We start from the raw sequence: 43,115 nt of genomic DNA, 5'->3' as shown, positions 1-43,115 counted from the left end.
GATTTGCGATTGACGTGACTGAGGCATGACAGACCATCCATGGTTGTTTGATTTCCTTAAAGTTTAGTTCACGGATGCATTTTTGCACTTTTTAAAAATGGGTGTCTTCTTAATGTTTCTCGGATGCATTTTTGCACTTTTTAAAAATGGGTGTCTTCTTAATGTTTCTTAATGTTTAATGTTTCATTGACGCTTTTGTTAGGTGTTTATTCTGCCTACCTAGCATAGATTTCGACGTTTTAGTTCATCAATGCATTTAACAACCAGCTTATTAGAAATCTCTAAATCTTTCGCAATTGATTTATGAATATGTTTTGGCCATTCTTGTCTAGGCACACTTGGAAGCTTTGAATGAACCGAAAGAAGCAGTGATTCCGTAATCGTGGTTTTCTTCCAATGTGTGAATTCGTCGTGCTTCATCCTTAGATTTCTGCTATTAAAAGCTTCTGAGTTACTTTTCTTATTTACACTATTAGCTTCAAGCATATCCTCTATGAAGCTCATTTTTCTAGAAACACTATATGTAGCAGACTCAATCTTTTTGTTCTTTTGGGAGATATCCTTTAATCCAAATATAACATCGTGGCACTCTGAAAATTTATTCATTAGTTTCTTTATGGATGTATTGGTGCCAATTTCGATAAAAAGAGACTGATTAATATGAAAAACCATATACTTGTTGATACTCTCAATAAGTGCTCGAAGCCCTTTAATATTCTTATGCAAGCTATCTAATTCAACATTTGAAGAAAGGCTTCTTATTTCATCCATATACTCGTTTACTTCTTCTGTAAACGAAGACATCCTTCTCTCTACATCACTAGTATGCAGCAGTAAAAGTAGACTAGATTGTCTTTCTGATGAGACCTTGCCAATCAATATAGCAACAATAGTCAATCCAGTGATTGCTAAAAATACAGCCACTATTCGCCCTGCACCTAAAGGAGATATATCACCATACCCAAGCGTCGTTAAAGTTACTGCTGAAAAATACATTGCAGATAGGGTCGAATCTATTGGATCAAGGCACTTGATATCTATATTCATTCCGTGACCGTGATAAGTCATTACAGAAAAGTAAACAGTTGCAAGCCCCCATATCAATACAGTGACTAAACCCAATCGAAAGTAAGAAATCGTATCTAGAAACCTTCCAAATCGAGTAGTTAGAAAGTCTTTACTGTGCGGTTTATTGACCTTAAATTTTGTTTTATCAGTACTCATTCAAATCCTAGTAATGAGGTATTTATTTTCTTGGGTAACTCGGACACCTAACGCCTTTTATAAATGGCGCGCGTTTTTTGCGCGTCCAGTGAAGACCGCTTTTTGGCCGTAACGATATTTAATAAATTTGTTATACGTTTAACCACAGGCTTCGAAAGAACTCCATGACTCGACTATTTCTCCTGGGTTTTCAATTTTATAGCAAGCATAAAGTTCAGATGGTGATTCAATACCTAATACAATACCTTTATCCTCAATAAGACCAAAGGTTTCCTTATATGAAGCAAGGATAGGTATTACAAATGCGTCCCTATAACCAGAAACCAACTCACTTTCATTTGTATAATTTACATCATTAATATTTTCAGGATTGCACCATACCTGATAGAAAGTTCTACCTGCATTTGTCGAGACAGTTGAACCTTTGACACAACTCATAGAATTGCTTTCTTGAATTTTTGCAAACAATGGGGATAACTCTTTATCTCCAATACTTAGCTCATATTGAATATAAGAAAAAGGAAATATGCATGTTATTACGAGGAGCCAACTAATTCTTTTTTTGTTACCGCTGTAGTTTTTAAATGCATGATAAAAAGTAAATGGAAATAAAAACAACCCAAGAAAACCTAACCATGTTTTTTTCTTAAACATATCGATCACAACTGTCATGTATAAGAAAAAAGAAATCAACATTAGTAAAACAGAAATTAGTAGCATGCAATATTTCTCAGAATTCGATTAAACGTATAACGCTTACAATAACGGGAAAAGCAGAGCGACAGCGTGGCTTTTTCCCAATGAGTGAAACGAATGTTGTTGATTGTTTTGTTAGCCGTCATTTTCAATGTGAGTTATTACTCTTTGAATATCAGCTTCAGCAAACAACTTGCTACTCATAATCAAATTGTTCTCTAAATTATCTTCTATTAGTAATCCGATTGAAGTCAAATTGCATTTATCTGGATTTAAGTCGTCTAAATCAATCACAACCTCACCTCCAACAGAAGTAAGATAGGATATTTTTGATTCTTCAACTGAAATTTCAGAAAAAAGGGATCAAATAAACACATTACTGCTACAGTGGTTGAAGCAATTACTAGATAAAAAAAAGTTGCGTAAAAAAAGGATTCACTGACTCCAAAGTAACTAAATATCCCAAGCGCTAATGCGGTTGCAATAATCGGTAGTAATCTGTAATAAGTTACCAAATGCAACTTTGGTCTAATCTTAAAGTTCATAGTTTTGACGGCTAACAATATTAATCTCTTACAAAATCCGGTGTTTAAACACGGCAAAATGTCGCATATCAACATTCATGATTTTTAACATGTTTCCTATGTCTTTGTATAGGTAAGTTTTCTTTTCGATTTCTATTAACACTTTTGTTGATATGCGACATTTTGCCAAGAACTTGCTGTTATGGGAGATAACAACTATAACTGTATAAATATACATGTAAAATAGAGTAAAATTTATGCCTAATTCACCCTCACCTTTTTTAACTATGTTCGCCGAAGAAATGTATAAAAAGCGTTATGCCAAACGCACAATAGAAACTTATATAAAGTGGGTCCGTAGTTTTATTCTTTTTCATAATAAACAACACCCATCCTATTTACATGACGACGAAGTAGAAGCATTTTTATCCCATTTAGTGCTCAATCAAGATTGCGCCGCTAATACTCAATCTTCAGCATTAAACGCATTGGTATTTTTGTACCGAGATATTATAAAGCAGCCACTGACCTTAAAATTGAACTTTGTTAAAAGTAATAGGCAACAGAAACTTCCTGTAGTTTTAACAATTGATGAAACTCGTCGTTTTTTTGCAGTGATTAATGCGCGTCAAAAGCTTGCAGCTTCGATTTTATATGGCAGTGGTTTACGTTTGATGGAATGTGTTAGGTTAAGAGTACAAGACATCGATTTTGATTTTAAATCAATCAAAGTCTGGTTTGGTAAAGGCGGTAAACACAGAGTTGTCACTTTAGCTGATAATCTAATTCCTACTCTTAGGCAACAAATATAACTGGTAAGACATTACCTAGAAGCTGACATACTTAACCCAGAGTTTGCAGGAGTCTGGTTACCTCATTGTTACAGAATAAAAAACCAATCGGCGAACAAAAATATCGGTTGGCAGTATCTTTTCCCATCCGCTCGATTATCTAAAGATCCTGAAACTAAATTAATGCGTCGTCATCACATTGACGAATCAAGTGTGCAAAGAGCTGTGCGAGACGCGGCGCGTAAAGCGCAAATTGACAAAATAGTCACCCCCCACACCCTACGTCACTCCTTCGCAATCAGGAGCAGACATTCGCACAGTGCAAGACCAATTAGGCCACGCCGACTTACGCACTACACAAATTTATACCCATATTTTGCAACGCGGCGGAAATTCAGTAATAAGTCCGTTATCTAGGTTATAACCCCATTTTTCCTGAAACCGTTACTCTAACAGCCTTTGGGCCAATCCGCTGCCCCGCAGACACTGCTGACCCAAACTCAAACTGAGTGCTCTACTCTCACCGTAAAGCGAGAACTGTTTTTTAGCGCGCGTCAATCCAGTATAAATCAACTCTCGATTCAGCCCGCGGCCTTGATTGTTAGGAGTGATAGGTGGCAAACATAAATATACCGCTTCAAATTCAGACCCTTGGCTTTTATGTATAGTCATGGCGTATAGGGTTTCCAAACTAGGTAAGCGGCTAGGCAATAAGCCACGCACGTCACCTTCGGGAGTCACAAACCACACTTTGGTTAAAGCGGAATTATCAGGGTCTGGCATCACTATGCCTATGTCACCATTAAATAACTTAAGTTGATGATCATTTTTTGACAACATTACAGGACGTCCGACGTAGAAATCTCTGCTGCTATCAATCAGTCCTTGTTTATGGAGTTCGTTCTCAATCAACCCATTTAATTGATTTACGCCCCAAAAACCACTCTTTTGTGCGCATAACACTTGTTGCTCATTTAAATAATTAAATGCCTGTTTAATTTCACCTTGTTGTACAGCTTGAATGTATTGTTGATAAATAGGTAATAAGTTAACAATCAACTCTTTGAGTACTTCATTAGCAACTGTTTGCTGCGTAGTTTGGGTGGGTTGATACCAGTGGATATCAGTAAACGAACTGCTATTAAGTAACGTAAAACACTGCGCAACCTGCCCTGATTTGATGGTTTTGGCTAATTGACCGATACCACTGCTGTCTTTAAATCTGTGGCTTTTTACTAGCTTCACAACATTATCGCGAATAACACTTTGCTGCTTAGCATCAACAATGGCGGTTTCTTTAGTTAACATTGGCGCAACTGAGATTAATTTTGATAGTTGCTGCTGCATCATTTCACTGTATTTGCACAATGTAGCCTCTTGATTATCGACATGAAAACTAGCGGCGCAAATGTCAGATAACACACTCCCGGTTTCGACCGATGCCAGTTGATCTTGATCGCCTAACAATATGACTTGGGCATGGCTTGGTAATGCCTCGAATAATTTAGCCATAAGGGGTAAGTCGACCATGGACGCTTCGTCTAACACTAAAACATCTAAATGTAAGGGATGATTCGCATCGGCTTTAAAATAGGGACTTTGGGGCCTAGCGCCTAATAATCTGTGAATAGTTTGGCATTGTTCTGGTAGGTTTATTTGCAATGCGGGTGGTAATTTGAGTTTTGCAGCGCTAATCGATTCGGTCAATCTAGCTGCCGCCTTCCCCGTCGGGGCCACTAGTTGAATGTTAAGACTCTTTCTATTCACAGCGCTGTCCTGCGGCGCTGTTAAACCTTGTAACAAGGCTAATAGTTTGGTCACAGTGGTCGTTTTACCGGTACCCGGTCCGCCTGTAATAAAACTGAGAGATTGGCTGGCAGCGATACACACTGCTATTTTCTGCCAATCAAGGGTGGCCGTTTGGTTTGCAATATCTGCGTGATTGTCAGGGGTATCGAACAAACTTGCTAACAATTGTTGCGCTTTAGGTAGTTCTAAATCGATTCTTTTAGCCGACTTTTCACGAATAATAACTGCCAATTGCGACTCATACTGCCAATATCGCTGCAAATACAACTGACCGTTTTGTACTATCAGCGGTTTGACTTGTTGCTTATTTAATTTCACTAAATTTGTCGACACGTTTACGTAAGATTGCGACTTTTCAATGTTACTTTCTATTATTTTTAACTCTGGAAAAACATAGATACCTAAAAACGGCTGGCCTATAGTTTTTAGGTCAATACAAGTATGTTGCGCTCCTGATTGCGCACTAACGTACGCTGCCAAAAGAGTTAAACAGTCTCTAGCTGGGGCTTCTAACGCTGACTCTTCACTGTAGATGAAATCTGCAAAAGCGAGATCAATAGCACGAATTTTTGCCATTTTTAGCAATTGCGTTAGGGCGCTGTTTAATTCTGGGTTACTTAGGGTCTGCATTAACATTGCTTATTTACCATAAATCCATTTGTTGCTGAGTCTGAGGTGCTTTATTAGAATGACGCGCCTCACTAGACTGAAAATCTTTGGTTTCATCCTTTATCAGTGGCTTGCCTGCAAACAAGTCATCTAATTCTTCGATCATTGTTCGCTCAGGTAAAACAAAATACACACCATTACCTGGTATCGATTGGCTCATGCCGCGAATAAACAAATAATAAGCGCCTCCAATGTGAGTCGAATAGTCGTAATCACTTAACTTATATTTCAACCACCGATGTAACGCCAAAGTATATAAAATGGCTTGTAAGTGATAATCGTGATCTGTCATAGCCAGTTCCATAGCCGACAGGTGATAATCATCATAACTATCACCTAAATGATTAGACTTGTAATCTGCCACATAAAACTTGCCGTCAAATTCAAACATTAGGTCGATAAAACCCTTTATCATGCCGTTAAGTTGTTCGAATTGGTAATCCCGAGAATGTTGTTTAAAATACCGATTTATGATGTGATTAAAGTCGCTAACCTTCACTTGATGTAACGGCATGTGAAATTCCATTTCCACTTTTACTTGCTGAGGCGATAACTGGTTCAGAGCCAAAGGCGCTGTTGTAGATCTTGTGTAGGTTGAATTCACAGCCCCGAGGGTATTGTTCTGTGACATTGCTGAGTCGCTAAACGGCGAAGCTAATACATCGGTTAACCAAGTTTCGAGACAACCGTGCCACTGTTCGTCAATTCCAAACCAAGTCGATTGTTGCGTGATAATTTCGCTTAACTGCTGTGGCTTTTGTAAATCAATGTTTTCTAACACACCATGTAAAAACGAACCCGCATTTGCGCCGCGTTCAAAATTAAATGGACTGTGTAGCGCGGCTATCTCTTGCCCCACCTCCTGCCCCATCTCTTGCACCGCTTCTTGTATTGACTCTTCAGCTTGAACCGTTATCAATTGGTTTCTGTCTTGACCTTCATCTTGTCCTGGTGCAGGCATATCTAGATGTACTTGTTGGCTACTAATAGCTGAATAACTGGTTAATCGCCAAGCTCTATCAACAGGTTTAGCAAGGGTTAAGGTCTTAAGCTCTAGGGGCTGGGTACTCGTAGTTGACATATTTTCTTCACTTTGAAAAAGTTCAACTTGATTAAAAGCCCGATAGGACATGTCGCAGTGTTCCGCTAAGGCTTGAATACGCTGGGCTATGTGTTGATCGGTGATTGATTGTTGAGGATCAATCTGTTCACTTTGACCTGCTTCAGGTTTTGCAGAAAGCAACAAACAACCTAACGCTGATAACCCAAATCCCGAAACCTTTTTGCTTTTACCTAATTGCACATTCCACACACCAACCGAGCAATAATACACTGCCCGCGTTACTGCTACGTAAAACAAACGAATGTCTTCAGCTAGACGTTCAAAATCGGCTTTAGCTAAGTTGTGTTCTGAGTGTAAAAAATCGACTTCGAGTAGCTGTTGATCGTTGTGATACAAAGCTTGTTGCGCAGTTTTGTAGCTACTAGCAAATGGAATAAACACTAAGTTGAACTCTAATCCTTTAGATGAGTGCAGAGTAATAATTTGCACTAGATTAGCGTCACTTTCTAAACGCATTTGTTGGCTGTCACTGTTATGGTCTGGCTCTAACAAACAACTTTCAAACCAATGAATAAGTTGAGCTTCACCTACTAACTGCAAACTCTGTTGTTGCAGTAACTCGGTCAAATGGCGTAAATCTGTGACGCGCCTTAAACCATCGGCTTGATGTTTAATCAACCCTTGCTCAACATCAAAATACTGCAACACTTGGTTAATCGCTTTTATCACGCCTTGCTTTTGCCAAGTTTGATGCCAGTAATAACGTTGCTCTAACACATCTTGCCAGCTGGATTCGTTGTTGAATAAATCGTCTAACTGCTGGGCAGTAAAAGTAAACAACTCACTCATCAGCGCCGCTTTTAATAAACGTTCATCTGTAGGTTGGCTTAGTGCTTTAAGTAATCGAAATACATCTATGGCTATTTGAGTAGCAAACACACTCTTTCGGGCCAAAAACACACTTGACACATTTACCCCAGCCAAGGCATTTTTGATCACTTGCGCTTCATTTCGATTACGCACTAACACACAACAGTCTCCGGCGGTAATTGCGCGGCCTTTTATCTGCGCTTGATTACTCTTGGCCAGGTGTAACCACTGAGCTATTTGATTGGCGGTGGCAATTGCGAGTTGGCTGGATGCCTCATTAGCCGATATAGGTAGGTTTTGCTCACTGCATAAATGTTGAAAGTCCAAGCTTTCAACAACTTTCCCTTGCACAGTTAAACCAACCAAATCACGACCGGCCGCAACGGGGTAAAAAGGAATACTGCTTTCAAACAAAAAACCTTTACTGCTACTTTGAAACAATTGGTTAATGGCATTAACTAGTTTAGGAGCCGAGCGGTAATTGGTGGCTAACGTAAAATGCCTGTCACTTGCTACCCACTCTTTGGCTTTGATATAGGTAAAAATATCGGCACCACGAAACGCATAAATAGCCTGCTTGGGATCACCAATCATGATCCAACAAGGGGACTGATGCTCTGCGGATTTGATAGAGTTCGACTCTGAATCCGAGCCCTCCACAGCCGCGCCATAGATACCTTGAAACACTTCAAATTGTAGTGGATCAGTATCTTGAAATTCGTCAATTAAGGCCGCGGGAAAGTTGTGTCTAATAGTCGCTGCTAGCGAGCCAGATTGTTTGCTGTCTTGTTGTATTTTCTGGTTACCGTCTTGGAGACTTAACGCACGTTGCAACCCAGCTAATAAATCGTCTGGCGACAACAAGTGTAGCCTTTGTTTATGTGACTCAAGATTCGCTGACACCACCGACATAGCATGCTGGCTGAAGGCTAAAACTAAGCTTTCTTGGCACTGAACGAGTTGGCTTTGTAGCTCCTCAAACTGACTAAAATCTAAGTGAGATAAATCTTCACTGCCCTTCTTTGCGGCTTTTTGTATTTGTTCAGGGCCGTAAAGTAGCCAACCGGTTTTATCGAAATCAATTTGTAATTCATCGCTTTGACAAAACGCCTGCATCGCTTGCAAAGTAGGGAGTTTTGCTAATTTGGCTCGACCATTCAAATTGGCCTTGCTAAGTTGCTGAGCAACGTCATTCGACAACCACCAGTTTTTAGTTTTCGCTACTTGTTTAGCATATCGCTCAATGCGAGCAACGGCAGAATCAATATCTTGGGTTTCAAAAGGTTTTGCGTGCTGGCTAAGCAAAGATGCAATGTCTTTAAGCAGGGCACTGGGCGTTGGCCAACGTTTTAACAACAACTCCAAGGTTTGCGGTGGCAAGGTCACCACATGCTTGCGCCAGTAATCTTCACTGGCCATTTGTAACCATTCGCTTTCATCTAAAATAAAGCTTTGATCGTACATGGCACCACTTTCAAAGGCGTGTTCGGTCAATGCCTTGTGACAAAAGCCGTGAATGGTGTAAACAGCCGCCTCATCCATTTGTTTACTGGCCAAAGACAGTCGTTGACAGTCTAATTCAATGTTGTCACTTTGCCCGATAAGCTGCTGAATAAATGGGTCGTCACTGGTTTTAGCAAAAAAGGCCAAATACGCTTGGCGCAAACGTTGCCGAATACGCTCTTTTAGCTCTCCTGTAGCGGCATTGGTAAATGTCACCACCAGAATTTGTTCGACTCCTAAGGGCTTACAACCGTGCCCCAGTAACAATCGAATGTATAAATTGACAATAGTGTAAGTTTTACCCGTACCTGCACTGGCCTCAATTAACGATGCGCCAAACATCGGGAAGGAAAAGGTATCCAGAGGCTGCATTTGCTGTGATGGTGTTGGGTTATTCATGTTAGGCATAGGCTTTTCATTAGCATCATTATCAAAACGCTGACTCATTTACTGTCTCCTAATTCGACCAAAGGTAACAGTAATTCATCCGCCACTTGACTGAATGACTCAAAATGTACAGATAAGTCGGGGCATACTCTTTGAATATGCGCTTCGCTGCCCTCGCCTGCGGCAAAATCATTGCCATTGAATACAGCAATGGTTTTAGTTAGGTCTTGGGTGTTGACCCATTGCCAAGCCGCTTCAGGGTATAAGTGTAGTAATTGAGTGCTACCACTTTGCCAATGTTTAAGCCAATGACTTAGCAGTTGTATTGCATGGTTTTGCTCAACGGTAGGCAATGAGTAAGGTTTATCGGTGCTAATAAAGTAGGCCTGACTCTGCTGCTGATTGGGTCCAGATTTAGTGCCGTTTGCGCACAAACACAGCCATTGTAGATATAACGTAATTCTGTCTTTAGCTCTTAGCTTGCCCGTACGCCACAGTATTAAATTTTGACCATCCAGATGACCGACACGGCCGGTTAAGGTGATATCGTTAATCAGTAATTCAATATCAAGACTTTGTGAGGTGTTATTCGATTCACTCACCTCACAAATTTGCTGTGCTAGCTGAGCACTTTGTTTGGTTAGCGGACGCATTGCTAAGGTACCTGTTTGCCCAGTAGGCAATTTGCCTTCTGCCCTTAGCTGCTCTAATAATTTGGCGCTGTTTTGGTGTTTATTCTGTAGCAGATTTTCTTGTGCCTGGATTTCTGCTGGCTCGGTTTCTGGTGATTCTTGCAGCGTTTCGCCTGCATTGAGGTTTTGCTCAAGAGTAAACTGCACCAATCGTTCATTTACCTGATATCTGTCTAAGCCGTCAAAGGCAAAGGGCTCTTCGTCACTATTTTGTTGACCCAAGGGATAAAATCGCGTTTGCCAGCGTTGTATAAAAAACGCTTTGGCTGGGTTTTGGAAAAACTGGATCAACTCATCTAAATCAACCTGTTTTGATTGTTCTGCCGACGTCACTAAAGGCTCGGGGTTGAACAACAAATCAACGTAAGGTTGCTGAATTTGTTTCGCAATGGCTTGCTGTTTCTGATTAAAACTGATGTGCCTTGTAGAATCATTTGTAGATTGAGTATCGCTATTTACCTCGAAGTAAGCCTCAGAAAAGGGTTGAAGTTTATGTTTGATTGTTAAGTGTTCTAGCAAGTTTTTTTCAGTTTCTTCAGGCGCTAACACTAACTGCCCGAATAAACAAAAGCCTTGCTGGCAATATTCAAGCAATTCACTCAGCAAAATTGATGGGGCCAAAGGGCTATTGTCTTTTTGACTAAAGCCTTGGTAGCTGAAATACAACTGTTCTCTAGCCGATAATAACGCTTCTAAAAACAAGTATCGGTCGTCTAACCTGCGAGACCTGTCGCCACGTTTAACCGGTGCAACACGCATTAAGTCAAACCCCATTGGTACACTTTGTCTAGGGTAATCGGCATCGTTCATGCCTAATAAACAAACCATTTTAAAAGGAATACTACGCATCGGCATTAAGGTACAAAAATTCACGTAACCAGCTAAGAATCGTTGACCTACGCCTTTTTCTTGAATATTTTGCTGCAGCTCACTTACAAATACATCTTGATCAATATCATCGGTATATTGCGCTGTATGAAGCTGCATTTTTTCGAGTGTTTCTCTTAGTACTTGCATATCAGTTTGTTCGGTGTCGTCTGCGTCGTACAACTCAGACAGTAAAACTAACCCTTGCTCAATTTTACCTTGTAGGTTTTGAGACTGTTGGCAAAAGGCTAAGACCTTCAATAATACTGAGGTAAATTGATAACACTTACCCAAAGCTACGGCTTGTTGACCTTCTATGTCTGCATAAGCCGAAACGGCTCCTTGATTGCCTTGGTATAAGTCGACGCTCGACATGGCATACCCAGCTAATAAACGCTGCAACCCAAACACCCAAGTATTTTGTTGTTCACTCGGTAGGTCCCAGCGCTGTTTGTCGTTTTGGTCCCAGCCCCAGCGCACGCCTGCATCGGTTAACCAATGTTGTAACAACTCAAATTCTTGTGAGTCGATAGTGAACTTGCGTTGAATCGCTTGGACTTCCAGCAAAGACAATACTTCAGACAAAGTAAATCGGCTTTGATGTAATTTCATCAACTGCAAAAAGCTAGCTAACAGTGGTGACACTTGACCTACATTGCGATCCGATATGGCATAAGGAATCGATAATTTGCTGTCAACCGCGCCAAATACCCCTTCAATAAAAGGCGCATAAGTGGCGACGTCTGGCATCATCACTATCACATCACCAGGATGCCAACTGGGGTTGTCGTTAAAACATTGCAATAATTGGTCGTGAAGCACTTCAAGCTCACGGACCTTTGAATGACATGCGTGAATTTGCAACGAAGTATCGGTGCTAGATAATTCAACTTTTGGGTACTGCTGCCCATTAGATAACAATTCGCTGGCGTCTAATTCGTCAGTGGTTGCTCTAAACTGCAGGCCGTTGACGTCAGATTGGATATGCTCAAGTAAACTTGTAGGTTGGATATCGATAAAACAATCCTGCTGTTGTAACTCTAAACCCAACAACATATCTTGATAATCTCGGCCTAACTTCCCCCAAGACGCAAGTAGTGGGTTACCAATATCTAGAAACGCCTCACCCTTGATTGCTGCATTATCAATGGCTTTAAGTTGCGCTTTGGCCTGTGTTTTTTTGTCAACAATATCACCCCAATAATGTTGGCTTGGGTTAAACCAAAAAATCAATACATCTCGTGATTCAGCAAGGGCACTGAGTACCTCTAGCTGTTGCATAGGCATGGCTGAAATTCCGAACACCATAAGAGGCTTTTGATGTATCTCACTCGGGTTGCGAGTGGAATGATGTAAGGCCTCTAATAAAGTATGGTGTAGGTTAGCGCGATGAAACCTCGACTCACCTAAATTTTCTGAATAGGACACCAAAGCTCGCCATAAAATAGGTTGCCAAGGGTGAGCTTCACAAATTGATTTATCGTTGCTGTCAGGCAAGTCGTTTTCACCTGCTTCCCAATGTAAGATCCAGTCAGGGCGGTACACTAAATATTGGTCGTACACGTCTGCGATTTTACAGGCTAATTGATACAACTTAAGGGGTTGAGAGTCACACAAATATTGTTCAATTGCGGTAAATTCGTGCTGTTGCAACATAGAGGGTAAAATTGACATGAGTTTCCATGTCATATTGGGCTTAGTAAAGGCTGATTGTTCAGGTAAGTCTGCCACATGTTGTTGATATAACTGCCAAATAAAACTTGATGGCAAAGGAAAGTCGATATTAGCTGCAATCCCTAGCTTCTCAGCTATTTGAATTTTTAACCACTGAGACATGCCTGGGCTTTGTACCAAGATTTGCTCGGATTCAAATACTGAATTTCCCTGCGCTGCCGAATCTTGCAAACAACTAATTAAGCTTTCAGCTAAGCATTCCATTTTGTTGGATTGAACCAGATACAGCATAAATACGCTAGGCTTCTTGATGTGAATGATTGAGTGTTTTAGTCTATCAAACTTAAATTTAAAATACTTTTCTAACCAATATTTATCGCACCCATGAATAAGTCTATATATAAAAAACACTTAGATAGGTTACAAACCGAACTGGCCCACCTACAAGAGTCGGTGCAACTTAGCGGTCAGAAAATTGTGGTGATTTTTGAAGGTAGAGATGCCGCAGGTAAAGGTGGCGTAATCAAAACCATTACTGCCAAACTTAACCCTAGAATTGTGCGTATTGTTGCCTTAGGTAAACCCACAGAAAGAGAAACCACTCAGTGGTATTTTCAGCGCTACGTGGCGCATTTGCCTGCAGCGGGTGAAATTGTGTTGTTCGATCGCAGTTGGTACAACCGAGCTGGGGTCGAGAAGGTCATGGGGTTTTGCACTGAAAAAGAATACCAAGAATTTTTAAACACCTGCCCCTCGTTTGAAGAAACTTTAATCGAATCCGGAATTACCCTAATAAAATATTGGTTTTCAGTGTCAGATGAAGAGCAGGAAAAACGCTTTAACAAGCGCTTAACTGATCCTGTAAAACGTTGGAAGTTTTCGAATATGGACCTTGCCTCTAGAAGTAAGTGGGTTGAATATTCCCAAGCCAAAGACGCCATGTTTGCACATACCGACACCGATAAAAGCCCGTGGTTTGTAGTGGATGCTGATGACAAAAAAGCCGCCAGATTAAATTGTATTGATCACTTATTATCGAAAATTGATTATCAGCCAATTACACACCCGAAAATAACCTTGCCCGAAATTGATAGAAAAGATTACCAACGACCACCACATAACCACCAAAGGCATATTCCACAAAAATTTGCCTAAATGCAGTTTAGCTTAGCAGCTGTTCTTGGTACCATGTTGTGCAGTGGCAATGTGTATTGCCGAGCCTTTTTATTTATTTCCTTTGGATCCCTTCAATGAAAGTCATCTCTTTTAATATCAATGGCATACGTGCTCGTCTTCATCAATTGCAAGCATTAATCGACAAACATCAACCAGACATTATTGGCCTGCAGGAAATAAAAGTGCACAACGATCAGTTTCCTGTAGCCGATGTCGAAGCCATGGGCTACCACGTTTATTTCCACGGCCAAAAAGGTCATTACGGCGTAGCTATGATGTGCAAAAAACCGGCACTAGAGGTGCAATACGGCTTTCCTACTGATGATGAAGACGCGCAGCGTAGAATGATCATGGTGAGTTACCCCATGGAAAATGGCGAAACAGTACGAGTATTAAATGGTTATTTCCCGCAAGGTGAAAACCAAATGCATGAAACTAAATACCCAGCCAAACGAAAATATTATCAAGACCTCATGGGATACCTTAACGAATATCACACCCCTGATGAAAATGTGATTGTAATGGGCGACGTCAATATATCTCATACTGATTTGGATATTGGTATTGGTGAGCCAAATCGTAAACGGTGGTTGCAAACCAAAAAATGTAGCTTCTTACCCGAAGAGCGGGAATGGTTAAATACCCTTATTAACTGGGGATTGACCGATGGTTTTAGAGCATCACATCCACAAGAAGCAGAAAAATATAGCTGGTTTGATTATCGTTCAAAAGGTTTTAACGATAATCGCGGACTGCGAATAGATTTAATTTTAGCGACCTCTAAGTTACACGCCAAACTAATAGAGGCCGACGTAGACTATGAACTAAGAGGCATTGAAAAACCCTCTGATCATGCCCCTATATGGTCTGTGTTTAAGTAATCTAGGGTAGGATCATTGTGGAGCAAACTGCACATATTACTAACATACAACTAGTCGCTGTATTAGTGAGTTTAGTGATTGGTTATTTAGTTGCTAAAAAACTCATATTTTCACGGCTAATATCAGACAAAAAGTGCCAACACCTTGTGTTTGGCAGTGCCGCTAGTGTGTTTATTTTGTGGATGTTCAGAGCCGGTATCTACGAAGGGCTAACTGTGCATTTTTTATGGTTATCTGCCCTTCCCTTGTTGTTAGGGTTTCGGTGGGCCGTTTTTAGTGCTTCGCTAGCACTCCTGGGTGTGACCGTATTCGGCAAAGAGAGCGCTGATATGTTAGGGATTAACTTTTTGTTAGGGGTTTTGCTCCCCATCTCCCTTACCTATGGAATGTATAGTTTTACTTTTCACAAGTTACCTAGGCACATTTTTATATACATTTTTCTTTGCGCCTTTATTCCTGGCGCCTTGTCGATAGGATTAAAAATGTTGGTTTTAAGTGGCTACTTTTATCTTGATGGCTTATACACTTGGCAAATAATACAAGATAACTATTTAGTCCTCAGCACCTTAATGCTATTTCCCGAAGCCATGTTTAACGGCATGACTATCACCTTACTGATAATCTACAAACCTCAGTGGGTCTATACTTTTTACGATAAATTGTATTTAGATAACCAATAATCCCACGGAATACAACGAGACGTTTTAGTGACGACAGAATTTATCATTCAACTAGCGGTACTGGGCATGGTAGTAGGTTTTGCTGCTGGCTTATTGGGTGTCGGTGGTGGCGGTATTTTAGTGCCAATGTTAACCACCATGTATTTGTCTGCAGACATTGTTCCCAGCCATGCAGTGCACCTTGCACTTGGCACCTCTATGGCTTCAATTATTACCACTACCTTTTCTAGTGCCTTTAGCCATTACAAAAATCATAACCTTGACTGGCATTATGTAAAAACAATGGTGCCCTTGATAATAGTGGGGGCTATATCTACGTCCTTTTTGGTTCCCATAATAAACACTACTGCCCTTGCGATATTCTTTTCACTGTTTATGTTGAGTATTTCCCTAAGGCTATTTTTTAACAAACAACAAGTTTCAACCAAAAAATCCCAAATACCGCCACAAGTAGCGGGTTTAGGAATTGGCAGTATTTCGACCTTAGTGGCAATTGGCGGCGCAGTATTAAGCGTACCTTATTTAATGAGTCGCGGAATTGAGATGAGGCGGGCCATTGGAAGTTCGGCAGCAATTGGATTTCCGATTGCTATTTCTGGCACTATTGGTTATGCCATTAATGGGCATATTAATGTGGAAGAGCTTGCCAATAATCAGGCGATCATAGGTTTTGTACACATCCCTAGCGTTATTATTATTTCAATTTGTGGTTTTATTATGGCGCCGCTTGGAGTGAAATTGTCGACTAAACTTCCGGTAATAGTACTCAAGAAGATATTTTCAGTGTTATTAGTCTTATTAAGCGTGAGAATGTTATTGAATGTTTTACTGTAATTAATAACAGCAGCTTACGAATATCCGCAGCTGCGTCTTTATACCATCAAACTATTTGGTGCATACCCATAAAGCATGAATAATGCCTGGTACATAAAATAGTAAGCACAAAAGTATATTGATTAGTAAATCTTTACCTACGCCACTTTTTAGAAAGACCGCAATAGGTGGTAAAAAGATAGCTAAAATAATCAGTATTAGTTTACTCATGGTGTTCCTCTTTTTTTGTTTATTGTTTATTGTAGTGTTGAACCGTTGCTATTCTGTTGGATTTTGCTCAAGTACACAATATCTAGATGCCGAATAACTGTTCATCGAATATTTGGAGCGACCAAGACCCAGAATCAAAAGCGTTGCTTTAACACAGCAAAACTCGCTACTTCAGAATGACCTTAAATCGTTCACCGTCAAATTCGATCACGTCACCTGAGATTATTTTTTTGCGACGTCTAGTTTCTATTTTGTCATTGACGGACACTCGCTGTTCATCGATCGCAATTTTTGCTTCACCACCACTGGATACCAAGGCTTCAAATTTTAAAATTTGATAAAGCGCTATGGGCTCCGCATATATTTCAATAGTTTTTGTTGAACTGTTTGACACTTTTCGTTTCGCCCTTATTTTTTGTACGTAACTACCCTAACGAATGTTTTAAATATTCCCAACGGATCTTAGCAGTTACTCTCTCAATGAACACGAGTTACTGACTCTTACAGATTAACATTCTGAAAACCTGTGATTTTGATAAAACCTCGTGACAGCAAAGTTTAAAGATGCACAGGTAAAGGTTATAATCGCGCTGACATTTACTTTCCATACTCACCGAGCTGTATAGATGAAATTATTGATTAACCTTATTCGTAACCTATTGGGTGGTTTAATTGCCGCCATTGACTTTGTCACCCGTGGTTCAAAATTAAAACGCAGTGCACAAGCGCAACAACAAGTAGAGCTAGAATTACAAAAATTATCTTTGTATCAATTTTTTGCATGCCCATTTTGCATTAAAACCCGCAGAGCCATGCATAAAATGAATCTCCCAATCGTTAAACGCAATGCCTCTCAAGGCTCTCCTTTTAGAGAAGAGTTGCTTCGAGAAGGAGGAAAAATCCAAACTCCGTGTTTACGTATCGAAAATGAAAACGGCGCCCAGTGGCTGTATGAATCTTCCGAAATTATTACTTACCTTCAAAAGAGATTTGCCTAAAACCTACGGGTAAGATGCTTGCAGGCGTTTTTTAACGTCTGCTTTTGTATTTGCCTGTAAGTGCTGTTGACTCGTCACCTGATTAACTTGTATCCGATTTGCACCGTTAAACTCCATAAAGCTTAACAGAACCGGCTTGAATACCTCTATAAACTGTTCAGTCCTCTTTGTTTCTAAATGCAAATTTTGAATATGCATGACTTGGGTTTTGCGATCTACCTTTGCGTCCATTCGCCCAACAAATTGTGCCCCCCATAACAAGGGTAAACTGAAATAACCATGCTGCCTTTTATGAGGTGGCACATAACATTCAATTTGGTAGTCAAAACCAAAGATATCAGAGAGTCGTTTGCGCTGGATCACTAGGTTATCGAATGGTGACAATATATGCACGTGATCGCGACTAATCGAAAGTTTCAGTAAATCAGTGACATTGGTAAGTGCATAATAAGATTGGCCTCCAACAGTCACTAGCTGCAACTCGTTATTTTCTAGCATTTGTTGGCAGGTTTCGGTTATATGACCACGCATCCCTTTGCGTAAGTAACTAATTTGTTGGGCCGACGCAAAACCATGGGCCCGCACATAACGTTCAATTAAATAACGTTCGTATTGCGTAGCAGTTGGAATTGTGGTGTCTATTGAAGTTGGTAACACGCGCTCCGTTAAGTCATAAACTTTTTGGAAGCCTTGCCGACGAACAACCATTAATTCGCCTTCGATAAAGAGTTGCTCTAAGGCGACTTTATCAGGTTTCCAATCCCACCAGCCACTACTCTTGTGGCTGCGCTTGTGTTCAAAATCGGCGGCACGCAGAGGACCCTCTTGCTTAATTCTTTGTAATACTCGCTTTTCTGCAAGGGGATTTTTATCGCGCCAATGTTTCTCGCCTGAAGCAATAGACCGTTTTTTAGGTAATGAAAACCGATAATCTTGCATAGGCAGATAAGCAGCGGCATGAGACCAGTATTCAAAGATTTTCCGCTGTGAAATAAGTTGCTCAAGGAAATCAGTTTGATAATTTCTAACCCGAGTCCACAAGCAATGATGATGGGCCCGTTGGACCACTGAAATAGAATCTATCTGAACGTAGCTGAGTTGTTTTATGGTGGCATCGACACCACAGATACCTTGTCCAAAAGGGTTACTTTTATGTAGCCCTTGACTAACAAGGGCTAACTTACATGCCTGTTTTTGGGTCAGCTCAATAAGTGGTAAGATAACAGTGTTACCAAGGCAACACTTCGCCATTTGAATGCCAAAACGTACCTGTATTGGTTAGGTTTAGCTCTTCAATGCGTTGCATCATTCGCTCTACAGCGACGCTACTAGAAATATCACCACGGTTATTCACCATTTCGGTTTGTACGTAACCAGGGTGTAACAAAGCAACCGCTACTTGTTGTGCTTTTAAATCATGAGCCAAGGACACCCCTGCTATATTTAACGCAGCCTTAGACATACGGTAACCATAACGGCCACCAGAAGTATTGTCGGTTGCCGACCCCATTCTGCTGGTAATTAACGCTACTTTTGCTCCCTTCACTAATTGTTTTCTCAGCATCTGAGTCACCAACAATGGCCCCATTGCGTTCACTCTAAATTGATACTCAAGGGTAATGGGTGACATATGTTCTAACGACTCGTTTGCCAATACTCCCGCATTGTTGATCAATAAATCGATTTTTAGATCACTAAGTGAAGACAGTGTTTTTTCAAGGCACTCTGGGCTACCAACATCGACTTTATCTATCACTTTAGCGCCCGATTGACTGAGTTCATCACTGGTATTGCGACAAAGCCCATAAACTTTGTCTCCGTTCGCCAAGTATTGTTTTACAAACTCTAAACCAATACCTCGATTGGCTCCTGTTATAACTACGGTTGCCATAAAAATTCCTTATTTTTGACTCGCTATTAATTTTGCTAGGTCTTCTGGAGTGTCTATACCAATAGGGGGTGTCACTCGGGCTTCTTCCACATGAATTTTCTCTCCATGCCACAACACTCGAAGTTGTTCGAGAGACTCAATTTGTTCAATACCAGAGGGAGACATATTCACGTACTGTTTTATAAATCCGGCGCGATAGGCATAAATACCAATATGTCTGAAGTAAAAGTCACCTATTTCATCGATGCAATCAGAGTCTAGAAAACGCGCTCTGTCGTAAGGGACAGCCGATCGAGAAAAGTACATGGCATAACCTTGCTTATCCATCACCACTTTAACAGTATTAGGGTTAAACGCGTCTTCAACATCAGTGATACGAACTGCCAGAGTCGCCATTTCTGCTTGTTGATGACTATGTAGATTTTCAGCCACCTGAAGGATATTCTCTGCAGGGATAAAGGGCTCATCACCTTGCACATTCACAACCAACTCATGAGACAACATATTTCGTAAATCTACCACCTCCGCCAAACGTTCAGTACCGGATTCATGATGTGCTGCAGTCATACAATATTTACCACCAAAATCACTCACGGCTTTGGCAATTCTGACATCGTCGGTAGCCACTACAATATTGCTGGCGCCCGACTCTTGTGCACGTTCATATACATGTTGCACCATTGGTTTACCTTGTATTTCTACTAAAGGCTTGCCCGGAAAACGTGTAGACGCGTATCGTGCAGGTATAATGACACTAAATTGCATACTTAAATCTCTTCAATAGATATCCATAATCACTCTCAAAAGAGCATGTAAATATATTAACCAAATAAGGCCTTAAAAATATAAATCATTTTTCCAGCGTTAGTCGTTTTTTAACAGTAACTCTAAATCATCACTCGAAAGCTGTTTTGCTTCAGTTTCTAATAACACTGGGATATTTTCCCTAATTGGATAAACCAAACGGTCAAATTTGCAGATTAGCTGCGCCTGTTTATTTTGGTACAATAATTTACCCTTACAAACTGGACAGGCTAAAATATCTAATAATTTTTTATCAAAGGCCATTATTTTCTCTTACTTTGTTTTTTATTCGCGGCAACAAGCTTTAATTTATGCAAAAGTTGCGATTCAAATTGTTTAGTTAAACTAGCACTAACAGGTAAATACCAGCAATCGTCATGTGCTATCTGGGTACATTTTACAGCGTCTTTTTCGGTCATTATCACTGGACCATCAGGTATATCATCTTCTCTAAAAACATGATGATCGACAAAACTGATTTGCTCTTTTATCTTGACTTGTTTTTTATGTAAAAGAGAAAAAAAACGCTGCGGGTTGCCAATTCCTGCTAATGCAATGATTGGCAAAGTTAAACTTTTTATTGATATACTTTTATTGGGATTTTTGACATTTATGAGTCTCCCCGACTCTAGCGACATCAAATACTCAGCATTGATCACCGAACCACCGTTTAGCACTAGAAAGTCGACTGCATTTAAGCGCCAACCGCCTTCACGTAACGGGCCTGCTGGCAATAACAATTGATTACCACACCGACGTTGACCATCCATCACTACAATTTCAACGTCTCGATTTAGCGCGTAATGTTGTAAACCGTCATCACAAATAATCACGTTGCATTTATGTGCGTCTACCAGTCGCATCGCGCCTCTTGGACGGTTGGGATCCACCACTAAAGGGCAATTAATATGGCGGCGCATCAATATTGCTTCATCACCTGCCATGACGACGGAACTGTCGGCATCAACAGTCATTGGATAACTGGCTCCTTCTCCACCATATCCACGACTTAAAACACCGGGGTGGTATCCCTCTTGCCTTAAACGATTCGCTAAATAAACAACCAGCGGCGTTTTACCATTACCACCCACACTTATATTACCGACCACTATAACCGGGACAGAAATTTCAATAGAAGTCTTTAGTTTAAGTCGAAATAATACCCTACGTAACCCAGACAACCCCCAAAACAAGGCAGTTAATGGTAATAATAAAACGATAACGGGCCAATGGTACCAACTAGGTGAATACCACATATTGTCTATCCAACTCACTTGACCATGGACTCCTCACCAAACTGCATATTATACAACTGCGAATAGGCACCATTATGAGCCAATAAACTGGGGTGATTACCTTGTTCGATAATTTCCCCTGCCTCAATAACCAAAATGGAGTCAGCATTTTCGATAGTTGATAATCTGTGGGCTACCACAATACTGGTGCGGTTTTGTTGTAATTGATCTAGAGCATCTTGGATTAACCTTTCAGACTCAGTATCCAAGGCTGAAGTGGCTTCATCTAATATTAAAATCGGCGCATCCAATAACAATGCTCTTGCAATGGCTAACCGCTGACGCTGGCCGCCAGACAACATAAAACCGTTTTCGCCGACCACTGTGTCCAAACCATCGGGTAATTGTTCCAAGAATTCGGTTACATGGGCGGTTTTCGCTGCTGCCAATATTTGTTCGCGGCTAACGCTACCTTCTGAGCCATAGGCAATGTTATTGGCAATAGTGTCATTAAATAACACAACATGTTGCGACACTAACGCAAATTGCCGACGTAAGTCTTTTAGAGGAATGTCTTTTAACAACACCCCATCTAACCGTATTTCGCCAGCTTGATTGTCATAAAACCGCGTAAGCAAACTCGATATTGTCGATTTACCACTACCAGAACGTCCAACTAAAGCGCAAGTCTGTCCTGGCTTAACCGAAAAAGAGATATTATTTAGGGCAGCGGCCTCTTTATTGGGATAATGAAAAGTCACTTTATCAAACTCAATTTGGCCCTCAACACTGTCTACATTGTGAGTACCTTTATCGACTTCAACATTTTGATCTAACACTTCAAAAATACTTAAGCAGGCGGCCATCCCTCTTTGGAACTCACTATTAACAGTAGTGAGTTGTTTTAGCGGCTTGAGTAACATAGTCATAAACACAACGACACTAACAAATACACCTGGCGTCAAAGACTCCACTAAATCTGGAAAGCTGGCGACGTACAGCACAACCGCTAATGCAATAGATGCTATCACTTGAATAGACGACACACTGAGAATTCTCGCCACTATCAATTTCATATTTTGCTGGCGATTATGATTATTTCTATTTGCAAAACGTTTATCTTCGAGTGTTTGCCCACCAAACATCAATACCACTTTGTGACCTTTAATCACTTGTTCGACTCCAGAGGTTAAATTCCCCATAGCGTCTTGAATACGACGACTTACCACCCTAAAACGTTTACTCACCACAGAGACAATAACAGCCACTAAAGGACCGATAAGAATAAATATCAATGACAACTGCCAAGAATAATAAAACATCGCAATAAGCAACCCAATTACAAACGCACCATCTCTAACTAAGGTTAATAGGGCTTTTCCTGCAGCATTAGAAACTTGCTCGGTGTCATAAATAACTTTGGAAATGAGTTTGCCAGTCCCATGAGTATCGTGGAAGGCGACAGGTAGATGAATATATTGATTGAACAGCTGTTGGCGCATTTGCATCACCACGTTATTTCCAATCCATGCTACGGTGTAAGTGCCCAAAAAATTAAGAATGCCCCGAAGAATAAAAATAGGCACGATAAAATAAGCTGCCAATCTAAGGTATTCGTAGTTACCTTTGCCTAAACTGTCATCCACAATAGGCTTAAGTTGAGCAACAACCAATACGTCTATCACCGAATAACCAATCATACCAATCACTGCGATTAAGAACGCTAATTTAAAATTTTTGAGGTATACACGAAACCGTTTGAAAATGTTGCTTGGGACTTTATTGTCTAAATTGCTTTGTTTGCTCATTAAATGATTATTATCTGAAGAAGTTTAAATACCTAAGTAGTGTAACTGTTAGGGCCAAATTCCCCAACTATCAATCTGGTAATTTCTTAAATCCGAGCTAATTAGCATACCAATAGGGATACATATCTTGTCTGAAGGTTTTTACTTTAATAGCTGCTGACGAATTTGATTCAATAAAGAATGAGACTTGCCCAGAATGAGACGTGTTAAATAACCTAGGCTCAGTAGACATTTTGTATCTGTTCACTACCTCTTGCCTTGGAAACCCCCAACGATTCATGAATCCCTGACTAAATATGACATATTCAGCCCCTACAGCACCTATAAACTCGCGAGAGGATGAAGTGTTACTACCATGATGGGGAGCGAGCAAAATATCGGATTGTAATTGTTTTGGAAACATATTTACGAGCCGTTTTTCAATACCTTTATCAATGTCGCCCGGCAATAAAATACTATGGAAGTTATCAGATACCTTAATCACACAGGAACCGTTATTATCATCGTACTTTAGGGCATCGTCAGGCCAAAGCGAGGTAACGCGTAACCCTTGCCACTTTACATCCAGACCTTTTTGACAGTTTGTTTTATTGGTTAATACCTGAGGCGGTTTGATACCTTTTATTAACTGCGGCAAGCTACCTGCATGGTCATTATCACCGTGGCTAAGCATCACAAAATCAACATTACTGGTTAATCCCCGTGCCTGTAAAAGTGGCAACAACACACTGTCTGCCATATTAAAACCCGATGGATAACTGGCGCCAACATCGTAAATTATCGCGCGGTTATTCTTAGTTATTAATACCGCTACTCCCTGCCCCACATCTAAAAAATCTATCTGCCAAGTTTTCAATTGGGGGCTAAATAGATAACTGCCCAAGGGTAACAAAAGTAAGCATAGGTATCTTTTACTCAACCAAAAACTTGGTAAACATAGGCCTATCACAAACAGGAAAACACAAAGCCACACTAAAGGCGGAAATTTAGGAATGTCAAAATACGCACCATTACGGGTTACCGCAAAATCAAGAAATCTCAGTCCGTATCCTAAAATAAAATCAGCTATCGAAAACAACTGCAACGCCCATTCAGGTTCAATCGCTAAACTAATCGCAGCCATGATACATAGAGGAACCAGAATCATTGTCACAATAGGCACGGCGATTAAGTTAACGACAGGCGAAACTATAGAAATATAGGAAAACTGCCAAGCCACTAAAGGCAACATCAACAGGGTCAAACATAGCTGAATTTTGAGCAAGCCTAAAGATAGAGCCAGTAGCGAAAAGCCATCTTTGTTGCTTGGCCAGCGCCAAAATACAAAATAAATAATCAGCACCGCTGAAAAGCTCAACCAAAAACTAAGCCCAAACAGACTTAGAGGGAACATTATAATAAAAGCGCACAGTGCCCATAGTATGAGACTTTTTGGCCCTAGGTTTTTATTACTCAAGAAAAACACAGAAAACAAAAGCAACATTAACCATGCTCTTAATGTTGGCAAACCAAACCCTGCTAGGGCGGCATAGCTTAAGGTTGTCAGTAGGGTTAACAACATGGCTAAGCTATGCAAATTGATGAAATGAAAAGAGTTAAACCTACTAATCAAGGCACCAGCTATCCACCCGATCAATATGTAACTAAGACTCGCAACCAACGCCAAATGTAATCCAGAGATAGCTATTAAATGTGCCACTCCAGTGTTTTGTACTAACAGCCAATCTTCCGGCTGCAATAAACCGCGATAGCCAAAGGTAATCGCAGCGAGCCAGGCACTATTGAATAATTCAAATCCTAACATTTGATTCAGTAACCTTTGCCTAACGCTTTTGACATCCACCATCAGCTGATTTTCTGGGTGAGACTTAACATAACCGGTGGCAACGATCCCTTCACTCAACAACCATTGTTGATAGTTAAAGCCCGCTTCGTTGGCTAAACCATGAGGAGGTTTAACTTTAACTGTGAGTTTAACCTTTTGGCCCTGCTGGACTCGCCACGCAGGATCTCGCCAATTTAGTCGAAATAATCGGGAGAACGTTAGTGGTTTACCTTCGATATGTGTGACCTGTAAATTAAAACGAATATTTTGGTCGGCAATCACTAGAGTCTTTACCTTGCCTAATATTTGAACCGCGCGACTAGTTTGTTCGGAAGATGGTTGCAAAGTGTATTGCCAATGCCCTACACTCGCCATCCAGACTATGCCGAATAAAAAGCAACCGAGGTGTTGATATTTTCTTATTATTAGGCAAGCACAAAATAGTATTAATATAGTGATATCGATGGAAGGCAAACTAGTCCACAATAACGACGTGAACGAAGCGGCTATGAAACTGAGAAGTTTACTGTCCATTGTTACTGGTATATGCGATCCGTTGCTGCATGAAATTAAAGTATAGAGAACTATTCTGAAAAAGTTTATTAAGCGCTTTCTGCCCAGCCCCCAAAAAGTTAAAGACCAAAAAATTCTCGCTGTATTTGGGACTTTACTGCATGATCCTAATCTTTGGCATTTGAACCGACGCTCTGCATCTGGTGCCTTTGCAGTAGGTTTATTCTTTGCCTTTTGGCCGATACCTTTTCAAATGTGGTTAGCCGCAGCTATGGCAATTCCACTGCGAGTAAATTTGCCATTATCTGTGGCCACAGTATGGATCACCAATCCTTTTACTATGCCTCCTATTTTTTACGGCGCCTATTTAGTAGGTACAACTGTACTGGGCTCACCAGAAAGGAAATTTAGTTTTGAGTTAAATTGGGACTGGGTTGTTCAAAGTATTGAAACCATAGGCCCTGCGTTTATCGTTGGATGTATAATTTGTTCTATAGTTTTTAGTGCCATCGGGTATTTTAGCTTAAATTACCTGTGGCGATTATCAGTTAAAAAGGCATGGAAACAACGCATTCGGAAGCGTTTTCCATCCACCTAAAAATCTACAATCAGTAAGTCCAAAACAACGCCCTAGGATATTTCCACGCTTTTTCACGTACTAATATTTACACACTTTTGAAGTGCTCATTGGGACTCACTAGGCAGCGTTTCTTCTAATTGTTGGCCTGAATCACTTGAAAAAACAATATAGGCCATTGCTCCACCATACATGTCTAACAAAGCATGCAGAATAATCGGAACAATAAGTGAGTCTGTAAAAAGGTAAATCAACGCCATAGTTGCTCCCACAATTGCCGTTCGCAAGATGTGAATTGGACCTTGATATATATGTGGTAACCCAAAAATGAGACTCGAAATGATCACGACCATATAGGTTGGAAAATAGCCTCCTAGCACGTGCATTAAATACCCTCTAAATAGTATTTCTTCACAAATCCCCGCTGTAATTGACAGTCCGAAAATAAAATAACGCGCCTCTCTAGGATTAGACGGTGTCATCCATTGAATGTAGGCTAGTTGCTTCCTAATGGTTGGGTGTTCTGTAGTGTTGTTCTTGAGTTGTTTGAGTGAAAATAAAAAATATCCACAAAGCACTAACACACCAACCATACCAAGCAAATTAGGCAGGTCTATTTGCCATTTTAAACCGATGTTATCTAATGAAAGAGTGGTTTGATTGGTAAGCACCATCAATACCATTACCGGTAAAATAAGATGTAACATCCAACTTTTATACATGCCAAGACGCAATGAAGGTTGCGCAATAACACTTTGCTTTTCTTGTTTGTAAGTCAAAAATATGTATAGGGGATTCAAGATAAAATATCCCCACAATAGATACTCTAGATATGCCATATTGTTTCTCTCATTATTTACTTAGTTATCAGAATCTAGTGTAAAGTGAAAAACTACGTAAATTAATGGTATGCTATTTTACAAATAGCAAACTAAAAGATTATAAACTCACTTTATGTTTAAAACTGAAACATTAATTGCCTTTGCTCTTGTAGCAAAACATCGTAGCTTTACATTAGCAGCCAATACGCAAGGGCAAACGCCCATGGCAATGAGTAAACAAGTTTCACAACTTGAAAAACGCTTGGGTGAGCCTTTATTTGAACGCAGTACCCGCAAAATCAGACTAACTCAGTTCGGCCAAGAATTTTTACAGCGAGTACACGCAATTCTGGCGCAGCATGATGCTATTGAGCATTGGCTTGAGTCTCGACAAGGAGAGTTTTCGGGAACCTTAAACATTGTGACCCAGTCATCGCAAACTTATGACGAAACCGTTTTCCCTTGGTTGGCAGAATTCCATCAATGTTATCCCAACATAGAACTCGTTTTTGAAGTACAGGAAAGTATTATAGATATCGACAAAAACCCTTATGATATTTATTGGGGGATTGATGAATATTTAGGAATGCAACACCCGTCACTGAAACGTAGGTCTCTATGGAAAGCACAACTAGGTATTTTTGCGTCACCGAAATATCTAGCAAAATTCGGTACCCCACTCACCCCCGACGACCTCAAAGATCACAGGGTGATTAGTCATCCTCACAGCGATCCTAGTAACATTCTTATTGTCAATAAGACCGCTAATAGTCAGCAACATGAAATGGAATTTGTCACTTTAAACGCGCCGATGAAGACCGTTTCTGGGCAATCAAAGTTTGCGGTACTAGGCTTAGGGCTAATCAACGCTTTAGTGGACAACAATGATATTAAAGCCTACCTAGCTAACCATCAATTGCTGCCAGTATTGGAAGAATATTGGTTTTCATCTGCAGAAATTTATATTTATTATCATCAAGTTAAACTTGAACAGCCTAAAGTTCGCGCTTTTATTGATTTTTTTCTGTCGAAAAGAAAATATTGGTAACCTATTCGTTAATAGTCAAGGTAATTACACCTATAGCTAAACATCAAAAGGGTATCGACGGGCCATTTCATCAAAGGACAGTTGAATCAGTTCACTGAGAACGTGCTGATCGACATCACTTAATTTATTAATATACAAACAAGATTTGCCAGTCTTGAACTTACCAAGCTGTTGCAGTTTTTCTTCAAACTCACTGAATCCCACCATAATATACAATGCCAAGTTTTGTTTCCGTGGAGAAAAACCGGTGCGCATAGATTGATGCGTTGTTTTATCTGCCGTTTGGTAACGGTAGCTACCGTACCCAATTATGCTACTTCCCCAGAGTACAGCCTGTTGTTTAGTTACTTTCGCAAATATATCCAATAATTGAAGAGCATCAGTTCGACGTTGTGGGTGTGCTATTGTTTCGATAAAATCCAATGCACTCTTTTGTGTAGGTTGTGTTTTATTATCTGCCATAAGCTTTCCAATTAATGCAGTAACAGCGCTATACAATGATAGCACTTTCATTTCTAAACTAAGTGATTGTTAGCTGCATAATCACCCAATCAACAAGAATACGTTGATCAATTTGCTGTCGCTTAACTTGTGTAATGGGCCCTAAATTCTCAATTAGGCGTTAGCTACTGCTGCCCCCAGAATTAAGTACCTGAACTCCACCTTGGCATAATTTCCAATATTAACAATGAGTTAACAATTCTCAAATATTTCAATTTAATGCTATTGTCATCTTAGTGTCATCGAAACGACTTACAAACCTTTTATTTTGGCGGCCTTCTAAAAGCACACATTCGAATAAACGATGGGAAAATCGACAATATGAATAATAAAACCTTCACACCTGTTTTTAATCAACTTTCTTTACTCATTACCGCTTTATTAAGCGCGCCTGTCTTTGCTCAACAAACACCAGATAAAGAAATTGAGCAGATAACAGTTACCGCTCAAAAACGTGTTCAATCAATTCAAGATGTACCCGCCAGTATCAGTGCTTACAATGGTGATTTTTTGGAATCCATGGGAGTGGGTGAACTCGATATGTTATCTGAAATCACCCCAGGGCTTGTGATCCAAGAACAAAGCCCAAACAATCCAGGCTTTGTTATTCGTGGCATTACCTCAGACAGCGGTTCAGCGCAAGCAGCACCGCGCGTGTCTATTTATTATAACGGTGCGGATATATCTCGCTCCCGAGGCTCCTATTTCGAAATGTTTGATATTGAACGTATTGAAGTAGTGAAAGGACCCCAAGCCACCCTATTTGGCACAGCCGCTTCTGTTGGAGCATTGAGTGTCATCACTAATAAGCCAGAAGAAGACTTTTCTTCTTCCATAACTTTAGGTTTAGGCAATTTTGCAGCTAAACAAGCTAAAGGGTATGTCACAGGAGGAAACGAAACCTTACAAGGCAGATTTGCCTTTAGTTACCGTCAACGAGATGGTTACATCGAAAACAAAGCTGGTGACGCTGATTCACAAAGTCCAAACGGCACGCAACAAGACGATATGCATGGCATTGAACGTAGCGCTTTTCGCGCTTCGCTGCGTTTTACCCCGAATGAGGACATTACAGCTGATTTAACTTTAACCCATGAAGAAAATGACGATACCGGTACTTCATTCAAAAACGGTATTTATGCGCCAACTGGCGGCGATACAAGCCCGTTTAGCTTTGTAGAAATGTCGGGCAGTCCATATTCTGCAGAGGTACTTGGCTCAGATAAATTAGGCGTAAAACGTGAAACCGATGATATTAATTTAACTGTCAATTGGGATATATCTGACAGTCTTATGTTCACATCAATCACCGCCACTCGTAGTTTCGATTCATTAGAAATATTTGATGGTGACGGCACCCAAGCATGGTTTTTAGAATTTGCCGAAGATGCCGAAGGGGATCAATTTAGCCAAGAATTTCGATTACTACACACTAGCGATAAACTTACGACAATTGCAGGAATCAGCTATTTTACCGAAGATGGTAATCAAGCCGTTCCTTTTAGTACTGAGGAGTCAATCTACTTAAATTGTCTTGGCGCCTTAGGTACTGGTTTACCTTGTATTAATGCAGATGGCTCAGTCAACATACTCACTCCTGCGCTAACCAGTGGTGCCGCATCAGAATTACCTTACAGTGCATTGTTTAGCAATTTTGGCGAGTCAGATACCTTCTCAATTTTTGCCGATTTTACTTATTCGGTTAGCGGCAGCTTGGAAATTACCGCTGGGCTACGTTATGTAACAGAAGACAAAACCAGTGGTTATAGCGCAGTTTCTCCCGACTCAGCAATTTTGACGAGTGTGGGTGCTCCTGGCCCGTTACTGCCAGTCGTCGACACAAATGGTGAAAAGTTTGAAGCAAACGACACCTTTAACGATTGGTTGCCACGTTTTAACATCTTGTATAACTTAAACAAAAATACCAACCTCTACGCGACTATTTCTAAGGGTCGCCGCTCTGAAGTTTTAGATGTGAGTTCCCAGGCTGGAGATAACGGAGCCATTGCTGATGTAACCCTAGTACCAGCTGAAATCATTTGGAATTATGAAACAGGTGTTAAAGGTCAAGCTTTAGATCGTTCAATCACTTATTCTGCCTCAATATTCTATCAAGACTATTCTGACTTTCAGGTAACTCAACAAGACGATGCAGGAAACTTTTTCACAGCCAATGCAGGTTCAGCAACCAACATTGGGGTTGAATCAGAGTTAAGAGCATTGTTAGGGGATTATTTCGATGTGTTTGCTAATTTTGCTTACATTGATGCAGAAATTGACGACGACAGTGAGAATGGTGACTTAGCCGGTAATCGATTCCGCCTACAACCAGAAGTGACAGCGAGTACAGGTATTTCTTACCAGCAACCACTAACAGATAATCTTAGCTTAACTGGCTCTTTAGTATACAGCTACCGCTCTGACATTTTCTTTGAACCTGCTAATGCCCCTATTTCGGGGTTAGATATTAGTGAAGACGCCATAAGTTTAGTCAATGCTCGAGTGGGTATCGCTGACGAAACAAACAGATGGTCTGCAAGCTTGTATGTCAGCAACTTGTTTGACAAAGAATACCTAGTAGATGCAGGTAATACCGGCGGAAGTTTTGGCAACCCTACCTTTGTTGCCGGCCCACCTAGATTTGTCGGGGTTGAATTTAATATGGCATTTGGTGACTAAAAACACAGCTAACGAGTATTATTAGTATTAAAAGGCTAGCAATATTATTTTGCTGGCCTTGTTTACTAAAGGCAAAACCACGACTTATTTTCCCCCTAATACCAAGTGTAAAACGTTCAAGAACTCGATTTATCCCAGCTAATTCCCCAACTTAGTGCAGCAAACTACAGTCACCAATATTTTGCTATACTTGCATTAAATTGGTGCAACAGACACTCATTCTACGATATTCTCCTTCTCTGATTAGACATATTAAACTTTAATAACTAACACAACAGGACACTCATGAAAAAATTAAAAAAAAGCGCCTTAGTCATTGCAATCCACGCTGCACTGATTAGCCAAGTCTCATTTGCACAAGAGGCCAAAGAAAGCGAGCGTGCCTTAGAGTCTATTACAGTGACGGCTCAAAAACGTACGCAAAGTATTCAAGAAGTACCTATTTCTATCGCTACGTTAAACGGTGAACAATTTGAGAGCATGTTTGCAGGGGGCGAAGACATTATAGCCTTAGCCGTTCGAGTGCCTGGATTATATGCAGAAACATCTAATGGGCGCGTGGCTCCGCGCTTTTATATTCGCGGATTGGGTAATACCGATTTTGACTTGGCCGCATCACAACCGGTTTCTATTGTGATGGACGATATAGTCAAAGAAAACGTGATACTAAAGAGTTTTCCGGTGTTTGATATCGAACAAGTAGAAGTTATACGTGGCCCGCAAGGCACTTTATTTGGACGAAACACGACTGCGGGTATAATCAAATTTGATTCAGTCAAACCCAGCGACGACTTTGACGCCTATGTTAAACTCGGTGTCGGTAATCTAGGAACATTCAATATTGAAGGAGCCGTAGGTGGTAGCCTAGGAGACGACCTAGCCGGACGTTTCTCAGTGTTGTCACAAGACAGAGACGATTGGATTGACAATGCTTATACAGGTCAAAAAGATGTGATTGGCGGTTTTGATGAGAAAGCTTGGCGCGGACAATTAGGCTATGCGCCATCTGATGATTTTTCTGCACTGTTAAGTGTACATGGCCGCGAGCTTGATGGCACTGCATCGGTATTTCGCGCCAACATACTCACTAAAGGAAGTAACGATCTAAACCAGAATTTCGACCGTGACGTTGTCTATTACGATGGCGATATCGACGGTAATGGTGCCGACAATAATCCACAAACTTACGAAAACTACGGTGCCTCTTTAAAGCTAGAATTTGGCCTAGAAGAGATGAGTTTTACCAGTATCACTGCACTTGAAAACGCCGAAGGTTCGAGTCTAGGTGACATAGATGGTGGCGTGACATTAACTGAAGCGGCAGACATTAACGGTGATGGTACAACAGAGTTAACTTATCCTGGTAATATCGCGTTTAGTGCTGTGACTCAGGATAACTTGGATGATCTAGAACAATTTACTCAAGAATTTCGCCTAGCCAGCAACACCACTGACGCCCTTAATTGGCAAGTTGGTGCCTTTTATTATGAATCTTCTTTTAACGTAACCAGTATTGACGGTTTTTATGGTGCCACCACTGTATTTCACGACAACACCACATGGGCAGTGTTTGGGCAGACGTCTTATGATGTGAACGAAAAATTAAACGTGACCGGTGGTGTGCGTTATACCAAAGATGATAAATCACTGGTTGTAGGTGAACAAAATGTCGACGGTTTTGCAGTCGTCATTGGTGCCGCTTCGGTACAAGACTATGACGATATTAACGTCGACGACGGCCAAGTCAGTTGGGAGCTCAGTGCCAACTACAAAATCGATCAAAACACCTCGCTATTTACTCGCTTAGCCAATGGCTTTAGAGCACAAACGATTCAAGGACGGGATGTGGCATTTGAAGGCTCCCCTTCTGTTGCTGAATCTGAAACCATTAACTCCTTTGAAGTGGGCACTAAAACCGACTTATTAGACGATACCTTACGCTTAAACGTAGCCGCTTTTTATTACGAGATTGATGACGTGCAATTTTCGGCTATTGGTGGGGGAGCAAATAATACAGCCTTGATTAATGCGGACCAAGGTGTGGGTTACGGTTTTGAAGTAGATGCGCAATACCTAGTAACCGACAATTTAACACTAACCGCTGGTTACAGTTACAACCATACCGAAATTAAAGATGATTCGTTAACGGTTTTGCCTTGTGGTGCTAACCCAAGTTTTAACTTTACTGGTAACTGTACAGTGATTGATCCAACAGTTGACGGTTATAGAGTATCAATAGACGGCAATCCATTCCCACAAGCACCAGAAACCATCTTCAACTTCACTGCTCGATACGCGTTTCCAGTAAGCGAAGACGCGGAAATTTCTATCTACACCGACTGGGCCTTTCAAGGTAAAACGAATTTGTTTTTATATAGCTCTCTTGAGTTTAAAACCAATGATAACTTTGAAGGTGGTCTAAGAATTTCTTATGAAAACTTTGCTGATGATTACAGTATCAGCCTATTCGGGCGTAATATAACAGATGAAGAAAACCTAAAAGGTGCAATAGATTTCAATAACTTAACGGGTATTGTCAACCAACCACGGATCTTTGGAATTGAAGCTAAAGTACGTTTTTATTAATTGCCGATTGCTAAACTCAAAGGCGTCTTAGGACGCCTTTTTGGATTATTACGGATCAGTATTCACAGGTTATTACCATAGGTAACCCGCAAGTATTCTACAATTTTTGTTGAATCAAACATGGCGACACTATTATTGGGATCGACCAAATAGGGTATTGCCATTTTGCCCTCTGTGCTTTGCAGGTGTTTGCGATTCGTTAATGCACTACTTGGCTTTATATTTAAGGCGTCTCGAATCGGAGGCAATAACCATTCTCCCAACTCCGTTCGACCACAACTCCGCAAAATATACGGGATCTCCAACTCACACAAACACTCACGTACTATGCGCGCATAGGGACTGGCTTCAAAACTATATAATTCAAGTAATTGTTCTGGAGCCCGAGACGCCTTTTTTGTTTGCCCTACCCCTAGCCGAACCGTATTAGCTGCCATGGAACTGAGCTTTTGTAACTTTCCAAATTGCCACTTCAAAGGTAATGCTCGTTTGCCATAGGTTTCAAATAAGTACTCTATGATGCCCAAGGATTCGTATATCTGAACACCTGTGTTCGGATCGCTCAAAAAAGGAAACTGTGCCTTACCCCCTGTTTCAAGTACTAATGGACGATAGCGCGTTCCTGATTTAGGACACGGATAAATTTCCGCGTCTAAGTCCAACTCGGTTAGTGCTTCCCTTACCAACCTACAATAGGGACATCCCTCAATGTCGAATAACATCAAACAAATCTCCGGCTTAATTGCTGCGGCATTACTACTAATTCCAGTCCCGGTGCGCGCTAATGAAACGAGCAATGAACTAGCAAAATTAATTGGCCGTATCTTCAGGTATTTCAAAACAAGACTCCCTATATATCTGAACAATAAAACAGATCCATAACCAACTGCTACTTGCCTAACATACTTAAAAAGCCGCTATTATAGGAACTAGGTAACTGTGGCAGTTTTTCTACTTTTTCATGGTATTGGTCGTACCCTTTAGCAATACGTATTCTATGGTCTTGGCTATTATCTGAATATGCCGCGCCCTTTAATCCATAGATTTCCATATCTTTGCACCCCATAGGCCAATTCCATAATGCCTGTATCACGGTTTGGGAGTTGTCATAAGTACGGATAATAGTGGCCTCATCCTCTACTTTGGGATTGAACTCAGGTTGAAATTGTTGAGTAACAGCCGTGACAGAGAAAGGTTTTTTCCCATCCATAAACCACGTAGAAAGATTGGGTCCATAACAACCAAAGTCAATAATCACTTCTCCACCATTTTGTATGGGGTCAAATAACCATGCCAAAACTCGTCGTGTAAACCCAGTTTACCAAGGCCTTTGTGGCCATCACGTACAATCAGTTTTCCGACTTCCCCAAGGTCAGCACTTTTAACAATATCGTAGGCTTTACAGCTGCTGGCATACCAAGAGATTTCATAATTCGTCAGTAAATGTATTCGATGCTTTTTAGCCAGTCTATACATTTTTCGAGCATAATAATTATTAACTGCAAGCGGCTTTTCAAGCATAACATGTACACCTAAAGGCGCCATTGACTCCACCACTTCTATATCTTCATAGATACTACCAAATGTCACCGCGGCGCGCGGGTGACAAAAAAACAAAAACAAACCTAAGTTCGGATTTTGACATAAATCTTTTGCGACAATCGAATGCTACGACTCTTTTAATCTGATTCACTATGGTCAATAACCAGCCTGTTACGGCCTTGTTGCTTGGCTTGGTACATGGCTTTATCTGCGCGGATCATCAGAGAGTCAAGGGTATTTTCCCTCAGATTTTGAAATGCTATCCCTATACTGATAGAGGTATTAATTTGATTTTCACCCAACGTTAATAGTGTGGTAATGGCTTTAATTACCTTATTTGCGACTTTTTCAGCATATTCAACCGTCGTAATATCATCGAGCAAAATAGCAAATTCGTCGCCGCCTAACCGACTCAAACTATCGGTATCACGAATACATTTTTTAACTAGGCAAGCGACTTCTACCAACAATAGATCTCCAATATGGTGACCATAGGTATCATTAATTTGCTTAAAATTATCCAAATCCAAAAACAGCAACGCAATTTTTTTATGCTTGTCTCTTTTGCTGCTATTTAAGGCGTGCTGTACCCTATCATTAAACAGTGATCGATTGGGCAATTTCGTTAGGGGGTCGTGCAATGCCATAAATTGTAAGTCCGCTCGAGCCTGCATCCTTTCGATAGCATTGCGGATATGCCTTGCAACAAAACATAACAATTGCTCGTCTTTTTTGGTGAAGCCAACATTTTCTTTATAACTTTGAACGACTACTACACCTTGAAGCGGCGGATTGCCAAAGGGCACACCCAACCATGCGTAGGGTAACGACCCTTTAATATAAAGCTCATTAGAATCAATCATAGATTGCATTTTCTGTTTGCTGGCTAATAATGGCTTGTTGGTATTTAGCACATACCCTGTAATGCTAGGTTTAGCTTTATCAATAGGAATAATTTCATTAGGGGGGACTTCATCCACTTCATCTACCGCATAAGGCAGCGTAATCGCATCTCCATCATCAATTACCAAAGCCACAAAAAAGTTAGCAGCAAACATCAACTTAGCAATGCTTTTATGTAGTCGTTCGTAAAACTCCTGCATATCTGATGTTTCAAAAATCAGCTCAGCAATTTCGAACAAGGTATCCTGAATTTTACCACTATATTCTAGTTTCTCGATGGTTTGTTGTAACTGTTCTATGGCACTGTTCTTCTCTAATTTGATGGCAGTGATAGACGCGATCGCATTTAATGACTTTTGAGTTTGAGAAGAGAAATCGGCAATATCCCTGCTGCCACAATAGATAACCCCAAGTAATTTATCCCCTGTCACAATGGGCACAACAACGGCGGATAAATGCGCAGAGTTCTTTTGCTCAAATTCAGGATGAATACGAAGATTATCAATATTCTCAGTTTGTAACGATTTCGCGACTTTGCCGATGAGTCCTTGATCTAAAGCAACAGTGCTTAACGAATTGGATTCGAGGGGTTTCGACTGTTTTTTTTCAAAGGCTGCTGTCAGAGTAAGAATTTGCTTTTCGGGATCAAATGAATAGTATTCGATATCTTCAATATTGAGTTTATTAACTAATGTGTCAGATAGGTAACCTACTATTTGTTGTTCTAAATTTGCGGGCAAGACGTCCATCAAATACTGATTCACAATTTTCAGGTGCTTGTATTCGGTTTCTAAATGATACTGCGCTTCTTTCATTATCCTTAAGCCCTTTGCCGTAATCTTAAACACTTAGATTTATTGTTTATTCTCACATTAAATCAAAGAATAAGCTCTAAACGCAAAAAAATATTAAAGCAACCAAAAGCATTACAAAATTGATCATTGTTTTATACAGCAATAACACCTCAACAATTATTTTGTTAACTAGCCTGAGATAGCCCAAACATTTTTTCATTGCTTAGGCTATCTCTAGCTAGGAAACCATATCTACTCAGGCTTATAAGGTATTTTGTACAACAGACTATAAAATACAGGTACGGCAACTAAGGTCAATAAGGTAGCAAATGCTAAGCCGCCCATAATAGTCACCGACATATCTGCAAAGAAGGGGTCGAACAATAAAGGGAGCACACCTAAGATTGTGGTAATAGCGGCTAACGCTACTGGCCGTAAACGACTCACACTGGCCTCAATTAAACCTTGTAATGGCGGTTTACCTTCAGCAATTTGCAAATCAATTTCTTCTAGCAAAACAATCGCATTTTTTATTAACATGCCAAATAAGCTTAAGAATCCTAACAATGACATAAAACCAAATGGCATATCGGCGGCTAACAACCCAGCCACAACGCCAACTATTGCCATTGGCACAATTAACCAAATAATCAAGGGTTGTCGCACTCGCCCAAACAACAGCACACTAATTAAGAACATCACCAAAAAGCCCAACGGCAATCCTTTACCTAAAGCCTCTTGCGCTTCTTTAGCCGACTCATACTCACCACCAAATTCAATGCTATAACCAACTGGTAGTTGAATATCTTCTATTGGATCTTTAACACGACTAAATGCTGCACCGGCAGTTTCGTCCGCACCTGGTTCGGCTGAAACAGAAATAGTGCGCACCCTATCGCGACGTTGTATCAGTAACTCTTCACTCTGATATTTAATACCACTAGAAACTTGCTGAAACGGGATATAACGTCTCTGGCTACTACTCCACACCATACTATTTTTGATATCCGAGGTATTAGGTGTATCTTGCGAGCGACTTTTTGCAATAATCGGATACAAATAGTCACCAGACTGCAATTGCCCAATACGCAGACCGCTGCTAGCAAACTGAATGGCTTGAGAGAAATCCGACCTTGAAACGCCAGCTAAACCTGCCGTTATTTCGTCATATTGCGGCGTTAGGATTATTCCTTTTTCTCTCCAATCATCTCTTACACTGCCAATAAACGAGTCATCAAAATATATATTTTTAACTTGCTGAGCAATGTATCTAAGAATAGTAGGGTCGGGTCCCGAAATTCTGGTTTCTAACTTAGCCGCTGCCGCAGGCCCAAACTGAATCACTTTTGGGTAAAAGCGCCCATCAGGATCGACCGCCTGCAATTTATCTGTGAGAGACTTGGCAGTTGCGGGTATATCTTCTGCGTCTTCAACTCTAACAAAAAACAATCCATAACTTTCATTCGGCATTTCAGGGCCATACAGCAAAGTAAAACGCTCTGCACCACGACCAACAAAACTCGCCACCGAAGTCACAGATTCGTCATCTAATATGATTGACTCACCCTTCATCATATTCTCTGCCGTGGTGCGTATGTCTCTGTCTTGTGGACTCCAATAGTTAATAAAAAATACCGGCGCGTTGGATGGTGGAAAAAAACCTTGTTTGATTAAGCCAAAACTCCCATAGGCAGTTATTGTTATGGCTATCAAAACAAACAAGCTAAACCATCGATAGCGCAGCGCTTTTTTAAGAAACGCTAAGTACCCTATTGAAAAACCAGATAACTTAGTCTCCGTCTCTTGTTGTTGACCAACTTTATAAAAATAACGACCTAACAACGGAGTCAATGAAACCGCAAACACCCAGCTAAGCATCAAAGAAATCAGAACAACGGCAAACAGTGAAAACAAAAATTCACCTGTCGCATCGTCAGATAAACCAATTCCTGAAAACGCCATAATACCTATGACTGTTGCCCCTAATAAGGGCCATTGGGTTCGTTTAACAATAAAACTAGCGGCCTCAATGGCTGACTTGCCTTTTGCCATACGCATCATCATGCCTTCAGCCACGACTATGGCGTTATCCACTAACATGCCCATCGCAATAACCATGGCTCCTAACGAAATTCGCTGTAAGCGCAAATCGGACAACCACATAACCAACACAGTACCAAGTACAGTAATTAACAAGGTAACACCTACTACCACTCCCGAGCGCCATCCCATAAATATGCATAACGCCAAGGTAACAACCAATACCGAAACCTCTAAATTAACGATAAAACCATCAACAGCAGTTTTTACGATACTCGCTTGGTCATATAACGATTCAACCTCAATACCGGCAGGGAGGCTTTGCAATAACTCTGCAATTTTTAAATTTACTTTATGACCCACATCCACAATGTTCACATCAAATTTAGCTGACACTGCAAAAGTAATGGCTTGTTCACCGTTATAACGCATAACACTGTCTGGAATTTCGACAGGCTGAATACTAATTTCAGCTATATCCTTGAGTTTTATAGAGGCATTATTTCCCGGTAACACTATAGGTAAATTACGTATTTCGTGGATCCGGTTTGAAGAATCGGCAATGGATAATCTGATTTGTTTACCCTCTGCAAGCAATCTACCACCGTTAAAAGGACGTAAATTATTATCTAACAGCTGCGTAATATCAGGAAATGACAATCCTAAACCCGCTATTTGAAATGTATCAAAAGTAGCCACTATTTCTTCCTGAAGGATGCCATTAACATCGACCTTAGCCACTCCGTCAATTGTGAGCAGTTCGCGGCGAATAATTCTCGAAAACTCTCTCACTTGATAGGGGGTAAAATCTGGCGCTGTAAGTGCATAATACAATCCAAATACATCACCAAAATCATCGATCACTGCTGGCGAAGTAGTACCTAATGGCAAAGATGCGCTGAGATCACTGAGTCGTTTTCTAAGTTCATCCCAAATTTGCGGCAATTGGTCAGTATCGTAGTTAGGTAAAACTTCCACTCTAATTTGTGACAAACCAGGTTTACTAGTCGATTTTAAACGCCTTAGTTGCGGCATTTTCTGCAATGCAATTTCAATCTGTTCGGTAAGCTCTCTTTCTACTTTTTCCGCACTAGCGCCAGGATAATAGGTCATTATCATAGATTCTTTAATCGTAAACGCTGGATCTTCTAAGCGTCCTATGTTCTCTAGTGCTACGAGTCCCCCCACAATACAAACTAGTGCAAGCAGCCAAACGTTGACTGACTTTGTCAGTGAATAGCGAGCGATATCCATTACTGTTCAGCCTTATATTCTCTTACCATCAAACCCTCTCGCATATAGGTAATACCGGCGGCCACCACTTTGTCACCATCAGATAACCCTTGGTCAATTATCGCAAACTTTCCAGACATACCGTTTACACTGACCTTACGCTTGCTCACAGTTTTTTGTTGCTCATCAAACAACCAAACGGCAAAACCAGTTTCCCCTTCACCAAATACAGCAGAAACAGGTACTGATGTAATTTTGCCGGAGTCTTTTTGGCTCTGTAGGGTAACCATTGCTCTTGAACCTGGGATCAACAGTGACTCTTGAGCGTTATCAATTGCAAAGGTTAGATTATAAGTTTGGGTAATAGGATCAGGAGTGGCTTCATGTTCAACATAGTGAATTTTAAAGGTTTGACCTTCAATTCCAATGATTCGAGCTGTGGCAATGACTTCGGTATTACCTTTGTTCAAGGTCATTACACGTTCAGGTACATCAAAAGAAAAATACAACGATGAGCGGTCTTGGATAGTGGCCACAGAACTTCCCACTTGTACGTAACTGTCGTTTTCAACATATCTGTCAGACACGAAACCATCAAATGGAGCCGTAATTTTGGTATAACTCAAATCTTGTTTAGCGTTGTTTAGATCTAACAAGGTTGTTTCGAATTGTGTTTTAGCGTTGTCATAAGCACTCTGGGATACACCACCCGTTTTATACAATGATTTAATACGTTTTAAATCGTTGGTCGCCAAATCGTGCCGCGCTTCTCGATCTTTTACCTTTCGTTTATAAGGAGCGGGATCTATCTGCGCCAAGACTTGTCCTTTTTCAACTTTTCGACCTTTTATTAAATCTGTGGCTATTAAGCGCCCTGCCACCTCAAATTTAAGTTCAACGTTTTTCACAGCTGAAACTACCGCTGGAAATTCATACACATCATTACTCGGTTGCGCTTTAATAGTAAAGGTTTGCACCACAACTGGCGCCTCTTCTGAGTCAACAACTGCCAATTCAGAACAACTCTGAAATAACAATACCAGACTTATACTAACCCACCATTTCATATCAATTCCCCACAGTACTTTGATAAATAATTACACTAACCAACAACCAGGTGATGATGTTAACACATTTACACAATGTGTAAACTGCATTGAAAAAATAGACGTAATATCGTACACTCAAGATTAAACGTGGAGGTAAAAATTGATGTTAGATAGTACCCGAAAGATATTTGATACAGCTAAAGAATGCTTTTTCCAACATGGCTACAGCGCTGCAAGTATTGCTATGATAAGTCGTTATTCAAAGGTTTCGCGAGTGACTATTCACAAACAGTTTTCTTCAAAAGAAACCTTATTTAGGGCATTTATTCAAAACTTTTTACTCGAAAAAGACGTTGATATTCAAACGTACATCAACAGTAAAGGTCTGTTTTGGGAAGATACGTTTGATTTTTTATCACAACGCTGCACTGAAATTTTCGAAAATATTCCTAGCGCAATAATTAAAGCGGACCTATATCACGCTGGTCAAACTCACTGCGCTGATTTACTCGACGAAAACAGAATGAAGACTCAGCAAGCCATTCAAATGAAACTATGCCAAGCCATAAATGATAAACAACTAAGTTTGGTTAATATTGGTTTAAGTCCTGAGGAATTTGCTACTAATTTAGAATCAGTAGCCGGGGGTATTATGTTATCAAGCTCTTTAGAAGACCCCACTGAGGAAATGAAAACCACGCTGCGCATTTATCAAGTAGCCAGCATGATAGTCAATGAATAAACGACTTATCTAAACACAAACTGGCACATCTTCGATGACTACAAATAATCAGCAAACCAAAATTGAGACAACTCGATTCTAGGTATACTCAAACATAAAAGTGTACCGTCACTGTGCTACTACAAAATGCAGTCCAGAGTCTGCGCCAACCGACATACTCAAACTCGCATCGTAAAAAGTTAGGAACCGAATTTGTTCTAACGTAGCAAAATAGCTCGTTTCTTGCTGCATAATTTTTTCTGGTTCAGTACAAGCTAATTCGGTGCTAACAATGTTGGAAATCGTAATGTTATTCTTATTGTCTAGCGCCAAGTCTGCAGTGTATTGGTTACAACCTCCGAAACCATTTACTTGCATAGTCTGGGTATCAATCGACAGAGTAATACGGCTATTTTCGATAATGGGTTGTGGACCTGAAATGCTATCGAAGGATGAGAGTTCCCAAACAACATAATCAAATGCTGATTGTGTGTTTTTAATTTGTAAATTTGACAAATTAATGTGCAAGCCACCATCTACAGCCAATTCTTCAAGGTCAATTTGCGCCGATTCAGGGTACCCATAATCCTCGTTATAGCGCACAGTGAAGGAAATGCCGTCAGCTATGGCTTTTTCTATCAAGGCAAATAAACTCTCTACGGTATTAATTTCTTGCTGGACCTCTTTTGATATTTCCTCACCTGATGCAATATCAATAGCGGAAACGACTACATTGCCTAAGACGTTAACTTCCATTTGCGCTTGATATTCATCTTCACACTCACAAAATCGGTGACTTTGAATCGTATAGAATTGCCCCGAAAGGCTGTCCCATTTTTTTTTAGCCGCTTGTAATGCATTTGTCTCATCTGACGGATTGGCAACTATTGGATCGGTAACTGAATGTTGTTTGGCCACAAAATGTAAACCCGAGTCCCCACCAACCACCATATTGAGGGTCGTTTGATCAAATGAATAATATTGCACCTGAGATAAC

34 protein-coding genes and 1 pseudogene (1 of these 35 cut by a window edge) are annotated in these 43,115 nt (G+C 40.5%); 11 read left to right on the top strand and 24 right to left on the bottom strand.

What is annotated here, in order from left to right; translation table 11 throughout:
* Positions 1–219: 219 nt before the first annotated feature.
* The 3 genes from ABJK37_RS07325 to ABJK37_RS07315 all read right to left on the bottom strand — a co-directional run bounded on the left by ABJK37_RS07325 (position 220) and on the right by ABJK37_RS07315 (position 2,214).
* Complete coding sequence (locus ABJK37_RS07325) at positions 220–1,224, bottom strand: potassium channel family protein (RefSeq protein ID WP_348351594.1); 1,005 nt, start codon at positions 1,222–1,224, stop codon at positions 220–222.
* Positions 1,225–1,362: 138 nt separating this feature from the next.
* Positions 1,363–1,944, bottom strand: a complete 582-nt coding sequence (locus ABJK37_RS07320) for a hypothetical protein (protein ID WP_348351592.1) — start codon at positions 1,942–1,944, stop codon at positions 1,363–1,365.
* Between the two features lie 111 nt (positions 1,945–2,055).
* A complete protein-coding gene (locus tag ABJK37_RS07315; RefSeq protein WP_348351590.1) occupies positions 2,056–2,214 on the bottom strand; it encodes a hypothetical protein in 159 nt (52 codons plus the stop codon).
* Between the two features lie 487 nt (positions 2,215–2,701).
* Here ABJK37_RS07315 and ABJK37_RS07310 point away from each other — a divergent pair.
* Positions 2,702–3,652, top strand: a pseudogene (locus tag ABJK37_RS07310) (integron integrase).
* Between the two features lie 27 nt (positions 3,653–3,679).
* Here the strand turns inward: ABJK37_RS07310 and recD are convergent.
* The 3 genes from recD to recC are packed head-to-tail and all read right to left on the bottom strand — an operon-like array spanning position 3,680 to position 13,060.
* The gene (gene recD, locus ABJK37_RS07305) at positions 3,680–5,674 is read right to left on the bottom strand and encodes an exodeoxyribonuclease V subunit alpha (protein ID WP_348351588.1); all 1,995 of its coding nucleotides are present in this window, start codon (positions 5,672–5,674) and stop codon (positions 3,680–3,682) included.
* Between the two features lie 13 nt (positions 5,675–5,687).
* Positions 5,688–9,596, bottom strand: coding sequence for an exodeoxyribonuclease V subunit beta (recB, locus tag ABJK37_RS07300; protein WP_348351586.1), 3,909 nt, complete (start codon positions 9,594–9,596; stop codon positions 5,688–5,690).
* Positions 9,593–13,060, bottom strand: coding sequence for an exodeoxyribonuclease V subunit gamma (gene recC, locus ABJK37_RS07295; protein WP_348351584.1), 3,468 nt, complete (start codon positions 13,058–13,060; stop codon positions 9,593–9,595). The genes recB and recC overlap by 4 nt, the downstream gene beginning before the upstream one ends.
* A gap of 93 nt (positions 13,061–13,153) precedes the next feature.
* Here recC and ppk2 point away from each other — a divergent pair, with 93 nt between their 5' ends.
* The 4 genes from ppk2 to ABJK37_RS07275 all read left to right on the top strand — a co-directional run bounded on the left by ppk2 (position 13,154) and on the right by ABJK37_RS07275 (position 16,340).
* Positions 13,154–13,924, top strand: coding sequence for a polyphosphate kinase 2 (gene ppk2 / locus ABJK37_RS07290; RefSeq protein WP_348351582.1), 771 nt, complete (start codon positions 13,154–13,156; stop codon positions 13,922–13,924).
* Positions 13,925–14,019: 95 nt separating this feature from the next.
* The gene (gene xthA / locus ABJK37_RS07285) at positions 14,020–14,826 is read left to right on the top strand and encodes an exodeoxyribonuclease III (RefSeq protein WP_348351580.1); all 807 of its coding nucleotides are present in this window, start codon (positions 14,020–14,022) and stop codon (positions 14,824–14,826) included.
* 17 nt (positions 14,827–14,843) lie between these two features.
* The gene (locus ABJK37_RS07280) at positions 14,844–15,506 is read left to right on the top strand and encodes an energy-coupling factor ABC transporter permease (protein ID WP_348351578.1); all 663 of its coding nucleotides are present in this window, start codon (positions 14,844–14,846) and stop codon (positions 15,504–15,506) included.
* Positions 15,507–15,533: 27 nt separating this feature from the next.
* Positions 15,534–16,340: a sulfite exporter TauE/SafE family protein gene (locus tag ABJK37_RS07275; protein ID WP_348351576.1), complete on the top strand. Its 807-nt coding sequence runs from the start codon at positions 15,534–15,536 to the stop codon at positions 16,338–16,340.
* Between the two features lie 51 nt (positions 16,341–16,391).
* Here the strand turns inward: ABJK37_RS07275 and ABJK37_RS07270 are convergent, their stop codons facing one another.
* Together ABJK37_RS07270 and ABJK37_RS07265 are read right to left on the bottom strand one after the other, a co-directional pair.
* On the bottom strand, positions 16,392–16,550 hold the full coding sequence (locus tag ABJK37_RS07270) for a YqaE/Pmp3 family membrane protein (protein WP_215925997.1): 159 nt from the start codon (positions 16,548–16,550) through the stop codon (positions 16,392–16,394).
* 166 nt (positions 16,551–16,716) lie between these two features.
* Positions 16,717–16,944, bottom strand: a complete 228-nt coding sequence (locus ABJK37_RS07265; RefSeq protein WP_348351573.1) for an RNA-binding S4 domain-containing protein — start codon at positions 16,942–16,944, stop codon at positions 16,717–16,719.
* A gap of 232 nt (positions 16,945–17,176) precedes the next feature.
* Here ABJK37_RS07265 and ABJK37_RS07260 point away from each other — a divergent pair, with 232 nt between their 5' ends.
* A complete protein-coding gene (locus tag ABJK37_RS07260; RefSeq protein WP_348351571.1) occupies positions 17,177–17,548 on the top strand; it encodes a glutathione S-transferase N-terminal domain-containing protein in 372 nt (123 codons plus the stop codon).
* A gap of 3 nt (positions 17,549–17,551) precedes the next feature.
* Here ABJK37_RS07260 and ABJK37_RS07255 read toward each other — a convergent pair whose 3' ends face one another.
* From ABJK37_RS07255 to ABJK37_RS07225, 7 genes are all read right to left on the bottom strand, one after another.
* A complete protein-coding gene (locus ABJK37_RS07255) occupies positions 17,552–18,799 on the bottom strand; it encodes a crosslink repair DNA glycosylase YcaQ family protein (RefSeq protein ID WP_348351569.1) in 1,248 nt (415 codons plus the stop codon).
* Complete coding sequence (locus ABJK37_RS07250) at positions 18,777–19,439, bottom strand: SDR family oxidoreductase (protein ID WP_348351567.1); 663 nt, start codon at positions 19,437–19,439, stop codon at positions 18,777–18,779. The genes ABJK37_RS07255 and ABJK37_RS07250 overlap by 23 nt, the downstream gene beginning before the upstream one ends.
* 9 nt (positions 19,440–19,448) lie before the next feature.
* A complete protein-coding gene (gene kdsB, locus ABJK37_RS07245; protein ID WP_348351565.1) occupies positions 19,449–20,204 on the bottom strand; it encodes a 3-deoxy-manno-octulosonate cytidylyltransferase in 756 nt (251 codons plus the stop codon).
* Positions 20,205–20,303: 99 nt separating this feature from the next.
* On the bottom strand, positions 20,304–20,507 hold the full coding sequence (locus ABJK37_RS07240) for a Trm112 family protein (RefSeq protein WP_348351563.1): 204 nt from the start codon (positions 20,505–20,507) through the stop codon (positions 20,304–20,306).
* On the bottom strand, positions 20,507–21,517 hold the full coding sequence (gene lpxK, locus ABJK37_RS07235) for a tetraacyldisaccharide 4'-kinase (protein ID WP_348351561.1): 1,011 nt from the start codon (positions 21,515–21,517) through the stop codon (positions 20,507–20,509). The genes ABJK37_RS07240 and lpxK overlap by 1 nt, the downstream gene beginning before the upstream one ends.
* Complete coding sequence (gene msbA, locus ABJK37_RS07230; RefSeq protein ID WP_348351559.1) at positions 21,514–23,286, bottom strand: lipid A export permease/ATP-binding protein MsbA; 1,773 nt, start codon at positions 23,284–23,286, stop codon at positions 21,514–21,516. Before msbA ends, lpxK begins: the two co-directional genes overlap by 4 nt.
* 97 nt (positions 23,287–23,383) lie before the next feature.
* Positions 23,384–25,645: a DNA internalization-related competence protein ComEC/Rec2 gene (locus tag ABJK37_RS07225; RefSeq protein ID WP_348351557.1), complete on the bottom strand. Its 2,262-nt coding sequence runs from the start codon at positions 25,643–25,645 to the stop codon at positions 23,384–23,386.
* A 52-nt stretch (positions 25,646–25,697) separates the two neighbouring features.
* Between ABJK37_RS07225 and ABJK37_RS07220 the strand changes: the two genes are divergently transcribed.
* Positions 25,698–26,222: a DUF2062 domain-containing protein gene (locus tag ABJK37_RS07220; RefSeq protein ID WP_348351608.1), complete on the top strand. Its 525-nt coding sequence runs from the start codon at positions 25,698–25,700 to the stop codon at positions 26,220–26,222.
* Between the two features lie 86 nt (positions 26,223–26,308).
* On the opposite strand, the gene ABJK37_RS07215 is transcribed toward ABJK37_RS07220, so the two are convergent.
* Positions 26,309–27,040, bottom strand: a complete 732-nt coding sequence (locus tag ABJK37_RS07215; protein WP_348351555.1) for a CPBP family intramembrane glutamic endopeptidase — start codon at positions 27,038–27,040, stop codon at positions 26,309–26,311.
* Between the two features lie 115 nt (positions 27,041–27,155).
* On the opposite strand from ABJK37_RS07215, the gene ABJK37_RS07210 reads away from it, so the two are divergent.
* Positions 27,156–28,070 (top strand): LysR family transcriptional regulator, encoded by a 915-nt coding sequence (locus tag ABJK37_RS07210; RefSeq protein ID WP_348351553.1) that lies wholly within the window; start codon positions 27,156–27,158, stop codon positions 28,068–28,070.
* Positions 28,071–28,106: 36 nt separating this feature from the next.
* Here ABJK37_RS07210 and ABJK37_RS07205 read toward each other — a convergent pair whose 3' ends face one another.
* Complete coding sequence (locus ABJK37_RS07205) at positions 28,107–28,532, bottom strand: DUF1801 domain-containing protein (RefSeq protein WP_348351551.1); 426 nt, start codon at positions 28,530–28,532, stop codon at positions 28,107–28,109.
* A 360-nt stretch (positions 28,533–28,892) separates the two neighbouring features.
* Here ABJK37_RS07205 and ABJK37_RS07200 point away from each other — a divergent pair, with 360 nt between their 5' ends.
* Both ABJK37_RS07200 and ABJK37_RS07195 read left to right on the top strand, forming a co-directional pair.
* Positions 28,893–31,250, top strand: a complete 2,358-nt coding sequence (locus tag ABJK37_RS07200; RefSeq protein ID WP_348351549.1) for a TonB-dependent receptor — start codon at positions 28,893–28,895, stop codon at positions 31,248–31,250.
* 285 nt (positions 31,251–31,535) lie between these two features.
* Positions 31,536–33,836 (top strand): TonB-dependent receptor, encoded by a 2,301-nt coding sequence (locus tag ABJK37_RS07195; protein ID WP_348351547.1) that lies wholly within the window; start codon positions 31,536–31,538, stop codon positions 33,834–33,836.
* Positions 33,837–33,898: 62 nt separating this feature from the next.
* On the opposite strand, the gene ABJK37_RS07190 is transcribed toward ABJK37_RS07195, so the two are convergent.
* The 6 genes from ABJK37_RS07190 to ABJK37_RS07165 all read right to left on the bottom strand — a co-directional run bounded on the left by ABJK37_RS07190 (position 33,899) and on the right by ABJK37_RS07165 (position 41,415).
* The gene (locus ABJK37_RS07190; protein WP_348351545.1) at positions 33,899–34,675 is read right to left on the bottom strand and encodes a glutathione S-transferase N-terminal domain-containing protein; all 777 of its coding nucleotides are present in this window, start codon (positions 34,673–34,675) and stop codon (positions 33,899–33,901) included.
* Between the two features lie 50 nt (positions 34,676–34,725).
* Entirely contained in the window at positions 34,726–35,133 is a 408-nt protein-coding gene (locus ABJK37_RS07185; RefSeq protein WP_348351544.1) for a hypothetical protein, read from the bottom strand.
* Positions 35,091–35,453 carry a hypothetical protein gene (locus tag ABJK37_RS07180; protein ID WP_348351542.1) on the bottom strand — a complete coding sequence of 121 codons (363 nt, stop codon included), beginning with the start codon at positions 35,451–35,453 and terminating at the stop codon, positions 35,091–35,093. The genes ABJK37_RS07185 and ABJK37_RS07180 overlap by 43 nt, the downstream gene beginning before the upstream one ends.
* Before the next feature lie 62 nt (positions 35,454–35,515).
* Positions 35,516–37,096 (bottom strand): diguanylate cyclase, encoded by a 1,581-nt coding sequence (locus tag ABJK37_RS07175; protein WP_348351540.1) that lies wholly within the window; start codon positions 37,094–37,096, stop codon positions 35,516–35,518.
* Positions 37,097–37,327: 231 nt separating this feature from the next.
* Complete coding sequence (locus ABJK37_RS07170) at positions 37,328–40,369, bottom strand: efflux RND transporter permease subunit (RefSeq protein ID WP_348351538.1); 3,042 nt, start codon at positions 40,367–40,369, stop codon at positions 37,328–37,330.
* Positions 40,369–41,415, bottom strand: coding sequence for an efflux RND transporter periplasmic adaptor subunit (locus ABJK37_RS07165; protein ID WP_348351536.1), 1,047 nt, complete (start codon positions 41,413–41,415; stop codon positions 40,369–40,371). Before ABJK37_RS07165 ends, ABJK37_RS07170 begins: the two co-directional genes overlap by 1 nt.
* A gap of 145 nt (positions 41,416–41,560) precedes the next feature.
* On the opposite strand from ABJK37_RS07165, the gene ABJK37_RS07160 reads away from it, so the two are divergent.
* Positions 41,561–42,139, top strand: a complete 579-nt coding sequence (locus tag ABJK37_RS07160; RefSeq protein ID WP_348351534.1) for a helix-turn-helix domain-containing protein — start codon at positions 41,561–41,563, stop codon at positions 42,137–42,139.
* A gap of 108 nt (positions 42,140–42,247) precedes the next feature.
* On the opposite strand, the gene ABJK37_RS07155 is transcribed toward ABJK37_RS07160, so the two are convergent.
* Positions 42,248–43,115, bottom strand: partial view of a DUF6174 domain-containing protein gene (locus tag ABJK37_RS07155; protein WP_348351532.1) — the 3' portion only. Its footprint extends 746 nt past the window's final position; the window shows 868 of its 1,614 coding nt (coding positions 747–1,614); its start codon lies off the right edge, out of view — the gene reads right to left on this strand; its stop codon occupies positions 42,248–42,250.

The organism is Paraglaciecola sp., assembly GCF_039964565.1.
Lineage (GTDB): Bacteria > Pseudomonadota > Gammaproteobacteria > Enterobacterales > Alteromonadaceae > Paraglaciecola.
This window is presented reverse-complemented; position numbering and strand designations above follow the sequence as displayed.

What these genes read in the sequence shown, in the direction of transcription:
- ABJK37_RS07325 (WP_348351594.1), bottom strand. Translation starts at nt 1,224, where the DNA reads ATGAGTACTGATAAAACAAAATTTAAGGTCAATAAACCGCACAGTAAA.
- ABJK37_RS07320 (WP_348351592.1), bottom strand. Translation starts at nt 1,944, where the DNA reads ATGCTACTAATTTCTGTTTTACTAATGTTGATTTCTTTTTTCTTATAC.
- recD (WP_348351588.1), bottom strand. Translation starts at nt 5,674, where the DNA reads ATGCAGACCCTAAGTAACCCAGAATTAAACAGCGCCCTAACGCAATTG.
- recB (WP_348351586.1), bottom strand. Translation starts at nt 9,596, where the DNA reads ATGAGTCAGCGTTTTGATAATGATGCTAATGAAAAGCCTATGCCTAAC.
- recC (WP_348351584.1), bottom strand. Translation starts at nt 13,060, where the DNA reads ATGCTGTATCTGGTTCAATCCAACAAAATGGAATGCTTAGCTGAAAGC.
- ppk2 (WP_348351582.1), top strand. Translation starts at nt 13,154, where the DNA reads ATGAATAAGTCTATATATAAAAAACACTTAGATAGGTTACAAACCGAA.
- xthA (WP_348351580.1), top strand. Translation starts at nt 14,020, where the DNA reads ATGAAAGTCATCTCTTTTAATATCAATGGCATACGTGCTCGTCTTCAT.
- ABJK37_RS07270 (WP_215925997.1), bottom strand. Translation starts at nt 16,550, where the DNA reads ATGAGTAAACTAATACTGATTATTTTAGCTATCTTTTTACCACCTATT.
- ABJK37_RS07260 (WP_348351571.1), top strand. Translation starts at nt 17,177, where the DNA reads ATGAAATTATTGATTAACCTTATTCGTAACCTATTGGGTGGTTTAATT.
- ABJK37_RS07255 (WP_348351569.1), bottom strand. Translation starts at nt 18,799, where the DNA reads ATGGCGAAGTGTTGCCTTGGTAACACTGTTATCTTACCACTTATTGAG.
- ABJK37_RS07250 (WP_348351567.1), bottom strand. Translation starts at nt 19,439, where the DNA reads ATGGCAACCGTAGTTATAACAGGAGCCAATCGAGGTATTGGTTTAGAG.
- kdsB (WP_348351565.1), bottom strand. Translation starts at nt 20,204, where the DNA reads ATGCAATTTAGTGTCATTATACCTGCACGATACGCGTCTACACGTTTT.
- ABJK37_RS07240 (WP_348351563.1), bottom strand. Translation starts at nt 20,507, where the DNA reads ATGGCCTTTGATAAAAAATTATTAGATATTTTAGCCTGTCCAGTTTGT.
- msbA (WP_348351559.1), bottom strand. Translation starts at nt 23,286, where the DNA reads ATGAGCAAACAAAGCAATTTAGACAATAAAGTCCCAAGCAACATTTTC.
- ABJK37_RS07225 (WP_348351557.1), bottom strand. Translation starts at nt 25,645, where the DNA reads ATGGACAGTAAACTTCTCAGTTTCATAGCCGCTTCGTTCACGTCGTTA.
- ABJK37_RS07215 (WP_348351555.1), bottom strand. Translation starts at nt 27,040, where the DNA reads ATGGCATATCTAGAGTATCTATTGTGGGGATATTTTATCTTGAATCCC.
- ABJK37_RS07210 (WP_348351553.1), top strand. Translation starts at nt 27,156, where the DNA reads ATGTTTAAAACTGAAACATTAATTGCCTTTGCTCTTGTAGCAAAACAT.
- ABJK37_RS07205 (WP_348351551.1), bottom strand. Translation starts at nt 28,532, where the DNA reads ATGGCAGATAATAAAACACAACCTACACAAAAGAGTGCATTGGATTTT.
- ABJK37_RS07200 (WP_348351549.1), top strand. Translation starts at nt 28,893, where the DNA reads ATGAATAATAAAACCTTCACACCTGTTTTTAATCAACTTTCTTTACTC.
- ABJK37_RS07195 (WP_348351547.1), top strand. Translation starts at nt 31,536, where the DNA reads ATGAAAAAATTAAAAAAAAGCGCCTTAGTCATTGCAATCCACGCTGCA.
- ABJK37_RS07175 (WP_348351540.1), bottom strand. Translation starts at nt 37,096, where the DNA reads ATGAAAGAAGCGCAGTATCATTTAGAAACCGAATACAAGCACCTGAAA.
- ABJK37_RS07170 (WP_348351538.1), bottom strand. Translation starts at nt 40,369, where the DNA reads ATGGATATCGCTCGCTATTCACTGACAAAGTCAGTCAACGTTTGGCTG.
- ABJK37_RS07165 (WP_348351536.1), bottom strand. Translation starts at nt 41,415, where the DNA reads ATGAAATGGTGGGTTAGTATAAGTCTGGTATTGTTATTTCAGAGTTGT.
- ABJK37_RS07160 (WP_348351534.1), top strand. Translation starts at nt 41,561, where the DNA reads ATGTTAGATAGTACCCGAAAGATATTTGATACAGCTAAAGAATGCTTT.